Here is a 46,685-nt window from a genome sequence, read left to right as displayed (position 1 = left end):
TCGTTATTGGAACGGGATTGTACCCCCGGCCGAAAGTTATCCACAAAGGATAAGTCTGTGGATAACCTGTGGACCTGCTGTGAGTAGCGGTGGACAACCGATTTTCTTGACTTGCCGCAAACCCAGTCCCGACAAGGCTTTTCGCAGAGCACCTCAAGCCGCACAAGGCGATGGGGACAACTCGCCGCCGGGTGGATTATGTGCGCCGGACGCACGTTATCCCCAGTCAGCAACGCTTGACAGATGTGGGAAATGCCGCTTAAATGTCGGGTTCTGCGATGCGCAGCAGGGGAGCGCACGCTTGTTCGTGTCAGATGCGGGGCGAAAAACACTTCGTCGCGACTGATCCGGCTTAGGCCCGATGCTCTCGGTGCCCGATGTTCCGGTGACACCCTAGACCTGAACAACATAGCGCACGGCAGTCTGCGTGGGCGATTTCTCTGACTGAATCGACACCAGGCCGCGGCGGTAGCCCTAGGCCCGGCGCGTGCGGCAATGTCCGCACCACCCATTAACAAGAGAGTGCATCATGAAGCGTACCTATCAACCTTCCGTTACCCGTCGCAAGCGCACCCACGGTTTCCGTGTCCGCATGAAGACCCGCGGTGGCCGTGCTGTGCTGAACGCACGCCGCGCCAAGGGCCGTAAGCGCCTGGCCATCTAAAGACGGCCGCGCCAAGGGTGGCGGCTTCGGCCGTTGCTCATGGCTTTGCGGCACGCTGGCGATGGGCCTGCACGCCTACCCCAAGGCCGCAAGGCTGACAAAAACGGATGAGTTTTCATCCGTTTTTGCTTTGCGGCCGGTCCGGCGTAGTCGTCACTTCGTGCTGTATGTGCGCGCCAACGGCGCTGCCCAAGCACGCCTTGGCGTGGTGATCGGCAAGAAATTCGCCAAACGCGCTGTCGAGCGCAACCTCATCAAGCGTCAGTGCCGCGAGTTGTTTCGCCTGCGGCAGCCGTTGCTCGGCGGGCGCGACGTGCTGATCCGCTTGCAGGCAAAGTTTCCGCGCCAAGACGTGCCCACCGTGGCGGCCTTCAAGCGCATCTGCCGCGAAGAGCTGGTGCATCTGTTCGAGGTCGCCGCGCGTCCATTGCCAGCCCCTCCTTCGGCCGCACCGTCCCAGCCCACTGTTGGGAGCACGCCATGACGCGCGTGCTGCTGATTCTGCTGCGCATCTACAAAGTGGCGTTCAGCCCGTTTGTGGGCGCGCAATGCCGTTTTCTCCCGACCTGTTCCGACTACGCGCGCGATGCCGTGCTCGCCCATGGGCCCGGTTACGGCAGTTATCTTGCGGCAAAACGTCTATGCCGCTGCCATCCGTTCGCACAAGGCGGGTATGATCCTGTGCCGCCCGCCGCTGGCGACGCTGTGCCCCGCTCCACCGATCCCGCATCGACCGACGCGACCGCAGCTGACTCCCAGCCTGCGCGGCCGTCGATCCAGGCAGTGCCGGAAAACGTAGCGAGCAGTCCGAGGGTGGACCGAGAAGCGCAACCGTACAAGGGTACGGCGAGCATCGCAGGTTCAAGATCGGGCTGCGCAGCCGTTATTCGGCGCTGGCTTCACCTTCCCAGACCGTAATCCGACATGGATATCAAACGCACCATTCTCTGGGTGATCTTCTCGCTGGCGGTTGTCCTGCTGTTCGACAACTGGCAACGCGCGAATGGCCACCAGTCGATGTTCTTCCCGACACCGCAAACGGCCACCACGACGGCCGCTGCGCCGGGCAGCACGCCCGCAGGCGACGTGCCGAGCAACGCCTCCACGACGGCAGCCTCCGGAGCGCAGACCGCCCCGGCCACGGGCGCGGCTTCACAGGCACCGGCTTCGGAGAAGATCGTCATCTCGACCGACCTGCTGCGGGCCACGATCGACACCGCTGGCGCCATCGTCACCAAGCTCGAACTGCTCGATCAGAAAGACCACGACGGCAACCCGATGGTGCTGTTCGACCGCAGCGTCGAGCGTACCTATCTGGCTCGCTCGGGCCTGATCGGCGGCGACTTCCCGAACCACACGACGGTGTTCACGGCATCTGCCGGCCCGCGTGACCTGGGCACGGGCAACGATGTCTCGATCACGCTGACGGCCGACAAGGGCGGCGCCAAGCTGGCCAAGACGTACGTCTTCAAGCGCGGCAGCTACGTGATCGACACGCGCTTCGACGTGACCAACGACGGCACTGCGCCGATCAACCCGACGCTATATATGGAACTGGCCCGCGATGGCGGCGCTGTGGAGCAATCGCGCTTCTACAGCACGTTCACCGGCCCGGCCGTGTACACCGACGGCGACAAGTTCCACAAGATCACCTTTGCCGACATCGACAAGGGCAAGGCACAGGTGCCGGCCCCGACCGACAGCGGCTGGGTGGCGATGGTGCAGCACTACTTTGCATCGGCCTGGATTCCGGCAGACAACGTCAAGCGCGAGTACTACGTCAACCGCGTCGACACCAACTTCTACCGCATCGGCATCCAGGAGCCGCTGGGCACCGTGGCGCCGGGCGCCAGCGTGTCGGCCACGGCGCGCCTGTTCGCCGGCCCGCAGCAAGCGCGCATGCTTGAGGCCATCACCCCGGGCCTGGACCTGGTGAAGGACTATGGCTGGCTGACCATCGTCGCCAAGCCGCTGTTCTGGCTGCTGGAAAAGATTCACGCACTGCTGGGCAACTGGGGCTGGTCGATCGTTGCACTCACGGTGTTGATCAAGCTGGTGTTCTTCCCGCTGTCGGCCACGAGCTACCGCTCGATGGCCAAGATGAAGGACCTGCAGCCGCGCATGACGGCCATCCGCGAGCGCCACAAGGGCGATCCGCAGAAGATGAACCAGGAAATGATGACGCTGTACCGCACCGAGAAGGTCAATCCGCTCGGCGGCTGCCTGCCGATCGTGATCCAGATTCCGGTGTTCATGGCTTTGTACTGGGCGCTGCTGTCGTCGGTCGAAATGCGCGGTGCGCCCTGGATCGGCTGGGTGCACGACCTCTCCACGCCCGACCCGTTCTACATCCTGCCGGTGCTGATGGCCGTGTCGATGTTCGTGCAGACCAAGCTGAACCCGACCCCGCCGGACCCGGTGCAGGCCAAGGTGATGATGTTCATGCCGATCGCGTTCTCGGTGATGTTCTTCTTCTTCCCGGCCGGCCTCGTGCTGTACTGGGTGGTGAACAACTGCCTGTCGATCGCGCAGCAATGGTCGATCAACCGCATGCTGGGCACCAACAACAAGGCGGCACCCGCCAAGTAAGGCGAATCCGCTTCAGCAAAAAGGGCACCTTCCGGGTGCCCTTTTTTGCGCCGCCCGAAACGCGTCAACCGCTTCGAGCCGTGCGGGGCAAACAGCCTCGATGTTGTGGCCATGCGGGTCGCACACGAAAGCGCCGTAGTGGTTCGGGTGATGGTGCGCACGCACGCCCGGTGCGCCATTGTCGGTGCCGCCCGCGGCTATCGACGCAGCGTAGAACGCCTCGACGTCGGCACGCGTGTCGACGCAGAAGACCGCGTGCAGCGGCGGCTTGTTCGGCCCTTGCCCCGACATCGCCGCCGAACTTCACAACGCCGCCGTGCCGGGCGGGCGTAAACCTGCCACATCGGCGTGGTCCGTTACGGCCGCCAGAAACTCCGGCACCTTCGCCAGGCCAACGGCGCCGAGCGCCTGTTCATAGAAGCGCCTCCTGGCTTCGAAATCGCTGACGACGACGCCGATGTGATCGATCGTCCGAATCTCCTTGGTTGGAAGCTGGCGCGCAACGGCTGGGCTGCCGCACAATATCGCCCATGACTGCCGCTGACCACCCCACCGCCTTGCCGAACGCTTCCGCCGCGCCGCGCGCGCCCATCCTCACCATCCCCATCGCCGCGATTGCCACCGCGCCGGGGCGAGGCGGCATTGGCGTGGTGCGCGTATCGGGGCCTGATGTGCGCGCCGTCATGCAAGCCGTGTGCGGACGTGTGCTGACGCCACGCCAGGCAACCTACCTGCCGTTCCTCGACGCCGAGGGCAACGCAATCGATCGCGGCATCGCGCTGTGGTTTCCCGCGCCGCATTCCTACACGGGCGAAGACGTGCTGGAGCTGCAGGGCCACGGCGGCCCGGTCGTAATGCAACTGCTGCTGCAACGCTGCCTGGCCGCCGGCCGCGAGATCGGCCTGCGCGTGGCCGAGCCCGGCGAGTTCACGCGCCGCGCCTTCCTCAACGACAAGATGGATCTGGCGCAGGCCGAGGCCGTCGCCGATCTGATTGAAGCCAGCACCGAAGCCGCCGCACGTTCGGCGGCGCGCTCGCTCGATGGTGCGTTTTCGCAGGCGGTGCATGCGCTGGTTGAGCGCGTGATCCATCTGCGCATGCTGGTGGAAGCGACGCTGGATTTTCCAGAAGAGGAGATCGACTTCCTGGAGGCGTCCGACGCGCGGGGCCAGCTTGCCGGCATTCGCACGGCCGTCGATGGGGTGCTCGCGCAGGCTCGTCAGGGGGCGCTGCTGCGCGAAGGCCTGCACGTGGTGCTGGCGGGGCAGCCGAATGTCGGCAAGTCGTCGTTGCTCAATGCGCTGGCCGGCGCGGAACTTGCCATCGTCACGCCGATTGCCGGCACCACGCGCGACAAGGTGCAGCAGACGATTCAGATTGAAGGCATCCCGCTGAACATCGTCGACACGGCAGGCTTACGCGATACGGAAGACGAGGTCGAGCGCATCGGTATCGAGCGCACCTGGGCCGCCATCGCCCGCGCCGATGTCGTGCTGCATCTGCTGGATGCGGCGGACTATCGCGCCAACGGCCTTTCGCCCGAAGACGCTGCGATCGACGCGCGCATCGCCGAGCACGTGCCCGCCGGCGTGCCGACCCTGCGCGTCATCAACAAGATCGACCTTTCGGGCGTGGCCGTACCGGACCGCGTGGATGCAGAGCCCCCCGAGGTGTGGCTCTCGGCGCGCGATGGCCTTGGTGTCGAACTGCTGCGCGCGGCGTTGCTGGAGATTGCCGGCTGGCAGGGCGGCGGCGAGGGGCTTTATCTCGCGCGCGAACGCCATCTCGCCGCGCTGCGCACAGCCCGCGATCATCTGGCCACGGCCGCAGAGCACGCAGACCAACAAGCGCAATCGCTGGATCTGTTTGCCGAGGAGCTGCGGCTTGCGCAGGAGGCGCTGAACAGCATTACGGGGGCGTTTTCCAGCGATGATTTGCTGGGGGTGATTTTTAGTCGGTTCTGTATCGGCAAGTGACCGCCCCATGTCTGCCTACTCGGTTTCCATCAAAGGCGTCCTCCGCGCACCGACCGGCGATGTCGTCCTGCTACTCAATGAACGGGAAGAATGGGAACTGCCCGGCGGGCGTATTGAACTTGGCGAAACGTCCATCGAATGCCTGGTCCGAGAAATCGCTGAAGAGCTGAACCTGCAGGCGGAAGTGGGCACGTTGATCGACACGTACCTGTTTGAAGTCGTGCCAGGCAAGCACGTGTTCATTGCCACGTATGCGTGCTCGCTGGTCGGCCCGTTCGAGCCGACCGTCAGTCACGAGCACAAGCGCCTCGGGCTGTTTGCGCCGGATGCGTTGCCGGTGAATTTGCCGGAGGGCTATCGGGCGTCGATAGCGGCAGCGCTGAAGGCAGCCGCTTAACGCGATGCGTGCGCTTTTCATCTGCAGCCGCAATCGGCTGCGCAGCCCAACGGCGGAAGCGGTCTTCGCCCAATGGCCAAATGTGGAGACCGATTCTGCAGGCTTAGCGCCCGACGCAGACGTACAACTCGATGCCGACCAACTCGACTGGGCTGAGCTGATTTTCGTCATGGAACGCAGCCACCAGCGACGCCTGTCGCTACGGTTTGGTGCGGGGCTACGCGGCAAGCGCGTCGTGTGTCTGGATATTCCCGATAACTACGCGTTCATGCAGCCCGAACTCATCGCCTTGCTGGAGAAACGAGTCGCATCGCATCTACGCGGTCGATGGGAAAGCATGCCGCTCAATCACGCCCCCAGCGCCAGCGCGGCGGCTCGCCCTTCCACCAGCAAACCAGCACCAGCAGCACTGACACGCCCAGGACGTACAACGAAAAACCCAACTGCGTGCGCCCCGGGTGCAGTCCGACGATGCCAACCACCAGCAATACGGCATAGATGGCGAGCACCATCCAGCCCTGCCAACGCGAAGGGAAACCCCATCCCCAGCCGTAGCGCTTGGCGGGAAACCAGTACTCGTTGGAATCGTTAGGCATCGTAGTCAGGGAAACGCGAGCAAGAGATGCTCGCTAATGTACTCCCTCACAGAATCGGCGGAACAAACGCCAACAGCCAGCCGGTCATTTACCGCTGGCGGAAGTCGTTTGCAACAGAGAAGGGTGCGCAGGCCGCACCGAAGCGGCGGACAATGGCGCACAGGCCATCAACCGCATCTTTCTAGCTTCTGTATCGGAGAGTGGAGCGTTGGTTGCATCCGGAAAGGCTTCCGGTACGCACAAGGCGCTACGAACCAAGCTCGGCGGAACGGACGTCGGATGACTTCACGCCGCCAGCGGCAGCACCCTGCTGGTGCTACCGAAACAATCGCGCGATCTTAGTAGAGCTTCTTCGGCAGCATTTGCGAACGCAGGCGCTTACGCGTACGCGACACGGCAGCAGCCTTCTTGCGCTTGCGCTCGGTCGTCGGCTTTTCGTAAGCGGTGCGGGCGCGCAGTTCCTTGATCAGGCCAGTGCGCTCGATTTCACGGCGGAAGCGGCGCAGCGCAACTTCGACCGGCTCGTTTTCTTTCAGACGGATGGTGGTCATCGGGTCCCTTGCTCAGTATTCGGGTGGACGGCGAAACAGCGGATTATATACCGCCCAGAGGGCGTGCAGTGTAGTTGAATCCGTTAACCGATGCAAGGCACTTCCGATTGTGGCGAGAATGCCATTTCTTGCCGCCATTTTGCGCAGAGGCGTGGCCTTGATGCTACGCCATGAGCGGCCAGACAGCGCGCGCAGCGAGGAAGGAACGCCGCTTGCTCAACGCGATCATCTCTCCAAGCCATCTACCGTGGAACGCGTTCCCAAGTCTGCGCCCGCACCGGTTGCCACTAGCGCCACCCTTCTCGCCGAAGCGCTGCCCGAACGGCTGCGCTATGTGGACGACACACGCCCGGGCTACACCCGGCGCCGGCTACGCGGGCAATTCGCCTATTTCGACACGCGCGGCCAGCGCATCCGCGACCCGGCCATCATTGCGCGTATCAACAAGCTGGCGATCCCGCCGGCCTATACCGACGTCTGGATCTGCCCACATGCGGGCGGGCATCTGCAGGCGACGGGACGCGACGCACGCGGGCGCAAGCAATATCGCTATCACGCAGAATGGCGCGCCTTTCGCGATGCCGACAAATACGGGCGATTGCTGGCATTCGGGGCGGTGCTGCCACGGGTGCGTGAGGCGATCACCGCCCACCTGGAGGCGCCGGGCCTGGCGCGCGAGAAGATGCTGGCGACAGTGGTCTACCTGCTGGACGTGACGCTGGTGCGCGTGGGGAACGCGGCCTATGCGCGCGACAACCGCTCCTATGGGCTCACGACACTGCGCAACCGCCACGTTGAGGTGCACGGCAATACGGTGCGCTTTCAGTTTCGTGGCAAAAGCGGCGTGGAGCACGACGTGTCGGTATCGGATCCGCGCCTGGCCCGCATCATCCGGCGCTGCGTCGATCTTCCAGGGCAGGAGTTATTCCAGTACATCGACGAAGCGGGCGAGCGCCGGGTAGTTGATTCCACGGATGTGAATGCATACTTACAAGAGATTACGGGGGCGGATTTCACGGCGAAGGACTACCGCACCTGGGCCGGCAGCGTGCTGGCGCTGGATCTGCTGCGCGGGCGCACGTTGACGAACGTTACCGAGGCGCGCCGGCAGGTGGTGGAGGCTGTTGCTGCCGTGGCGCAGCGCCTCGGGAACACGCCGGCCGTCTGCCGCAAATGCTATGTACACCCGGCTGTGGTGGACGCATTCCTGGCGGGCGAATTGGAAGCACTGCCCCCGACCCGCGCGCGCAAGGGTCTGCGACGCGAAGAAGTGGCCTTGCTTTACTTTCTCGAGCACATCGCCAGCACTAAGGGCACAGGCGAAAAAAAGCCCGCCTGAAGAAGGCGGGCTTTGGAGCGAACAGACGCGGACTTACTTCGATTGCTGCGGCGTCATATCCGGCGTGGCGGGCGCAACGCCCGGCGCGGCCGTCGGCTGAGCCTGCTGTGCGGCCACGGTGGTGCTGCGCTCTTGCAACCCGCCGCCCAGCGCCGTGTATAGATCGATGGCGTTGGTCAGGCGAGCCAAGCGCGTCTGCACCAGCGTCTGGTCGGCGCTGAACAGATCGCGTTGCGCGTCGAGCACATCGAGGAAGCTCGACACACCATTGCGATAACGCTGATCGGAGAGCGTCAGGCGATCAGCCGTGGCATCGCGGAAGCGCTTCTGCGCGGCCACCTGCTCCTCCAGGGTGCCGCGCGCCACGAGGGCGTCGGACACTTCGCGGAACGCGGTCTGGATCGTCTTCTCGTAGTTGGCAACCGCGATCTTCTGGTTGGTCTTGGTCAAGTCCAGGTTGAAGATGTTGGTGCCCCAGTTGAAGATCGGCAGCGTCAGGTTCGGCACGAACGACCAAAAGCCCGTCCCGCTCTTGAACAGATCATGCAACGCGCCGCTTGCCGTGCCCACGTTGGACGTCAGCCCGATACTCGGGAAGAACGCGGCGCGCGCCACACCGATGTTGGCGTTGGCGGCAATCAGCCTCTGCTCGGCCTGGCGGATGTCCGGGCGCTGCTCCAGCAGCTCCGACGGCACGCCGGGAGGAATGTCTGCGACGATCTTCTCAGACGACACCGTGGTCGGCGCGGGCAGGTCGGCCGGCAACGGCGCCCCGACCAGCAGCACCAGCGCGTTGGTCGCCTGGGCGTACTGGCGCGTGAGCTGAGCCACTGACACGCGGGCCGATTCCACCAGCGTCTCGGTCTGGCGCAGATCCAGCGCCGACGAAGCACCAACGTCAAAACGCTGCTTGGCCAGCTTGTAGTAGTCCTCGCGGCCCTTCAGGGTCTGCTGGGCCAGGTCCAGCTGCTCGGCATAGGCGCGCTCGTTCAGGTAAGCCTTGGCCACCTGCGAGATCAGGCTGATCTGCGCCGCACGCCGGCCTTCGTCCGTCGCCAGATAACTTGCACGCGCAGACGACGTGACGTCGCCCACGCTGAACAGGTTCACCTGATAGTTGCTGATACCCACGCCAAGCTGGTACTGCTTGTTGTAGATGTCGCCGCCGGTGGTCGAAATCGACGGCGGCGTATGGCTGCGCGTGTACGTGGCGGACGCGTTGACCGGCGGCAGCAGGTCGGCGATCTGCAGGCGGTACTGCGCACGCGCGGCCTCGACGTTGAGCATGGCCACGCGCAGGTCACGGTTGTTCTCAAGCGCCAGGCCGATCAGCTTTTGCAGGCGTGCATCGGGGAAGAACTCGCGCCAGCCCAGTTCGGTCGCACGGGGTGCGTTCTCGCCGGGCTTGGCGGAGTCTGCCGGCACGGCATAGCCGGCCGGTGCCTGCGGGTACGCGCTCGTTATCGGAGCATCCGGGCGCTCATAGGTGGGCGCCATCGAGCAGCCGGACAACACGCCGGCAGCCAGCAGGAGCGCCGGCAGCAGCGCGGGGGTTCGAAAGGTCATCGTTTTCTGCATGTTCAGATTTCCTCGTCCAGCGGACGGTGCGCGGCATCCAGGCGGCGTTGACGCTCGCTGCCCTTGAAGATGCGGCGGACCACCACGAAGAACACAGGCACCAGCACCACGGCCAGCACCGTCGCGGTGATCATCCCGCCCATCACGCCGGTACCGATGGCGCGTTGGCTGGCGGAGCTGGCGCCCGTGGCAATCGCCAGCGGCAGCACACCCAGGATGAACGCGAACGACGTCATGATGATCGGGCGGAACCGCAGGTGTACGGCTTCCAGCGTCGCCTCGATGAGGCCCTTGCCTTGCGCCTGCAAGTCCTTCGCAAACTCGATGATCAGAATTGCGTTCTTGGCGGACAAGCCCACCACCGCAATCAGGCCGACCTTGAAGTACACGTCATCCGGCATCGCGCGCAGCGTCACCCCCAGCAGTGCGCCGAGCACGCCCAGCGGCACCACCAGAATCACCGCCGCCGGGATCGACCAGCTTTCGTACAGCGCCGCCAGCACCAGGAACACAGCCAGCAGCGACAGCGCATACAGCGCCGGCGCCTGCGAGCCCGAGGCCTTTTCCTGCAGCGACTGGCCCGTCCACTCGTAGCCGATACCGGCCGGCAGTCTGGCAGCGAGGCGTTCCATCTCGGCCATGGCGTCACCCGAGCTGGCACCCGGCGCGGCCGCACCCGAAAGGCGGACAGCCGGATAGCCGTTGTAGCGCACGAGCTGCACCGGGCCGACGATCCAATGGCCCTTGGCGAACGTCGACATCGGGACCATGTTGCCCTGACCGTTGCGCACGTACAGGTTCATGATGTCTTCGGGCTGCATGCGGTTGATCTTGTCCGCCTGCACGATCACACGCTGCTGACGACCATAGTTCGGGAAGTCGTTGGCGTATGCCGAGCCCAGCGCCGTCGACAGCACGGCGTTGATGTCGGTGAACGAGACACCCAGCGCATTGGCCTTCTCGCGGTCGATATCCACCTGGTACTGCGGCGAATCTTCCAGACCTTCCGGGCGCATGCCGGTGATGACCTTGCTTTGCGCCGCCATCCCCAACAGCTGATTGCGGGCTGCCATCAGCGCGTCGTGGCCGAGGCCCGCGCGGTCCTGCAGACGGAACGTAAAGCCGGTTGCGTTACCCAGTTCCGGAATCGGCGGCGGATTCAGCGGAAAGACGATCGCATCGCGAATGCCACCGAACAGCGCACCGAAGGCCCGGCCGACCACGGCATCGGCGGTTTGGTCCTTGCCCTTGCGCTCGCTCCAGTCTTTAAACGGGGTGAACACGATACCGGCGTTCGGCCCGTTGCCCGAGAAGCTGAAACCCTGGACAGCCACGATGTTCTCGACCGCCTTTTCCTGCTTGTAGTAGTTCTCGACCTGCTTGATCACTTCCAGCGTGCGGTTGGCCGATGCGCCCGGCGGCAGCTGGATGTTGGTCACGATGTAGCCCTGGTCTTCGGTCGGCAGGAACGAAGACGGCAGGCGCAGGAACAGGAACACCACCGCGGCAATCAGCGCAACGTAGATCACCATGTAGCGGAAGGTCTTCTTCAGCATGCGCTCCACGAAGCTTTGATAGCGGTTCGTGGTGGTGCTGAACATGCGGTTGAACCAGCCGAAAAAGCCCTTCTTCTCGTGGTGCGAGCCTTTCTCGATCGGCTTGAGCAGCGTCGAGCACAGTGCCGGCGTGAGCGTCAGCGCCATGAGTGCCGAGAAGAAGATCGACGACACCATCGACAGCGAGAATTGGCGATAGATCGCCCCCACCGAGCCCGAGAAGAACGCCATCGGGATGAACACGGCCATCAGCACCAGCGTAATACCGATGATGGCGCCCGTGATCTGGCCCATGGCCTTGCGCGTCGCTTCGCGCGGGGGCAGGCCTTCTTCGGCCATGATCCGCTCGACGTTTTCAACCACCACGATGGCATCGTCAACGAGAATACCGATCGCCAGCACGAGGCCGAACATCGTCAACACGTTGATCGAGAAGCCCATCGCGTTCATGACGGCAAACGCGCCCAGCAACGAGATCGGCACCACGATCGACGGCACCAGCGTGTAGCGGATGTTCTGCAGGAACAGCAGCATCACCAGGAACACGAGCACCATGGCCTCGAACAGCGTCTTGACCACTTCCTCGATCGAGATCTGAACGAACTTGGACGTGTCGTACGGCACCTTGTATTCCACGCCGGCCGGGAAGTACTTCGAGAGTTCTTCCAGCTTGGCCTTCACGGCCTTGGCGGTGCCCAGCGCGTTACCCGTGGGCGAGAGCTGCACGCCAATGGCCGAGATGGGCTGGCCGTTGATCCGCGCAGACGTCGAGTAGGTCTGGCCGCCGAGTTCCAGGCGCGCAACGTCCTTCACGCGGACCAGCGAACCGTCCGGCTTGGCCACCAGCACGATGTTGCCGAACTGCTCGGTGGTCGTGAGCTGACCTTCCACCACGACCGTCGCCGCGAGCGGTTGGTCGGAGACGGACGGCAGATCGCCGATCGTACCGGCCGAGACCAGCGAGTTCTGCGCGCGGATGGCGTTGTAGACGTCCGTCGGGGTCAGCTTGTAGCCAACCAGCTTGGCCGGATCGATCCAGACGCGCATGGCGCGCTCCGTACCGAACAGAACTGCCTGACCCACACCCGGCACGCGCTTGATTTCGTTCAGCACGTTGCGCGAGATGTAGTCGCCCAGTGCCACCGGATCCATCTTGCCGTCGGTGGATGCGAGCGTCGCGAACAGCAGGAAGTTCGAGCGCGCCTTGTCGACCTGCACACCCTGCTGCGTCACCTGCGAAGGCAGACGCGCTTCCACGCGCTTCAAGCGGTTCTGCACGTCCACCTGCGCCAGCGCCGGATCGGTACCGGCCTTGAACGTCACGGTGATCTGCGCCTGGCCGTTACCGCCCTGGCTGACCGACTCCATATAGAGCAGGCCGTCCGCACCGTTCATTTCCTGCTCGATGATGCTGGTGACGGATTCGTCCAGCGTCTTCGCGTTTGCGCCCGGATACGTTGCCGTGATGATGATGGACGGCGGTGCAATGGTCGGGTACTGCGAGATCGGCAGCTGGGTGATCGAAATCGCCCCAGCAAGGATGATGAACAGCGCGAGCACCCAGGCAAAGACCGGGCGATCGATAAAAAACTTTGCCATGCGATGGCTCCTTGTTTACTGCTTGGCTGCCGGTGCGCTGGCAGCGGGAGTGCTTGCAGCAGGGGCGCTGGCTGCCGGTGCCGGAGCCGCGCCGCTACCCTGGCCACCTTGGCCTTGCGGGGCCTTGCCCTGGCCTGTCGGTATCGGCTGCCACGGCACGGCTTTGACCGGCGCGCCCGGACGGACTTTCTGCAGGCCGTCGACGATCACCTTGTCGCCCGCCTTCAGGCCGCTGGAGACGATCCATTCCGTGCCGGTCGAGCGGTCGGCCTGGACTTGGCGCACCGCCGCCACGCCCTTCTCGTCAACCACCATGACCGAGGCGCCGTCCGGGCTGCGCGTCACCGCTTGTTGCGGCACCGTGATGGCCTGTTCGTCCACGGCCTGCTCCAGGCGGGCACGCACGTACATGCCCGGCAGCAGCGTGCGGTCGGCGTTCGGGACAATCGCGCGCAGCGTGATCGTGCCCGTGGCGGGGTCCACCGTCAGGTCCGAGAAATAGAGCTTGCCCGTTTGCGCGTAGGCACGGCCGTCCTCTGTCACGAGCGTCACCTTGGCCGCGTCACCACCGGCCTTGGCCAGCTTGCCGTCCTTGAGCGCCTGCTGAAGACGCATCACTTCGGTGCTCGACTGCGTGAACGTCAGGTAGATCGGGTCGATCTGCTGAACGGTGGTCAGCAGCGTCGCCTCGCCCTGGCCCACCAGCGCGCCTTCGGTGACCTGCGCCAGACCGGCACGACCGGAGATGGGCGAAGTCACGCTGGCATAGCCGACGTTCAACTTGGCGGTCTCCACGGCAGCGCGGGCGGCGGCCACGTCAGCGGTGGCTTGCTTGGCGGCGGCGGTGGCGTCGTCGTAGTCCTGCTTGCTGATGGCGTTGGTGGCAACCAGCGGCTTGTAGCGCTCGGCCTTCAGTTGCGCCTGCGTTTGCGTGGCCTCCGAACGCGCCAGCTGTGCCTTGGCACTGTCCAGCGACGCCTGGTACTGCGCCGGATCGATCTGGAACAACTGCTGGCCGGCCTTTACGTCACTGCCTTCCGCGTAGGTGCGCTTGAGCACAATGCCCGCGACCCGAGCCCGCACCTGTGCCACACGCGTAGCCTCCAGGCGCCCCGGCAACTCGCTGGTCAAGCCAACGGAGTGCGGCTGCACGGTCACAACGCCGACTTCGGTCGGAGGCATGCCGGCGCCGCCCGGCCCTTGCGCCTGCTTGTTACCGCAGGCTGCAAGTGCCACCACCATGAATGCGGCGGCAGCGAGTTGGTGATAACGGCGGGTGTTCGTCATAGATGACCCCATGTGGCGATAAGCGGAATGCCGGGTGCCGTAACGCCGCGCAAACGAGTGCGACGCCAGCAAGCCGTCAGCGAACCAAAAAAACACAAAACGAAAACGTCCGATGCTAGCCGTATCTGGCGGCACGCGATATGGCCTTTGCGACGAACTCGCAACAACCCGGACCAGAATGCTAAGAAGCAGGCGCGATCGGCAGTCGGTCTCCACCCCTGGGGACGACTGACTCGAAGTCAGCCCCAGGCTGCCTGCCCGCATGAATGTGGCGCATACGGCGATGGGCAAGTGACGGAGTGCGCGCTATTATAGATACGTTCGCGTATGTATGTAAGTGTCGCCTTCAACGGACAGGGACTTCGTTGACACCTTTCCTGAGTTCGCTGCAATGACGGCGATCAAGCGAACTTGCAGCGGATGCCGCGCCGCGACAGGCATTGTCAGCCAACGGGCGCGCTGCCGCGTTGTGCGAAGCGCAATGGTGCGTTGCCTGAAATTGTGCATTGCACAAAAGCCAATCGAAAGAACGCCGGACGAGATACCCCGCGTTCCCCTGGAAGATCATGGTCAGACGAACAAAGGAAGAAGCCCTGGAAACACGTAACCGCATTCTGGATGCGGCGGAAGACGTGTTCTATGCGCGCGGCGTGGCACGCACATCCCTGTCGGATATCGCCCAGGCTGCGGGCGTGACGCGCGGCGCCATCTACTGGCACTTCCGCAACAAGACTGACGTGTTTGCGGCCATGTGCGAGCGTGTGAAGTTGCCGATGGAGACGATGTGCACCCCACTGGGCGTGGAGGCCGATGATCCGCTGGGCGAATTGCGCACCGTGGGCAACTTCCTGCTGCGGCAACTCGTGGAAGACGCGCACTGGCGCAAGGTCTTCGAGATCATGTTCAACAAGTGCGAGTTCGTCGAAGACACAAGCCCCATCCTCAAGCGCCAGCAGGAATCGTTTGAAGAAGGCATGGCCCATCTGACGAGCATCATCGAGCAGGCGACGCGGCGCGGGCAGTTGCCGGCCGACCTCGACATCCCGCTGGCCGTGGCGCATTTCCACGCCACGTTCAACGGCATCATGGGCGATTACCTTTTCTATCCGGACGCCTCCAGCCTCGCCACCAAGCGCGAACGTCTGCTGGATGCCTGCATCGACACCCTCAAATATGCGCCGTCGCTGCGGCTTGAGCCGGCAGCGGCAGCGGCCGCCCACACCGGGGCCTCGGCATGAACGCGCCGGTGTTCGATCAGATGGTCTTTGCCGGCGGCGGCAACCGCTGCTGGTGGCAGGCCGGCTGGTGGGACGTCGTGCAGCCTGAGCTGGGCCTGGCGCCGCGCGTGATTGCCGGCATCTCGGCCGGCGCGTCGACGGCGTGCATGCTGCATGCATGGAATTCCGCCGAGCTGATGGACTACTACGGCGAAGCCCTGCGCCAGAACACCCGCAACGCCCATTGGGGCAACCTGCTGCGCGGCGAGCGCGTGTTCCCGCACTACGGCATGTATCGCACGGCGCTGCTGACGGTGTTCGGCGAAGGCCGCTTCGCACGGCTGGCGCAGGCGCCCGAAATTCGCATCGGCGTGGCGCATATTCCGCGCTGGTTGGGCGCTCGCTCCGCCGTGGCGGCGGGGCTTATCGCCTACAACATCGAAAAGCACGTTCGCAAGACGCTGCACCCGACGCTGGGCAAACGCCTCGGCTTTACGGCGGAAATCGTGCGCGCGCAGGATTGCGCCACACCCGAGGACTTGGCGGACCTGCTGCTGCAATCGGCCTCCACCCCGCCGTTCACGCCGGTACTGCGGCGCGACGGGCGGCCGGTGCTCGACGGCGGCATGGTCGACAATGTGCCGGTGCACGCGCTGGACGCCACGCCGGGCGACGCGCTGGTGCTGGTCACGCGCCTGTACCCGCGGCCGATGTATTTCCGCATGGACGTGCCGGTGGCGGACGGCGTGCAGCGCCGCTTTTATGTACAGCCCTCGCGCAAGGTCCCCATTTCGAGCTGGGATTACACCCGCCCCGGCGCCATGCGCGACGCCTATGCGCTCGGCCGTCATGACGGCGAAACCTTCCTGCGCGAACTTCCACGCGGGTTCGCCACGGCGGTGGCTGCGTAACCACCACCTCCAAAAGAGCGAGGGGGCGGGCGCGCTGCTTGCTGCACATGGCGCGCCCGCCGGCGTGCCATCAGGGTCGTCCGGCCGATGCATCTCCGACGGACACTTCATGGCCGCAAACCCTGCACATGCGTTTGACCTGATCGTGATCGGCGCCGGTTCGGCCGGGCTCGCGGCTGCGCGCCGATCTGCGCAATTGGGCGCGCGCACGCTGCTGATCGACCGCGCGCAAGTGGGCGGCACCTGCGTCAACCGCGGGTGCGTACCCAAGAAACTGCTCGGCTACGGCGCCGCCTGGTCGCAGACGATGGTTCGGTGCTTGCGGGCGGCGCACGCCCGGGATGCCTGGGCCGATGCCATCGCCCGCACACGCGCCGAAGTCGCGCGGCTGCACGAAGCGCATTACGCGCACCTGGCCGATGCCGGCTTGCAATGGCTGAGCGGCATGGCCTCGTTGCGCGGCCGCGGCATCGTCCGCCTGCAGACCGAGTCCGGTAAGACCACGCTGCGTGCTCGCCAGATCGTGCTGGCCACCGGCGCCCACCCCACGCCGCTCCCCGTCCCCGGCGCGGAACTGGCCTGCACCTCCGACGACGTATTCGGCTGGGACACGCTGCCCGCATCGCTCATCATCGCGGGCGGCGGCGTCATCGCGGTGGAAATGGCCTCGACGCTGGCGCGCTTCGGCGTGCGGGTCAGCGTGCTGACGCGCGATGCCCGCGTGCTGCCTGAATTTGATGCCACAGTGGCCGAGGCCGCTGCGCAGTCGCTGGCCGGCTGCGGCGTGGAGCTGATCTTGAACGCCGACGTGGTCCGCGTCGAACGCGATGCCGTGAACGGCAGCGGTGTGGCCGTCTATGCAAGCACCGAAGGCAGCGACGTTCCGCGCGTGCTGCGTGCCGAGCGTGTGTTGAGCGCCATCGGCCGCGCGCCGAACATCGCTGGCCTGGGCCTGGACGCCGCTGGAGTCACGCTCGATGCGCATGGGCGCATTGCGGTTGATCGCCATTTCCGCACGCGCGCCCGCGGCGTGCATGCCGTGGGCGACGTCTGCGGCGGCAGCCCGCTGCAATTGACGCCCGTGGCCGCCGCGCAGGGCCGCTACGTGGCTGAACGCCTGTTCGGCAAAGGCATCAAGCTGCCCGACATGAACAGCGTGCCCATGGCCGTGTTCTGCGATCCGGCGATCGCCAGCGTGGGCCTGACCGAGGCCGACGCGCGCACGCGCTGGCCTGAACTGGGCAAACGCGGGCCGGACACCGATAAGCGCGCGCTGGCAGACCGCATCGACGTGGTGGTCCGGCGCTTTGTCTCGCTGGAGCAGCGTTTCGCGGGCTCGGGAATGGAGTCGCTGATCAAGCTGGTATGCAACGCGCGCAGCGGCCGCATTCTGGGCGCGCACATCGTCGACAACGCGGCGCCGGAGATCATTCAGGCGCTTGCGGTGGCCGTACGCATGGGCGTGCGGCTCAAGCATCTGCAGTCCACCGTGGGGCTGCACCCGACCGTGGCGGAGGAATTGCTGAGCATGTAAGCGCACTCGTTCAATTTTCCTGATCCCGCCCTGCAAATCGACGCACGTTACTGGCGCGGCGTCGGCGCAGAATGGCAGACATATTCTTCAGGAAATTTGACATGCTCCCCGTGCTTTATTTGTCCCATGGCTCGCCCATGCTGGCGGCCGATCCCGGCCCCGTCGGCAAGATGCTGGCGGCGCTCGGGCAAGAGATGACAGCCCTCAAGCCCCGCGCCATCGTCGTGGTTTCACCGCATTGGATGACGCGCCGGCCCGCCGTCACCGCTCGCGCCCAGCAGGAAGCCTGGCACGACTTCGGCGGCTTCCCGCCGCAGCTCTACGCCCTGGAATACGCGCCGCCGGGCGCGCCCGACCTGGCTGAACGCATCCGCACGCTGATCGACGGCAACATCGTCCCCGGGCTGGAAGAACAGGCCTCCACCGTGCTGGACCCCCGCCAGCCGCTGGATCACGGCGCATGGGTGCCGCTGATGCTGATGTTTCCGGAGGCGAGGATCCCGGTGGTGCAGGTGTCGTTGATGCCCGGCCTGTCGCCCGCCTGCCAGATGGCGATGGGGCGTACGCTCGCGCCGCTGCGCGACGAGGGCGTTTTGATCGTTGGCTCGGGCAGCTTCACGCACAACCTGCGCGCGCTGATGCGCGGCCCGGGCATGGCGCAGCATGGCGTGCCGGTCGAGCCGTGGGTGACGGCCTTCCGCGAATGGATGATCGAAACGATGACCGACGGCATCCGAAGCGGCGATTTCACCCGCTTCTGCGATTACCGCGCGCAAGCCCCGCATGCCGCCCACGCCCACCCGACCGACGAACACCTGATGCCGCTGTACGTGGCGCTGGGCGCGGCAATGGGACAGCCAGGCCAAGCCACGCCGGGCGGCGTGCAGGCCCAGCACGTGGTCGACACGGTGACGTACGGATCGCTGGCCATGGACAGCTTCCGCTTCGACGGCGCGGGCGCCAATCAGCCGCAGCTACGCGCCGCCGCTTGATTGACGGAAGCGACGGGCAAAACGACTGGCGTTATGCGCGGATCAGCGCCGGCGCCAGCGCCGTCGGGTTGACCACGCTGTCGACGTTGCCCTGCAGGACATCGAGGATGTTCTGGAACGCGACGCTGAAGTACAGCTCGTAACCTTCGCGTTCGACGTAGCCGATGTGCGGCGTGCAGATGCAGTTCTCCATGCGCAGCAGGGTGTGGCCCTGCAGGATGGGCTCCGTTTCGAACACGTCGATGGCGGCCATCCCCGGTCGCCCGCGGTTGAGCGAGGTCACGAGGCCGTTTTCTTCCACCAGCTCGGCGCGGCTCGTATTGACGAAGAGGGCGGTCGGCTTCATGCGGGTGAGGTCGGCCACCGTCACGATGCCGCGCGTTTCGTCGTTCAGGCGCAGGTGGACTGACAGCACATCGGACTGCTCAAACAGGGCGTCTTTCGATTCCGCCACGGCAAAGCCGTCGGCGCGCGCCCGTTCCTGCGAGCCCTCGCGACCCCACACCAGCACATTCATGCCGAAAGCACGGCCGTAACCGGCCACGAGCTGGCCGATCTTGCCGTAGCCGAAGATGCCCAGCGTCTGGCCCTTCAGGACCCGGCCGATGCCAAAGTTGGGCGGCATCGTGGTGGATTTCAGCCCCGACTGCTGCCACGCGCCGTGCTTGAGGCTCGCCACGTATTGCGGAATACGACGCTGCGCGGCCATCACCAGCGCCCACGTCAACTCGGCAGGCGCCACCGGCGAACCCTTGCCTTCCAGCACGACCACACCCTTGTCGGTACAGGCGTCCAGATCGATATGGCTGCCAGAATCGCGCGATACGCGGCCCGTCTGGCTGATGATCTTGAGTTTGGGCAGGCGATCAAGCAACTGACGCGTCACGCGCGTGCGCTCGCGGATGAGCACGATGGCTTCAACATCCGCCACGCGTGCGGCCAATTGCCCCACACCCTTGACGGTGTTGTTGAACACTTTGACTTCGTGGTCTTGCAGCAGGCTGAAGCAATCCAGCTTGCGAACAGCGTCTTGGTAGTCGTCCAGTACGGCAATCTTCATCGACATCTCACTTCGAACAATGGTGCGCAGCAAAAAACAGCGATCCCTCGCGGTGGTATTCTTCCCATCCCTCGTCGCACGACAATCCGTGTCGACGTTTGGAATTGCCCGCCGCGGGCACGCAATTTGCGCAGCCCCGCTGGTGACGAGTCCTTGTTCTAGGGTCTGTTGACCTCGGTCCCGCCACTTTAGCGCACGCGGCCCTCGCTGCCCGGAAAAACCCACCTTCCGTCAGTGCACCGCTTTGTAACTGAATGTGAAATCAGCACGGCTCCCGTCCCTCCGCCTGCCTCATCTCTCCCTCTGGAAACCGCTGATCCAGCTCGCTTCCGATGCGCCGTCGATCGCTTTCCACCCCGCCGCTGGGCGCGGCCGCCGTGCTGATCCGACACCGATTTCTTTCTCACTTCCATTGGAGTTTTGGTCATGAATCAACCCGTGATGCAGGGCGTGCCCGCATTGAACGTGCCCGATTACGTGAAACACCCGCGCCTGATCGCGTGGGTGGGCGAGGTGGCGGCGCTCACCAAGCCGGAGCGCATCGTCTGGTGCGATGGTTCGCAAGAGGAATACGACCGCCTGTGCGCCGAAATGGTGGCCGCCGGCACGATGAAGCAGCTCAATCCGGCCAAGCGCAAGAACTCGTACCTGGCGCTGTCGGACCCGTCGGACGTGGCGCGCGTTGAAGACCGCACCTTCATCTGCTCGCAGAAGAAGGAAGACGCCGGCCCCACCAACAACTGGACGGCCCCGGCCGAGATGCGCCAGACGCTGAACGGCCTGTTTGACGGCAGCATGCGCGGCCGCACGCTGTACGTGGTGCCGTTCTCGATGGGCCCGCTGGGCTCGCCGATCGCACACATCGGCGTGGAGCTGTCGGACAGCCCGTACGTGGCCGTCAATATGCGCATCATGACCCGCATGGGCCGCGCGGTGTACGACGTGCTGGGCACCGACGGCGATTTCGTGCCGTGCGTGCACACCGTCGGCAAGCCGCTCGCCGACGGCGAAAAGGACGTGCCGTGGCCGTGCAACCCGACCAAGTACATCGTGCATTTCCCGGAAACGCGGGAAATCTGGTCGTTCGGCTCGGGCTACGGCGGCAATGCGCTGCTGGGCAAGAAATGCTTTGCGCTGCGGATCGCCTCCACCATGGGCCGCGACCAGGGCTGGCTGGCCGAGCACATGCTGATCCTGGGCGTGACGTCGCCGGAAGGTAAGACCTATCACGTGGCGGCCGCCTTCCCGTCTGCCTGCGGCAAGACCAACTTTGCGATGCTGATTCCGCCTGCAGGCCTGAACGGCTGGAAGGTGACGACCATCGGCGACGACATCGCCTGGATCAAGCCCCGCCAAGACGCCAACGGTAAAACGCGGCTGTACGCCATCAACCCGGAAGCCGGCTACTTTGGCGTGGCCCCGGGCACGAGCGAGAAGACCAACTTCAACGCGATGGCCACGCTCAAAGAGAACGTCATCTTCACTAACGTGGCGCTCACGGACGACGGCGACGTTTGGTGGGAAGGCATGACCGACACGCCGCCGGCGCACCTGATCGACTGGCAGGGCCAGGACTGGACGCCTGAGACCGCCAAGGAAACCGGCCGCAAGGCAGCGCATCCGAACGCCCGCTTCACCGCACCGGCCGCGCAATGCCCGTCGATCGATCCGGAGTGGGACAACCCGGCCGGCGTACCCATTGATGCGTTCATCTTCGGTGGCCGCCGCTCGACCACCGTGCCGCTCGTGACCGAAGCGCGCGACTGGACGGAAGGCGTGTACATGGCCGCGACGATGGGCTCGGAAACCACCGCCGCCGCCGCCGGCCAGCAAGGCGTGGTGCGTCGCGACCCGTTCGCCATGCTGCCGTTCTGCGGCTATAACATGGCCGACTATTTCGCGCACTGGCTCAATCTCGGCGAGAAGCTTGCCGAGAGCGGCGCCACGCTGCCGAAGATCTTCTGCGTGAACTGGTTCCGCAAGGACGAAAACGGCAAGTTCGTGTGGCCGGGCTTCGGCGAGAACATGCGCGTGCTCAAGTGGATGGTCGATCGCATCGAAGGCCGGGCGCAGGGCGATGAGCACGTCTTCGGCGTGTCGCCGCGCTACGAAGAACTGAGCTGGGATGGCCTGGACTTCACGGCCGAGCAGTTCGCCAAGGTGATCTCGCTGGATGCAGCGGCCTGGAAGGAAGAGCTGGCATTGCACGACGAGCTGTTCACGAAACTGGCGCACGGCCTGCCGCAAGCGCTGCCTGACGCCAAGACCCGCTTGGAAGAGCGACTCGGTGGCTGAGCGCGGCCTCGCAGTCGACATCAAGAAGCCCGCAGCTTGCGGGCTTTTTTTTCGCCCCACTGCGGACGCTGCCTAAACAACGAGCAGTAATCCTAAAGATTTAAATCGGGCGAATTACCCCCGCCAACAAAACAGTTCAATTGATTTTTAGCCAATTGAATTGTGTTGTAAAAAATAGTGATGCACACATGATAATGACCATTATGCCGAGGCGAGCATAATTGTCCTGCATTTATGCCCCAACTGAATCATTCAGTGCATGGGATCAGCGAAGAACGTTGCCTGGCATAGCTTTATGAACAGTGCATGTCAATCTTGGCATTCCAGTTCGTGGCGCCTTCAATGAATTTCCAAATTTTAAAATTCGTGCGTGACGAATGCCTACGGGATTCTTATAATCCGGCAAAACGGAATCCCTTCTCTCTGAGCCAGAGGGGGGGTTCATGACTAGAGGAAACGGGAAAGGGCGAACAAGCCTTATGCCAACGGAGGTGGGGATTCCCTGCTTCACCGGCGCTCGGGGGGGCGCTGGCTCGGATTGCGCGTAGCGATACCGCACACTGTGCAAACGATTGCATGGTCCGGCACGCTGCGACTGGCACCGAGGGGCTTGTAGACCTTTCTCAGGACCACCCTGGACACCACCCAGGAGGCTCCGCTGGCGATCGTCGACGGGAACAGCAGCATGACGATCCGCGCAAGGCCGACGGCCAGGCAACAGCGCCCGCAAGAAAAGACATGCGAGCACAGGCGCAATTGCCCGCATGGCACTCATAACAACGCGCACCGCAGACAGCAGAGCGCAGCCGCGAGGCTGCTCGCCGGAGTGTGTCGGCTGGTTAGACGGGAGGTATTACAAAGTGGGTATTCAGATCTTGCTGGTCGAACACGACCAGGCAGAGGGGGAGCGTCTGTCGTTTTCCCTGCGTGATGGTGGACACGATGTGCAACGGGTCAGCCATCCGGGCCAGGCGCAGGCGGCGATACTGGCCGCCATGCCGGAGCTGCTCCTGATGGAGTGGACGTGGCCCGAGCGCGAGTCGATCGACATGCTGCTGGCGTTGCGCGCCAACATGCAGACGCGCGGCCTGCCGGTCATTGTGCTGTCCCGTCATGGCGATGCGCGCGCCAAGATTGCGGCGCTTGACGCCGGTGCCGACGACTACGTCGTCAAGCCGTGCGACGCGGGCGAGTTGCATGCCCGCATTCGCGCTGTGCTGCGCCGCCGCGCGCCGCACCAGCATGGCGACGACATCCTGCAGGTCAACGGCCTGCGCCTTGATCCGCTCACGCTGGGTGTGACTGCGCAAACCGAAACCGGCCCCCGCGCCATTCCGCTCAGCCCGCTGGAATTCCGCCTCCTGCACTTTCTCGTCGCGCATCCGCAACGCGTGCATTCGCGCACGCAGCTGCTGGACCGCGTGTGGGGCAACCATGTCTTCGTGGGTGAGCGCACGGTCGATGTGCACGTGCGTAAGCTGCGTGTCGCGCTGGCCGGCACGCCGTGCGATGGCCTGATCCAGACCGTGCGCGGCGGCGGCTATCGTCTCGTGGTCGGCACCGGCGCCGCAACAGCCATGCATGCTGCCGACGCGATCGGCCTGCAGCTCGAAGCCGCGACCCGCAAGACCGAACTGCCGTCGTACGGCCACATGCCGACGTCGCGTTCGCTGGCCAAGGAACCGGTGCGCCTGGGCGTCTGAGCCCAGATCGATACGCCGCGTATCGCACATCCCTGACTGCCGACCCCATCGCCGCTCGTGCCGGGCCGCGATGGGGCGGTGCGTCATCTCACACCATCTAGGAATTCAATATGAAGCTGTGGCACAGCGGTGTACTGCTGGCTGGACTGACGCTGGGCGCGCACGCGCAGGAAGTCACGCCAGGTTTGTGGGAAAGCACGACGAGCGCGACGCTGAACGGCAAGCCGTTGCCGCACTTTGACGCGCAAGGCCGCCAAGTGCCGAGCCGCCCTGAACGCGGCTGCCTGAGCGCCAACGACGCCAGCGACGTGCGCGCCATGTTCGAGCGTTCCATCCGCCGTGATCAGCAAGGCTGCAAGCTCACGCGCTGGAACTACACGCTGGGCACGCTCAAGGTCACGCTGTCGTGCGAAGACCCGCAGGGCGGCAGGGGCGTGCTGGAAGCCAGCGGGCCGCTGACGCCGACGTCGTACAACATCAGCGGCAGTGGTCAGTACCAGCATCCGCAGTTCGGGCCAATGAAGAGCGGCATCCACTACCAGGGCCGCTACATCGGCGCCTGCAAGTCCTAAGCGACGCCGCCCCAAAAGACAACGGCCGGACTGCACACGCAGCGCCGGCCGTTTTTGTTTGGGGGAAGCCCGATCAGCGTTGGCTCTCGCGCCAGCGCTTGAGCCAGCCGAGCCCTTCGCTGGTGCCGGCACGGGGCCGATACTCGCAGCCGACCCAGCCGTTGTAGCCAAGCGCATCCAGCAACGCAAAGAGGTGCGGATAGTTCAGCTCACCTTCGTCCGGTTCGTGGCGGTCGGGCACGCCGGCAATCTGCACGTGGCCCACACCGTCGATGTACTGCTTGAGCTTGACCGACAGATCGCCCTCCATGATCTGCGCGTGGTACAGGTCGAACTGCACCTGGACGTTCGTCGCGCCGACTTCCTTGCACACCGCATGCGCCTGTGCCTGGTGCGTGAGGAAGAAGCCCGGCATGTCGCGCGTGTTGATGGGTTCCAGCACGATGGTGATGCCCGCACCGGCAGCCTCGCGGGCAGCGTAGGCGATGTTGCTCACGTAAGTCGCGTGATGGCGCGCGCGGTCTGCACCGGCGGCCAGCAGGCCGGCCATCACATGCAGGCGCGTGTTGCCGAGCACCTGCGCATACTCGAGCGCTGTTGCAATGCCGAGCTTGAATTCCTCTTCGCGACCGGGCAAGGAAGCGATGCCGCGCTCGCCGCCCGCCCAATCGCCCGGCGGGGCATTGAACAGCGCTTGCGTGAGCCCAGCGTCGTCAAGACGCGCCCGGATCTCTGTCTTGTCGAAGTCGTAGGGGAAGAGGAACTCCACGCCCTCGAAGCCATCCTTTGCCGCAGCGGCAAAGCGGTCGAGGAACGCGTGCTCCTGGTACATCATGGACAGGTTGGCGGCAAAGCGCGGCATGGCAGACCTCTGAATACGATTGCTTATTTATTGACCAGCTGGGGCGGCGTGCGCAACACGGCAATGCAGCCGAGCACCAGCACGCCTGCCAGCGCATACATGCCGGCGGATGTGCTGCCCGTCATGTCCTTGAGCAAAGCCCGCCAGCACGCTTCGATACCGCCCGCGCCGATGCGCTGGGCTTTGGCCGCGACACCTCGTTCGAAGCGATGGTGCGCAATTACGTGGACAGCGCGAAGGGCGTCTAACGGCCCTTTCCCAGCTCAACCGCAAACTTCACCAGTTCCGCCTGGCCCTCGATGCCGAGTTTGCGCTTCAGGTTCAGGCGGTGCGATTCCACCGTGCGCACGGACAAGCCCAGCTCGTCGGCGATGCGCTTGTTGGCATAGCCCTTGGCGATGCCGTCGAGAATGTCGCGCTCGCGCGGCGTGAGTGCCTCCACAGGCGTGGGCATGACGGCCTGCTCGGCCATGCGCATCGCCAGCTGTGCGCTGTAGAACGGGCGGCCGGCCAGCACGGCGTCGATGGCTTCGACCAGTTCGCTGGCGGGCGCGTCCTTGAGCACGTAGCCACGCGCGCCGGCGCGGATCACCTGCCGCACGTACTCGAGGTTGTCGTGCATCGAGAGGACGAGCACGGCAATCTCGGGAAATTCTTCGGCGAACTTCTCGGTCAGCGCGATGCCGTTCATGCCGCGCATGCCGATGTCCATCAGTGCCAGATCGGGGGCCAAGGAACGCGCGGCCTGCAGGGCGGCTTCGGCGTCGCCGGCTTCACCCACCACTTCGAAATGCGGCACGGCTTCGAGCCGCACGCGCACGCCATCGCGCACGAGCGGGTGATCGTCGACGAGGAGCAGTTTGACGGGCGCGGGTGATCGCATGTTCATACGAGTGGAGAAGAGGGGGCGGAAGCCAGTCGAGCGATGACGTCATGCGGCAGCACGGCGCTCACCTCCGTACCGTGCGAGCCGGAGGCGATGGTACAGCTGCCGCCGAGCGCGGCCATGCGTTCGCGCATATTGCGCAGGCCGATACCGTGTTGCGGGTCCACCTGTACGGATTCCACGTCGAAACCGGGGCCGTTGTCGCGAACAGACAAGCGCACAGCATCGAGATCGTTTTCCAGCAGCACGCCAATGCGCGTGGCTTGCGTGGCATGGCGCTCGATGTTCGAGACGGCTTCCTGCGCAATGCGGAACAGCGCGGTGTTGCACGCATCCGGCAACTGCACGGGCGGCCCGACAAGTTCGAGCGCAATCGCAAATCCCGGCTGGCTGTCTTCGTGGGCCTCGCGCGTTTCGCGCACGAGGAGTTCCAGCGCAGCCGCCAAGCCGAGGTCATCGAGCAACGCCGGACGCAGGTTGTGCGAAACGCGCCGCACCTCGCCCAGCGCACCGTTCAACCGGTCAAGCGCGCGACGCAGCATGCTGTCCGCCCGTTCGATCGACGCTGGCGATGCCGCTGACGCTTCGAGATGGCCATGCGCGGTTTCCAGCAGCAGCTTGGTGGAGACGAGCACCTGGCTGATGCCGTCGTGCAACTCGCGCGACACCCGCGCGCGTTCGTCTTCCTGTGATTTCACCACCTGCTGCGCGAGCTGGCGCAGCTTGGCATCAGCCTGGCGGTGGTCGCTCACGTTCAGCGCCAAACCGCTGCCGGCCACCAGCAGGATGCTGACCGCGGCAATGCCAACCACCCAGGCCAGTGTCTGGTCGATGTTGGTCTGCGCGCGCCGGTCAATCTCACGCAGGGTCTGCTCGATGTCGTCCAGGTACAGGCCGGTGCCGACCATCCAGCCCCACTGTGGGATCGGCTCGACGTAACCGAGCTTGGGCACGCTCTGGTGCGTGGACGGCTTGTCCCACATGTAACGCACGAAACCGCCGCCGGCCTGCGCAGCCGCCACCAGCTTCTGGATTGTCGGCTGACCACCGGCATCTGTCAGGTCCCACAAGTCGCGTCCGACAAGTTCGGGCTGGCGCGGGTGCATCAGGTTGCGGCCGCGCAGGTCATAGAGAAAGAAATAGCCGTCGGTGCCGAAATCGAGACGGGCGAGGGTGCGCATGGCTTCGTCGCGCGTGGCTTCGTCTGCGGCCCGGTCACCGCCATGGCCCGAGGCCAGCAGCGGGGCGATGGCGCTCTGCGCAAGCTTGACGTAAGAGCGCAGCTCGGTCTCCTTGGCCTGCAGATACGCCGACTCCACCAGCTGCCGCTCGTGCCGTGCCAGCGCGATCGACTGATGGCGCACGGTCAACATGATCGCCAGCATGGCGATGGTCAGCGGTGCGACGGCGAGCAGCAAGATTTTCTGGCGGAGCTTCATGGCAAAAACGCGGCGCTTTGCTGTATTGCGAGTTTCGGCGCGGTCTCGGTCGGGTGTGGCGCCCTGCGTAGAACTACGGACGTGCGTTGCGTAGTCCTCCGCTTGTGGCGCGGGGTAGGGCTGGCAAATACTACACGCCCCTGTCACGGGGCAGGACTTACCGCAGGGATGAACCCACATCCCGCGTTCAGCACAACACTTCGACCAAGGTTCGAGGAGACCGACATGAGCTTCGTCAGGCAACACCTGATCTGGCTGGTCATCGCCATTCTTGGCGCGTCTGCGTTTGCCACCGTTGCGCTAGCGCGCGGCGAGGCCGTCAGCGCGCTGTGGGTGGTGGTGGCCGCCGTATGCATCTACCTGATCGCGTATCGCTACTACAGCCGCTTCATTGCCGACAAGGTGCTCGGCCTGGACGGCACCCGCAAGACGCCCGCCTGGCGTTATAACGACGGGCTCGACTACGTTCCCACCAACAAGTACGTGCTGTTCGGCCACCACTTTGCGGCCATTGCTGGCGCCGGCCCGCTGGTCGGCCCTGTGCTGGCCGCGCAGATGGGTTATCTGCCCGGCATGCTGTGGATTCTGGCCGGCGTGGTGTTTGCCGGCGCGGTGCAGGATTTCATCGTGCTGTTCATATCCAGCCGCCGCGACGGCCGCTCGCTGGGCGACCTGGTGAAGAGCGAGATGGGCACGGTGCCCGGCGTGATCGCGCTGTTTGGCGCGTTCCTCATCATGATCATCATCCTCGCCGTGCTGGCGCTGATCGTCGTGAAGGCGCTGGTCGGTTCGCCGTGGGGCACGTTCACGGTGGCCGCGACGATTCCCATCGCGCTATTCATGGGCGTGTACGTGCGTTACATCCGCCCGGGCCGCATCGGCGAAATCTCGATCATCGGCTTCGTGCTGCTGATGCTCGCCATCATTGGCGGCCAAGCTGTGCACGAGAACGCCGCGCTGGCGCCGCTGTTCACGTTCGACGGCAAGGCCCTCACGTGGATGCTGATCGGCTACGGCTTTGTCGCCTCGGTGCTGCCGGTGTGGCTGCTGTTGGCGCCGCGCGACTACCTCTCGACATTCCTGAAGATCGGCACGATCCTCGCGCTGGCGATCGGTATCCTGATCGTCGCGCCGCAGATGCAGATGCCTTCGCTGACGCAGTTTGCTGCGGGCGGCGGCCCGGTGTGGTCGGGCAACATGTTCCCGTTCCTGTTCATCACCATTGCGTGCGGCGCGGTATCGGGCTTCCACTCGCTCATCTCATCGGGCACCACGCCCAAGTTGCTGGAGAACGAACGCCAAGCGCGCTTCATCGGCTACGGCGCGATGCTGATGGAATCGTTCGTCGCCATCATGGCGCTGGTGGCCGCTTCGGTCATCGACCCGGGCGTGTATTTTGCGATGAACAGCCCGGCGGCACTGGTGGGCGCGACGCCCGATACGGTGGCGCACACGCTGTCCACCTGGGGCTTCGTCATCTCCCCTGACGTGCTCGTCCAGACCGCCAAGGACGTCGGCGAGAACACCATCCTCGCCCGTGCAGGCGGTGCCCCGACGCTGGCTGTGGGCATGGCGCACATCCTGCACCAGGTGGTGGGCGGCCCCGCCATGATGGCCTTCTGGTACCACTTTGCGATCCTGTTCGAGGCGCTGTTCATCCTCACGGCGGTGGATGCAGGCACGCGCGCCGGGCGGTTCATGCTGCAGGATCTGCTGGGCACCTTCGTGCCGGCACTCAAGCGCACGGATTCGCTCGTCGCCAACCTCATTGCCACGGCCGCGACCGTCGCGCTGTGGGGCTACTTCCTGTACCAGGGCGTGGTCGACCCGCTGGGCGGCATCAATACGCTGTGGCCGCTGTTTGGCATCTCCAACCAGATGCTCGCCGCGATTGCGCTGACACTGGGCACCTGCGTGCTGGTCAAGATGAAACGCGACCGCTACGTGTGGGTGACGCTGCTGCCGACCGCCTGGCTGCTGATCTGCACGCTCACCGCCGGCTGGCAGAAGCTGTTCGATCCGGACCCGAAGATCGGCTTCCTGGCGCATGCCAACAAGTACGCCGGCGCGATCGCCGAAGGCAAGCTTCTGGCCCCGGCCAAGTCGATGGCGCAGATGCAGCAGGTGGTGCTGAACGACCGCATCGACGCGTTCCTGTGCGGCCTGTTCATTCTCGTGGTGGTCAGCATCGCCTGGTATGGCGTGCGCACGGTGCTCAAGGCGCGCGCCGCGAGCCGCCCGACCGCCAACGAAACGCCCTACGAAGCGCTGGGCGCATGAGCACGGGCATGCGCGAAGAACTCGAAAACTTCGGCCGCTACCTGGGCCAGACGCTGCGCCTGATGGTGGGCGTGCCGGACTACGACACCTACGTGCGCCACATGCAGGAGACCCATCCGGGCCAGGCCGTCATGACGTACGAAGACTTCTTCCGCGAACGCCAGGACGCGCGCTACGCGGGGCGCGTCGGCCGCTGCTGTTGACGAACGGCTGATCGGGCTCCAAAGCAAAAACCGCCGGTGCATGCAGCCATGCCCGGCGGTTTTTACTGACATGCGCTACAGGGACTGACGTGCCGCCGTGGGCGGATCGCCGTGCTTGGCCCGGTAGGTTTTCTCCACCAGTTCACGCAGCTTGCCGAGCGCCCCCACATCGCCTTGGGCGGCCGCCCTGCCGTACCACTTCTTGGCCTGCTCGATATCCTGCGGCACGACGCCGGGCTCGCCGCGCTCGTAGTAGCTGCCGACGATGTACTGCGATGGCGCATCGCCCCCCTCGGCTGCCTTCTTGTACCAGGTGAATGCGCGCCCGTAGTCGCGTGGCACACCGCGCCCGGTGAAGTAATCGGTGGCCAGCGCGCGCTGCGCCTCGACATGCCCGCCGGCGGCGGCACGCTCGTACCACTTGTTGGCTTCTTCAAGGGAGCGCGGTACCAGCTCGCCGCGTTCGAACAATTCGCCGTAGGCAAACTGTGCGTGGGTCATCTGGTTGTCGGCGGCTTGGCGCAGCCACTTGACCGCTTCGTCAGGCCGCGCGACGGTGCCTTCGCCGCGCATCAGCATCATTGCGTAGTTGAATTGCGCGAGCCGGTTGCCGCGCTGCGCCGCCTCGGCGAATTCGTCGAAGGCGTGGCCGAAATCGTTCTTCTCGTAGTGGGCGATGGCGATCTGGGTGAGGGCATCGGCGTCGCCCCGCACATCTTTCGGCGGCGTGGCAGCCCATGTAAAAGGCGCCGCCATCCCTATCGCAACCACCAACGCCGCCTGCAGCATGCGCGGACTTCTGCGCCTGGTCTGTCTGCTCATCGCACGCTCCTCATCGGAAGATGAACCAGTGTAGCGCGCTACTGCGCTGCGCGCGGGCGGGCACAAACCAGCACACGTCAAGCCGATCGATGCCGAAGCAATCAGCCGGCGCGCACCCGGTACACCGCCACGCTGCCGCGCCAGTTGGCGCCCCAACGCACCACGTTGCCTTCGTGCAGCACCACGCGGTCGAGAATCACCAGTCCCACCTTGGGCGCCAGCGCTTCAAAGTCGCGGATGGTCAGCACGCGCACGTTGGGCGTGTCGTACCACTCGTATGGCAGCGATTCCGACACAGGCATGCGCCCGCGGAAGATCGACAGCCGATGCGGCCAGTAACCAAAGTTTGGGAAAGACACGATGCACTCGCGGCCCACGCGCAGCATCTCGCGCAGCACCTGCGCCGTGTTGTGGATGGTCTGCAGCGTCTGCGACAGGATCACCGTGTCGAAGCTCTTGTCTTCGAACAGCGCGAGCCCACCCTCAAGGTTCTGCTGGATCACGTGCACGCCTTTTTGGGTGGAGGCCAGCACGCCCGCATCGTCGATCTCGATGCCGTAAGCCAGCACATCCAGCTCATCCTGCAGCACGCTCAGCAGGCTGCCGTCTGCGCAACCGAGGTCGAGCACGGTGGAGCGCGGCTCGATCCAGCGGGCGATGGCGCGGAAGTCGGCCCGGTCCGCCAGGATGTTCGGCACGACGGAGGGTGCCGCGGGGTTCAGCGTTTGCGTTGTCATGCGCCGATCTCCTGGGCGATGCGTTCGTAGTAGGCGCGGACCAGCGCGTGGTAGCGCGCGTCCTCCAGAAGGAAGGCGTCGTGGCCGTGAGGCGCGTCGATCTCGCCGTAAGTGACACGGTGCTTGTTGTCGAGCAGCGCCTTGACCAGCTCGCGGCTGCGCGAAGGGGCGAATCGCCAGTCGGTCATGAAGCTGACGACGAGATAGCTCGCCTTGGTATGCGCGACGGCCTTGGTCAGATTGCCGCCGTAAGCCAGCGCGGGGTCGAAGTAATCGAGCGCGCGCGTGATGAGCAGATACGTGTTCGCATCGAAATATTCGGCAAACTTGTCGCCCTGGTAGCGCAGGTAGCTCTCGACCTGGAACTCCACGTCGAACGAGAAACGGATGTCATCCGCCTTCAGCTCGCGGCCGAATTTCGCCGCCATGTCCTCGTCCGACAGATATGTGATGTGGCCGATCATCCGGGCCACGCGCAAACCGCGCTTCGGCTTGACGTTGTGCGCGTAGTAATCGCCGCCGTGGAAATCGGGGTCGGACAGGATCGCGCTGCGTGCCACCTCGTTGAAGGCGATGTTCTGCGCCGACAGCTTGGGGGTGGACGCCACCACCACGCAATGCCGCAGCCGGTCCGGATACATCAGGCTCCAGGCCAGCGCCTGCATGCCGCCGAGGCTGCCGCCCATCACCGCTGCAAACTGCTGGATGCCGAAACGATCCGCCACGCGCGCCTGCGCGTTCACCCAGTCTTCCACCGTCACCACGGGAAAGCGCGCGCCGTAGGGCAGGCCCGTTTCCGGATGCGGGCTCATGGGGCCGGTCGAGCCGAAACACGAACCCAGGTTATTCACCCCGATGACGAAAAAGTGGTTCGTGTCGACCGGCTTGCCGGGGCCGACCATGTTGTCCCACCAGCCGACTTCGCCCTCGGCATGCACGCCCGCCACGTGGTGCGAAGCGTTGAGCGCGTGGCAGATGAGCACGGCGTTGGAACGGTCGGCATTGAGCGTGCCGTAGGTCTCGACCATCAGGTCGTAGCCGCTGATCTGCGAGCCGTTGCGCAGTTGCAGCGGCTCGGCAAAGTGCATGCGCTCGGGCACGACCAAGCCGATGGCATTGGCCGGTTTGCCCTGATGTGCCGTCGGAGAAGAGGTATCGGCCTGCGCCGCATCGGGTGCGGTGACCGCGGGGTCAGCCTGGATGTCTGTCATGGCACCAAAGAAAAAACCCGACCGGCAACGCTGTTCACGCAACCAATCGGGTTCTCATGTGGCGCACGGAGGGCGCTTGCTTTCACCACCCCGCTCTGACCGAACCTCTTTAGCCGCATTTGTAATGAGAGCCCAGCGCCACATCCGTGGATGTCTGAACTCCCGCGCGCCCGCAAGCCAGTCGTCAAATCGGCGCGCCAGAGGAACGTGATTATAGAGCAAGCGGCGGCGGACGCATCATCGCAGCGTGATGCGCCCGATCCTCGCCCATGCGTCGGTCAGAGGCCGGCCATGTTGATGTACTTGATCTCCAGGTACTCGTCGATGCCGTACTTCGACCCTTCACGGCCCAGCCCCGATTGCTTGACGCCGCCAAACGGCGCTTCGGCCGTCGAGATCAGCCCCGTATTGACGCCAACCATGCCCGACTCGAGCGCATCCGAAACGCGCCACGCGCGGCCCAGATCGCGCGTGTAGAAATACGCAGCGAGACCGAACTCGGTGTCGTTGGCAGCGGCCACGGCTTCGTCTTCCGTGTCGAAGGGAATGAGCGCAGCCAGCGGGCCGAACGTTTCTTCATGCGCGACCAGCATGTCGGCCTTTGCGTCGACCAGGACGGTCGGCTCGAAAAACGCGCCGCCCTGTGCAGACAACGCATGCGGCTTGCCGCCCACCAGCACGCGGGCGCCTTGGCGTACGGCGTCGTCCAGATGCTGTTGCACCTTGTCCATCGCGCGCATGTGGATCAGCGGCCCCTGCTGCACGCCGGGCTCCGTACCGTTGCCCACGCGCAGCGCACGCACGGCGTCGGCCAGCTTGGCGGCAAACGTGTCGTAGATGCCGCGCTGCACATAGAAGCGGTTCGCACAGACACAGGTCTGGCCCGCGTTACGGTACTTGGCGATCATCGCGCCTTCCACCGCTGCATCGACGTCGGCATCGTCGAACACGATGAACGGCGCATTGCCGCCCAGTTCGAGCGAGAGCTTCTTGATGTCGTCGGCGCACTGGCGCATCAGCAAACGACCCACGGCTGTCGAGCCCGTGAAGCTGAGCTTGCGCACGACAGGGTTGGAGGTCAGTTCGCCACCAATCGCCTGCGAATCGCCCGTGACGATGGACAGCAAGCCTGCCGGCACGCCGGCACGCGCCGCCAGCTCAGCAAACGCCAGGGCCGAGTAGGGCGTTTCCAGCGCCGGCTTGACCACCATCGAGCAGCCCGCCGCCAGCGCCGGGCCGACCTTGCGCGTCATCATCGCGATGGGGAAATTCCACGGCGTGATGGCCGCGCTCACGCCGATCGGCTCCTTCTGCACGACGATGCGGCGATCGCCCTGCGGCGACGGAATCGTGTCGCCGTAAATGCGGCGCGCTTCTTCCGCAAACCATTCGATGAACGAGGCGGCGTAGGCGATTTCACCGGCGGCTTCCGGCAGCGGCTTGCCTTGCTCGGCCGTGAGGATGGCCGCAAGGTCCTGCTGGTGCTCCATCATCAGATCGGCCAGCTTGCGCAGAATCTTGGCGCGATCACGTGCGCTCACCTTGCGCCAGGCACGTTGCGCAACCTGTGCGGCTTCGATGGCGCGGCGCGTTTCGGCGGCGCCCATGCCGGGCACGGTGCCGATGGTGCGGCCGGTGGCGGGATCGGTCACGTCGCGCGTGGCACCGTCATCGGCATCGGCCCAGGTGCCGGCGACGAACGCTTGCGTGCGCCAGAGGCCGGGGTCTTTCAGCGCGATCGGCGGCGTAACCGGTGCGCTTGGCAAATCGGTGCGGGTCATGGTGTCAGCCCTCCAGTGCGCGTTGCAGGATGGCAAGGCCCTCTTCGAACACCGCGTCTTCAATCGTGAGCGGAAACAGGAAGCGGATCACGTTGCCGTATACGCCGCACGACAGGAGGAGCAGGCCGGCTTCGAGCGCCCGTTGCTGCACGAGCTTGGTGCAATCGGCGTCGGGCTTGCCGTCCGGCGTGTTGAATTCGACAGCAACCATCGCGCCCACGCCACGCACTTCGGCAATGCGCGGCTGCTTGGCCTTGGCAGCGTTCAGTGCGTCGACCAGACGTGCGCCCAGGGCGGCAGAGCGCTCGCAGAGCTTCTCGTCGGCAATGATGTCGAGCACCGCATGCGCGGACGCCACCGCCAGCGGGTTGCCGGCGTAGGTGCCGCCAAGTCCGCCCGGAGCAGGGGCGTCCATGATCTCTGCGCGGCCTGTGACGGCGGACAGCGGCAGGCCGCCGGCCAGGCCCTTGGCCATCGTCGTAATGTCGGGCAGCACGCCGGTGTGCTCCATGGCAAACAGCTTGCCGGTGCGGGCAAAGCCGGTTTGCACTTCGTCGGCGATCATCACGATGCCGTGCTCGTCGCACAGCGCGCGGATGGCGCGCACGAAATCGGCGGGCATCTGGTAGAAGCCGCCCTCGCCCTGCACCGGCTCGAAGATGACGGCCGCCACCTGGCGCGGATCGATATCCGCCTTGAACAGACGCTGGATGGCATCCAGCGCATCCTGCGTGCTCACGCCATGCAGCGCGACCGGCGCCGGCACGTGGTAGATGCTGCCCGGGAACGGCCCGAAGCCCGTCTTGTACGGCACCACCTTGCCCGTCAGCGACATGCCCATGAACGTACGGCCGTGGAACGCGCCCGTGAGTGCGATCACACCCGGGCGGCCCGTGTGCGCCCGTGCGATCTTGATGGCGTTTTCGACAGCCTCGGCGCCGGTGGTGAAGAACGCGGTCTTCTTGGCGTGCGTGCCGGGCGTGAGCGTGTTCAGGCGCTCGGCCAACTCGACGTACGAACCGTACGGCACGATCTGGAAAGCGGTGTGCGTGAAGTGATCCAACTGCTCGCGCACGGCCTGCACCAGACGCGGGTGGCGATGGCCCGTATTGACCACGGCAATGCCGGCCGCGAAGTCGATGTAGCGGCGGCCTTCGACGTCCCAGAACACGGCGTTCTCGGCGCGCTCGGCGTAGCGATCGGTCATCACGCCGACGCCGCGCGGCGTAGCGGCCAGGCGGCGGGCATTCCATTGGGCATTCTGTTGCGGGTCTCGGGCGTTCATGGCGGTCGTGTGCGTTGGGTCAAGAAAGAGGCGATGCGGGCCAGTGTGGCCTCATTGGCTCTGTACAATAAGACCCAATCAAGATTTTCTTTTGGAACCACTTTGGCTCCATCGCGCACCATGGCCGACCATTCACCCACGCACCGCGCCAGCATGCTGGTCGACTACCTGCAGCGCCGTTTTGACCGTGCCGACCCCGGCGGCGAGCCCGACCATCGCCGCCTCTACCGCGTGTTGCAGGAAGGCATCCTGCGCGACGAACTGCAGCCGGGCACCCGCCTGCCGTCATCGCGGCAGTTGGCGTCCGAGCTAGGTATCGCACGCAACACGGTCATCCACGTTTATGAACAACTCGGTGTGGAAGGCTATGTCTCGGCGGGCGTTGGCAGCGGCACCTTCGTCGCCGATACCGCACCAGACCGGCTGGACGCCGCGCCTGCACCGGCTGCAGCCGTCGCCACAGCAGCGGCCGCGCCGATCGCCGAGGCAGCCACGCCGTCTGCGCCGATGCTTTCCACGCGCGGCCGTGCGCTGGTGCGCGATGCAGGCGCCAGCTCGCGCCAATGGGGCGCCTTCATGCCGGGCGTGCCGGAAGTGCGGATGTTTCCGGCACGTATCTGGTCGCGATTGCACAACCGGCTGCTGCGCAAGCCATCGCCCGCGTTGCTGACGTATCCCGTAGGCGCGGGCTACCTGCCGTTGCGCACCGCGCTGGCCGATTACTTGCGTACCGCACGCGGCGTGCGCTGCGAGCCCGAGCAGATCGTCATCACTGCCGGCATCCATCCTTCGCTCCAGCTCATCGCGCAGTTGCTGTGCGACGCAGGCGACAGCGCATGGATTGAAGACCCCGGGTACTGGGGCGTGCGCAGCGTCCTCACCGCTGCGGGCGTGCGCACCGTGCCGCTGCCGGTGGACGACGAAGGCATGCGCTTTGACATCCCCACGCGCGGTCGCCAGGGCAGCAAGCCGCCGAGGCTCATGGTGGTCTCGCCCTCGCACCAATATCCGCTCGGTTCGGTGATGAGCCTGGCGCGACGCCGCGCGCTGCTGGCGACCGCACATGCCACCGATGCGTGGATTGTTGAAGACGATTACGACAGCGAATTCCGCTACGGCAGCCGTCCGCTGCCCTCATTGCAGGGGCTGGATGAAGGCGGGCGCGTGCTTTACATGGGCACGTTCTCGAAAGTGCTGTTCCCCAGCTTGCGGATCGGCTATCTGGTCGTGCCGCCGGCGCTGGCCGATGCGTTTGCGACGGGGCTGTCGGAGATGTTCCGCGGCGGCCAGATTCTCACGCAGGCCGTGCTGGCGGACTTCATTGCGGAGGGCCATTTCGTCTCGCACATCCGGCGCATGCGCGGCGTGTATGCCGAGCGGCGCGAAACGCTGCTGGCGTCCATCAACCGCGAGTTTGGCGACGCGCTGCCTGTGCATGACGGCGCGTCGGGCCTGCATCTCGTGCTGGGCTTGCCGGCCGGCACCAACGATGTGGCCGTTGCCGATCTGGCGCTCGCCAATGACGTCGTCACGCGCCCGCTGTCACGGTATTACCAGGACGATGCGCGTCGCCTGCCTGGGCTGCTGCTCGGCTATGGCCATGTGGAGACGGAGCAGATTGCGGCGCGCTTTCATACGTTGGCGGAGGCGGTACGTACCATCGGCTGACCTACGACGCGCGCAATAAAAAAGCCCCGCATTGCGGGGCCTTCTTTCGATGATGCCGGCTCATGCCAACAGCACGCGCAACTGCGCATCTGCACCTTCGACCGGAGACTTCCGGAAGCCGCTCTTCGCATACCGATGCCAGCGCCCCAGCACAGCACACACGAGCAGGTTGGCGCGCGATGCGATATCGGTATCCGCAGGCCAAGCACCCTGCGTGACCGCGATACGCAGACTCTGTTTGAGCGACGCCTCGATGCGATCCAGGCACTGCGCCATGCGCTCGGGCAGGCGCTCGTCTTCGCCGACCAGCGCATCGCCCACCAGCACGCGCGTCATGCCTGGATTCTTGTCGGCAAACGACAGCAGCATGTGCGCGATGGCATGCGCCTGGCGCAAACCGTGTTCTTCGCGCAGCGTGATCTGGTTGATGAGGCCGAAGACGGTCTGCTCGATAAATTCGATCAGCCCTTCGAACATCTGCGCCTTGCTGGCGAAGTGACGATAGAGAGCCGCTTCGGAGACATCCAGCCGTGCAGCCAAGCCTGCGGTTGTGATCTTTTCACCACGCGGATGCTCGAGCATACCGGCGAGCGTCTGCAGAATCTGCACACGGCGCTCGCCCGGGCGGGGGCGTTTGCGTACCGGCGGTGCTGCTATGGCGACGTCCGCGACCGGCTCGGCGGTCGGAAACTCGGTTTGCGCGTTGCTCATGACTTCCTGGCCCCTCTCCCGTTCTGAGCGCGGAGTTACCACTGCCTAGCCGCGTCGAACAAGCCTTCGTTTTAGTTGAAGCACCGATTTTACTTTCACGCTCACATAGCCGGGCCGGTTGGCGAACAAAATCGGTGTGGCGGCCGGTTGATGTGGTGAATTTGCACGCGCGCCCATTGCCGACGCTTGCATTGGATGCGATGCATCGGCAGCGGGAGTCAGCTGGACGCCCGGCAGCACGCGCCGCAGATAGCCTGTCACCCAGACGGTGCCGATCCCCAGGCGTCGATAGCGTTTGAGGTGAGAAAGCGTGTCTTCGACGAGGATGGCGCGTGATGGCGCAATCCGTTCGCGTGCAAGCAGCCGGCGCAGCATCAGCGGATCGGGTTTCGGGCGCAGGCGCCGGTGCACCCACATGTGTTCGACGGCGATTTCGCGCAGGAATGCGCGTTTCAGGCCAATCAGCCGCAGCACCTCGCGTGCGTAGGCCGCAGGCGCGTTCGTCAGCAAAATCTTTCGCCCTGGCAGCGCGCGCAGCAGTTGGGCCAGGCCGCGCTCTGCGCGCACCATGGCGCGCAGGTCTTCAAAGCGGTGTGCCTCGGCCAGGAAATCATCGGGGTCGACGCCGTGGTGGCGGACCATGCCCAGAATCGTGGCGCCGTAGCGGCGCCAGTAGTCCACGCGCACCTGGCTGGCGGTGGCGTCATCGGTGCCAAGCACGCGGGCCACGTATGCCGTCATCAGCCGGTTGATCTGTGGAAAGATCGCGTGCGATGCGTGGTGAAGGGTGTTGTCGAGGTCGAACAGCCAGACCGGCTGCCGGGCGGGCGCAGAGCCCGCCGGCACCTCGCGCGGGAAGGTGCGCGCAGCATGGCGCACGCGCACCGCCCGGGTGGTTCGCATCAGTGCGAGCGGATCATCGTGCCGAACGCCTGTTCGGTCAGGATTTCCAGCAGCAGCGAGTGCTCGATGCGGCCATCGACGATGTGCACCGAGTTCACGCCGCTCTTGGCGGCATCCAGTGCCGACGAAATCTTCGGCAGCATGCCGCCCGAGATCGTACCGTCGGCAAACAGTTCGTCGATCTCGCGCGCCGACAGGTCGGTCAGCAGGTTGCCCTGCTTGTCCATCACGCCCGGAATGTTGGTCATCATGACCAGCTTTTCGGCTTTCAGGATCTCGGCCATCTTGCCGGCGACGACGTCGGCATTGATGTTGTAGGCCTGGCCTTCGTCAGAGAAGCCGATCGGCGAAATGACCGGAATGAACGCGTCGTCCTGCAGCGCCTTGACCACGGCCGGATTGATCGTCTCGATGTCGCCCACGAAGCCGATGTCGAGAAACTCGCCCGGCTTCTCCCGATCCGGCATCTTCAGCTTTTTGGCGCGGATCAACCCGCCGTCCTTGCCGGTCAGGCCGACTGCCTGGCCGCCGTATTGGTTGATCAGCATGACGATGTCCTGTTGGACTTCGCCGCCGAGCACCCATTCGACCACTTCCATGGTCTCTTCGTCGGTCACGCGCATGCCCTGGATGAAGGTACCTTGCTTGCCGACCTTCTTCAGGGCCTCGTCAATTTGCGGGCCGCCGCCGTGCACCACCACCGGGTTCATGCCGACCAGCTTGAGCAGGATCACGTCACGCGCGAAACCGTGCTTGAGCTTTTCCTCCGTCATGGCGTTGCCACCGTATTTGATGACGATGGTCTTGCCGTGGAACTTGCGAATGTAAGGCAGAGCCTGCGCAAGAATCTCAGCCTTCACCGGTGGCGCGATATGCGCGAGTTCGGGGTCGAGGCCAGCAGGGTCGGGGGCAGCAGAAGCGTTCATGACGGTGACATCCGGTTGGGCAGGTATGATGGAACGCCGAATGTCGCCTGCAACACAAAAAACGAAGCAGCCCATTTTCGGCAGCGGGATTTTACAAGAAAAGGCGCTACGGTCTGCCGGCGCACCTTATGTGCCCGCCATACCGTTGCCACGAAAGAACACCCTGGGGAATCATGGCCATCGCACCCGACCAACTCGACGCGCTGCGCCCTCACCTGCTGCGCTTTGCGCAATTGCAATTGCGCGACACGGCCCTGGCCGAAGACACGGTGGCCGACACCATCCTGGCCGTGCTCGAACATCCAGAGCGCTTTGCCGGCAACGCCTCGCTCAAGACTTACGTCATCGGCATCCTCAAGCACAAGATCATCGATGCGATCCGGTCGGGGCGGCGCGAAGTGCGCGTCTCGCTGCTTGCGGGCGGTGAATCCGACGAGGCCGGCATGCGTTCCGACGAGGCGGTCTTCGACAGCCTGTTCGCCGCCGACGGCCACTACACGAGCCCGCCCTCGGATTGGGGCGACCCCGATGCCGCGCTGTCGCGGCGCGAGTTCTTCGACGTGCTGCAAATGTGCGTTGATCGCCTGCCGCCGCGTGTTGGCCGCGTCTTCATGATGCGCGAGTGGCTGGAGTTGGAAACCGACGAAATCTGTCAGGAATTGCAGATCACCGCGACCAATGCCTGGGCACTTCTCTACCGTGCCCGCATGCGCCTGCGCGAGTGCCTTGATCTGCACTGGTTCGGCAATCAGCCCACCGCCGCCTGAACCGCCCGCAGGCGCACCTAAGCCGCATCACCGAGAACAATCATGCCGAACCGTTGGGGACTACCCACCTGTAAAGAAGCCCACCGCATGCTGGTGTCGAAGATGGATCGCGACCTCTCCACAGGTGAGCGGCTGCGCCTGCGCGTGCATTTGTTTGCCTGCGATGCGTGTACGCGGTTCTCACACCAGATGGGGTTTCTGCGCCAGGCAATGCACAAGCTCGGGCACGAAGACGACGGGAGCAGCCAAGCGTGACCCCGTCGGCCGCCAACACCGCATGTGCAATCTGCGGCGCGGCGTTGCGCTGCGGCGCCATCGGCGAGGGCTCGCAGCGCGATACAACATGCTGGTGCATGACCGAAGAAGCGCTACCTGTCAGCGCGCGGCGCCCGGGACAAGGCTGCCGCTGCCAGCGTTGCCTGCGCGAAGCGATTGCGCAGGCGCGGGCAGCATCCGAATCCAACTGACTGATCAGTCCTTGTCTTTGCCGTCGTCGTCGAGCGTGCGCAATGCGCGGTGGACGTCGGCCCGGCCGCGCTGACGTTCAGCGTGGCCGCCTTCGGTGTGGGCGCCGGCCTTGCGGCCGCGGGCGAGCGGCACGAAAACGTTGCGCGGGCGCGCCGTGCCGGCCTTCGTTGAAGGCTCGATGCGGAAGGTCAGTTTCTGGCGAGTGCCCAGTGTCTTGTTAGCCATGGGAATGCTTGCTTGCGTGGCTTGAAGCGACACTCGCCGCAAGCCATCAATGTTTGTGTTCGCCACCGTGGTTCATGGCGGGCATGTTGCCGGCGGTCAGGTCGCGCACTCGGGCCTCGACCTTCTGCTCGACGACGCGCTTGTCGGCCAGCTCGACCTTGAGCGTGAGCGGCACGGTGGCGTCCTTGGCCAGGGGCTGCTTCAGGTCCATGAGCATCACGTGGTAGCCGCCCGGCTTGAGCTGCACCGTCTGGCCCTTCGGCAGGTCCAGTGACTGAACGGCGCGCATGCGCATGACGTTGCCTTCCATCTTCATTTCGTGAATCTCGGCCGTGCCGGCCACGGGCGTCGACACGCCCACCACTTTGGCACCGTCGGCCGATTGCAGCGTCATGAATGCGCCGCTGGACGTTTGGCCGGGCACCGTGCCGCGCACCCACGCGTCTTGCACGGTGACCTGCGCGTAAGCGGTGACGCTGGCGAGCAGGCCAGCGGTGAGCACAGCCAGGGCTGCGGAAGAACGGATCAACCGGGACGTCATCATCAAAGGCTCCTGTCAGGACGTACGTGCTGCGCATTAAAGCACAGCACCTGCGGGGAGATAGGTTGGGTGCACAATTGTGCGGCTGATTGACGCATCGCCGCACGGAGAACCGCGCGGCGCGCACGTTTACACTTGTTCACCATGCTTTCCACCCTGTCTCTTGCCGCCCCTCTGCTGGATGCCTCCAGTCTACGCCGCCTGTTTTGGCTGCGATGGAGCCTGCTGGCCACCCAACTGGTGCTGATGCTGCTCGCGCCGCTGGTATTTGGCGTGCAACTGCCGGTGGTGCCGCTGCTGAGCGTGATGGGCCTGCACGCGCTATTCAACCTGCTGACCGGATGGCGGGTGCGGCGCAACCGGCCCGTGCAGCATATCGAGATCACCGTTCAACTGCTGGTGGACCTGACCGCGCTGTCCGCCCTGCTGTATTTCACAGGTGGCGCGACCAACCCGTTTGTCTCGTTCTATCTGCCGGCGCTGGCGATTGCCGCCGCCATGCTGCCGATCGCTCACGTGGTCGGCCTGACGCTGTACGCCCTGGCCGCCTATAGCATGATGCTCGGCAACTACATCCCGCTGAAGCTGGCGAACCAGGCCGATGCATTGGCCTATCACCTGGCCGGCATGTGGATCGATTTTGTGGCCAGCAGCGCGATGATCGCCGGCTTTACGGCGCGCCTGTCCGCCGCCCTGCGCGAGAGCGATGCACAGCTGACCGAAGCGCGCGAGCGGCTGCTGCGCGAGCAACGCATCGAAGCTCTGATGTCGCAAGGCGCGAGCGTGGCGCATGAAATGGGCACGCCGCTGTCTACCGTGGCCGTCATCACCGGCGAACTGCAGCACGACGCGAAGCAGCCCGACTCCCCACTGGCTCCGTACCGTGAAGACCTGCGCGCCATCGAACAGCAGCTTGAGCTGTGCCGCGCCGCGCTGGCGCGACTGCAGAGCAAACCCAACGACGGCGCGCCGGAGCCGCTTGGCCAATGGCTACCGGGTTTTACGCAGACGTGGCAGCTTCGCCATCCGGATATCCGCCTCCACACGGAGGCGTCGCCCGCGGCACAGGCGGTGGAATTGGATGCGGTGAACGTCGGTCAGATTCTCACCATCCTGCTCGACAACGCTGCCCGCAGCCAGCACCACGCCGGGCGCGACCTGGTGCCGCTGCTGCTGACCGCTAGGATCGACGCCAACCCCGATACGCCACGCGATATGCCCCCGCAGATCGTGCTGTCCATCGTCGATACGGGGTTGGGTTTGCCTGAAGACCTGCGCGCCTCGCTTGGCCGCACGCCGGTGCCAAGCCGGCACGGCGGACGCGGCATCGGGCTGTACCTGGCCTCCACCACGGCGCGCCGGCTGGGTGGTACCGTGACGCTGCGCCCGAACCCGCCGCAAGGCGCCATTGCCGAACTCCGCCTGCCGATCGGTGGTCCGACAGAACACCCGGCCGCTCCCATCATGGGCGCGCCCACCCTCTTTACATAATGAGACGGCCTGACGCAGCCCCAAGCGCGTACGGCCTCGGAGAACACCATGCAGCAGCCCGCCCCCTTTCTGATCCTCGATGACGACGACGTCTTTGCGCAGACGCTGGCGCGCGCGCTCACCCGCCGCGGCTTTGCTCCGCAGATCGCCCACACCGGCGGCGAGGCACTGGCACTGGCCCGCCAGACGCGCTTCTCGTACGTCACCGTCGATCTGCATCTGGCCACCAGCGACAAGGGACTGATGCCCCATGGCGGCACGGATTCGGGCCTGCACTGGATTGCTCCACTGCGCCAGGCGCTGCCCGAGGCGCGCATGTTGATCCTCACGGGCTATGCGAGCATCGCCACCGCCGTGCAGGCGGTCAAGCTAGGCGCTGATGAATATTTGGCCAAGCCGGCCAATGTCGACTCGATTTTGCTGGCGCTGCAGGTGGGTGTGTCTGAAGCCGTGGCTGAACAGACGATGGAGAACCCCGCGCCGCTGTCCGTCGCGCGCCTGGAGTGGGAACACATTCAGCGCGTACTCGCCGAGCACGGCGGCAATATCTCCGCCACGGCGCGGGCGCTCAACATGCACCGTCGGACGCTGCAGCGCAAATTGGGCAAGCGGCCGGTCGCAAAATAAACGACCGGCCGCCTGTCACTACATCGACATCACCGCGGCATTACCAGCGGGTGTCGCGCTCCCACGCCTTGAGTTCGTCTTCAGCGCGTTCCTTCGTATAGCCATAGCGCTCTTGGATCTTGCCGGCGAGCTGGTCGCGCTTGCCGCTGATCACAGTCAGATCATCGTCGGTGAGCTGGCCCCACTTTTCCTTGATCTTGCCCTTGGCTTGATCCCATTTGCCTTCGATCTGATCCCAGTTCATACGTCCTCCCTTGCAATTGATAGATTGAGCGATTGAGACAAAGCAGGGGCGACCGGCAGGCCGCCCGTGTGAACACTTCCTTGCGGCTTACTTCTTGAACTTGGCGGCGACGTCGTTCTGACACTTCGTCTTGGCATCGCCAGACATGGCGTCGCAACGCTCCTTCGCAGCCTTGTAATTGGCGTCGTTGGTGTCCTTGACGGCATCGCGGCGGGCTTCACTCACGTCCTTGGCGTTGCCGGTGGCCTTGGCATGGTTCACTTCCTCGCCGGCCTTGGCACGCGTATAAGCGGCCTTGGCGTCCTTCACGCAGGTGTCTTTCTCGTTGCCCTTCATGGCATCGCATTTCGTCTTGGCGACGTCGTAGTCGGCCTCGGCCTTCTCCTTGGCGGCGCGGTTGCGGGCGGCTTCCGTGCCATCGCGCTCGACCATCGCGTTGGCCTTGGCGACGTTGTAATCGCCCTTGGCCTGCGCGCGGCAAACGTCGCGGTCATTGCCCTTCATCGCATCGCACTTGTCCTTGGCGGCTTTGTAGTTCGCATCGGCTTGCTTGACGGCGCTGTCGTAAGCGTTGCGCTTGGCATCATTCGAGGCGGAAGCGCCGGCGGCCCCAGTGGAGGCCGGCGCGGGCTGGGCATGGGCAATGCCGAACGGGGCGCAGGCGAGCACGCAACACAGGGCCAGGCGTTGGATCGGTTTCATACGCTTCTCTCCTTGTCGTAGTCGGATGTCGTAGTTGGAATCACGCACCTCAGGTGCGCGGCGCGCATTGTCTGTGCGGCACCATTCGCTTCAGCAGAAAACGGGCCCGACCCTGGGTGATCCCGAGCAAACCCTTGTTGGGCTTGCGTTTGCAGACATCCAAACAAAACGGGCCGCATCGTCTCCGATGCGGCCCGAAGTGCATATGGAATGCGTTGCTTACACGCTTAGAGCACGTAGCGCGACAGATCTTCGTTGCCCGACAGTTCGTTCAAGCGCTCGTCGACGTATGCGGCGTCGATGGTCACCGTCTCGCCTGACGATTTGTGCGCGTGGAACGACAAGTCTTCCAGCAGCCGCTCCATCACGGTGTACAGGCGGCGTGCGCCGATGTTCTCGACTTTCTCGTTGACCGAGCATGCGATCTCGGCGAGGCGGCGGATGCCGTCTTCCGCAAACACAAGATCAACACCTTCGGTCTTCAGCAGCGCCTGATATTGCTTGGTAAGGCTCGCATCGGTCTGCGTGAGAATCGCGCGAAAATCGTCCACCGACAGCGAATCCAGTTCCACCCGGATCGGGAATCGGCCCTGCAACTCCGGAATCAGATCGCTCGGCTTGGACAGATGGAACGCACCCGACGCGATGAACAGGATGTGGTCGGTCTTGATCATCCCGTACTTCGTATTGACGGTCGTGCCTTCCACCAGCGGCAGCAAGTCACGCTGCACGCCCTGACGCGACACCTCGCCGCCGCCGTATTCGCTGCGGCTGGCAATTTTGTCGATCTCGTCCAGGAACACGATGCCATTCTGCTCGACGTTGGCCACCGCTTTCTGCTTCAACTCGTCTTCGTTCACGAGCTTCGCCGCCTCTTCGTCGATCAGCAGCTTGAAGGCTTCGCTCACCTTCATCTTGCGACGGTTCTTCTTGCCTTGGCCCAGGCCCGCGAACATCGAGCGGATCTGATCGGTCATGTCTTCCATGCCCGGCGGCCCCATGATGTCCATGCTCGGCACGCCGGCCGACACTTCCAGTTCGATTTCCTTGTCGTCAAGCTGGCCTTCGCGCAGCTTCTTGCGGAAGGTCTGGCGCGCGGTCGAATCCTTCTCTTCCGGCTGCGCAAAGCCGATGTCGCGCGGCGGCGGGATCAGCACGTCGAGAATGCGATCTTCGGCCGCATCTTCGGCCTTGGCGCGCACCTTCTTCATCTCGGATTCGCGCGTTTGCTTGACGGCCATCTCGGCCAGATCGCGCACGATGGTGTCGACGTCACGGCCGACGTAGCCGACTTCAGTGAACTTCGTCGCCTCGATCTTGATGAACGGTGCGTCAGCCAGCTTGGCCAGGCGGCGCGCGATCTCGGTCTTGCCCACGCCGGTCGGCCCGATCATCAGAATGTTCTTGGGCGTGATTTCCTGGCGTAGCGGGTCTCCCACCTGCTGGCGGCGCCAGCGGTTGCGCAGCGCCACGGCCACGGCCTTCTTGGC

43 protein-coding genes and 3 pseudogenes (1 of these 46 running past the window's edge) are annotated in these 46,685 nt (G+C 64.7%); 23 read left to right on the top strand and 23 right to left on the bottom strand.

Annotation, left to right across the window (positions count from 1 at the left end; translation table 11 throughout):
* Positions 1-529: 529 nt before the first annotated feature.
* From rpmH to yidC, 4 genes and pseudogenes are all read left to right on the top strand, one after another.
* On the top strand, positions 530-664 hold the full coding sequence (gene rpmH / locus N5B55_RS16775) for a 50S ribosomal protein L34 (protein WP_003262958.1): 135 nt from the start codon (positions 530-532) through the stop codon (positions 662-664).
* A 61-nt stretch (positions 665-725) separates the two neighbouring features.
* Positions 726-1,148: a ribonuclease P protein component gene (rnpA, locus tag N5B55_RS16770; protein ID WP_178959091.1), complete on the top strand. Its 423-nt coding sequence runs from the start codon at positions 726-728 to the stop codon at positions 1,146-1,148.
* A pseudogene (gene yidD / locus N5B55_RS16765) lies at positions 1,145-1,441 on the top strand (membrane protein insertion efficiency factor YidD); the annotation flags it as partial. The gene rnpA and the pseudogene yidD, both read left to right, overlap by 4 nt.
* Before the next feature lie 147 nt (positions 1,442-1,588).
* A complete protein-coding gene (gene yidC / locus N5B55_RS16760; protein WP_304538742.1) occupies positions 1,589-3,253 on the top strand; it encodes a membrane protein insertase YidC in 1,665 nt (554 codons plus the stop codon).
* A gap of 12 nt (positions 3,254-3,265) precedes the next feature.
* Here yidC and N5B55_RS16755 read toward each other — a convergent pair.
* A pseudogene (locus N5B55_RS16755) lies at positions 3,266-3,721 on the bottom strand (VOC family protein).
* 62 nt (positions 3,722-3,783) lie between these two features.
* Between N5B55_RS16755 and mnmE the strand changes: the two are divergent.
* The 3 genes and pseudogenes from mnmE to N5B55_RS16740 form a co-directional block, all read left to right on the top strand.
* Positions 3,784-5,229: a tRNA uridine-5-carboxymethylaminomethyl(34) synthesis GTPase MnmE gene (gene mnmE, locus N5B55_RS16750; RefSeq protein WP_304538741.1), complete on the top strand. Its 1,446-nt coding sequence runs from the start codon at positions 3,784-3,786 to the stop codon at positions 5,227-5,229.
* Positions 5,230-5,236: 7 nt separating this feature from the next.
* Positions 5,237-5,626: an NUDIX hydrolase gene (locus N5B55_RS16745; protein ID WP_154207828.1), complete on the top strand. Its 390-nt coding sequence runs from the start codon at positions 5,237-5,239 to the stop codon at positions 5,624-5,626.
* 4 nt (positions 5,627-5,630) lie between these two features.
* A pseudogene (locus tag N5B55_RS16740) lies at positions 5,631-5,948 on the top strand (low molecular weight protein tyrosine phosphatase family protein); the annotation flags it as partial.
* 22 nt (positions 5,949-5,970) lie between these two features.
* Here the strand turns inward: N5B55_RS16740 and N5B55_RS16735 are convergent.
* A complete protein-coding gene (locus N5B55_RS16735) occupies positions 5,971-6,222 on the bottom strand; it encodes a hypothetical protein (protein WP_304538740.1) in 252 nt (83 codons plus the stop codon).
* A gap of 338 nt (positions 6,223-6,560) precedes the next feature.
* Positions 6,561-6,773 (bottom strand): 30S ribosomal protein S21, encoded by a 213-nt coding sequence (gene rpsU / locus N5B55_RS16730; RefSeq protein WP_003262970.1) that lies wholly within the window; start codon positions 6,771-6,773, stop codon positions 6,561-6,563.
* A 247-nt stretch (positions 6,774-7,020) separates the two neighbouring features.
* Between rpsU and N5B55_RS16725 the strand changes: the two genes are divergently transcribed.
* The gene (locus N5B55_RS16725; protein ID WP_304538736.1) at positions 7,021-8,112 is read left to right on the top strand and encodes a DNA topoisomerase IB; all 1,092 of its coding nucleotides are present in this window, start codon (positions 7,021-7,023) and stop codon (positions 8,110-8,112) included.
* A gap of 33 nt (positions 8,113-8,145) precedes the next feature.
* On the opposite strand, the gene N5B55_RS16720 is transcribed toward N5B55_RS16725, so the two are convergent.
* Genes N5B55_RS16720 through N5B55_RS16710 form a run of 3 tightly spaced genes read right to left on the bottom strand, consistent with a single transcriptional unit; the run spans position 8,146 to position 14,132 of the window.
* Entirely contained in the window at positions 8,146-9,690 is a 1,545-nt protein-coding gene (locus N5B55_RS16720) for an efflux transporter outer membrane subunit (RefSeq protein WP_178961128.1), read from the bottom strand.
* A 2-nt stretch (positions 9,691-9,692) separates the two neighbouring features.
* Entirely contained in the window at positions 9,693-12,845 is a 3,153-nt protein-coding gene (locus N5B55_RS16715; RefSeq protein WP_154207825.1) for an efflux RND transporter permease subunit, read from the bottom strand.
* A 15-nt stretch (positions 12,846-12,860) separates the two neighbouring features.
* Positions 12,861-14,132, bottom strand: coding sequence for an efflux RND transporter periplasmic adaptor subunit (locus N5B55_RS16710; RefSeq protein ID WP_304538735.1), 1,272 nt, complete (start codon positions 14,130-14,132; stop codon positions 12,861-12,863).
* A gap of 566 nt (positions 14,133-14,698) precedes the next feature.
* Between N5B55_RS16710 and N5B55_RS16705 the strand changes: the two genes are divergently transcribed.
* The 4 genes from N5B55_RS16705 to N5B55_RS16690 all read left to right on the top strand — a co-directional run bounded on the left by N5B55_RS16705 (position 14,699) and on the right by N5B55_RS16690 (position 18,786).
* Positions 14,699-15,370 (top strand): TetR family transcriptional regulator, encoded by a 672-nt coding sequence (locus N5B55_RS16705; protein ID WP_304538734.1) that lies wholly within the window; start codon positions 14,699-14,701, stop codon positions 15,368-15,370.
* Positions 15,367-16,260: a patatin-like phospholipase family protein gene (locus N5B55_RS16700; protein ID WP_304538733.1), complete on the top strand. Its 894-nt coding sequence runs from the start codon at positions 15,367-15,369 to the stop codon at positions 16,258-16,260. The genes N5B55_RS16705 and N5B55_RS16700 overlap by 4 nt, the downstream gene beginning before the upstream one ends.
* Before the next feature lie 109 nt (positions 16,261-16,369).
* On the top strand, positions 16,370-17,794 hold the full coding sequence (locus N5B55_RS16695; protein ID WP_304538732.1) for a dihydrolipoyl dehydrogenase family protein: 1,425 nt from the start codon (positions 16,370-16,372) through the stop codon (positions 17,792-17,794).
* 101 nt (positions 17,795-17,895) lie between these two features.
* Positions 17,896-18,786, top strand: a complete 891-nt coding sequence (locus N5B55_RS16690) for a DODA-type extradiol aromatic ring-opening family dioxygenase (protein WP_304538731.1) — start codon at positions 17,896-17,898, stop codon at positions 18,784-18,786.
* 31 nt (positions 18,787-18,817) lie between these two features.
* On the opposite strand, the gene N5B55_RS16685 is transcribed toward N5B55_RS16690, so the two are convergent.
* Positions 18,818-19,846 (bottom strand): D-2-hydroxyacid dehydrogenase family protein, encoded by a 1,029-nt coding sequence (locus N5B55_RS16685; RefSeq protein WP_065860295.1) that lies wholly within the window; start codon positions 19,844-19,846, stop codon positions 18,818-18,820.
* A gap of 426 nt (positions 19,847-20,272) precedes the next feature.
* Here N5B55_RS16685 and N5B55_RS16680 point away from each other — a divergent pair, with 426 nt between their 5' ends.
* From N5B55_RS16680 to N5B55_RS16670, 3 genes are all read left to right on the top strand, one after another.
* Positions 20,273-22,141: a phosphoenolpyruvate carboxykinase (GTP) gene (locus tag N5B55_RS16680; protein ID WP_304538730.1), complete on the top strand. Its 1,869-nt coding sequence runs from the start codon at positions 20,273-20,275 to the stop codon at positions 22,139-22,141.
* A gap of 860 nt (positions 22,142-23,001) precedes the next feature.
* Complete coding sequence (locus N5B55_RS16675) at positions 23,002-23,844, top strand: winged helix-turn-helix domain-containing protein (protein ID WP_065860104.1); 843 nt, start codon at positions 23,002-23,004, stop codon at positions 23,842-23,844.
* 110 nt (positions 23,845-23,954) lie between these two features.
* Positions 23,955-24,416 carry a DUF3617 domain-containing protein gene (locus tag N5B55_RS16670; protein ID WP_304538729.1) on the top strand — a complete coding sequence of 154 codons (462 nt, stop codon included), beginning with the start codon at positions 23,955-23,957 and terminating at the stop codon, positions 24,414-24,416.
* A 73-nt stretch (positions 24,417-24,489) separates the two neighbouring features.
* Here the strand turns inward: N5B55_RS16670 and otnI are convergent, their stop codons facing one another.
* The 3 genes from otnI to N5B55_RS16655 form a co-directional block, all read right to left on the bottom strand.
* On the bottom strand, positions 24,490-25,278 hold the full coding sequence (otnI, locus tag N5B55_RS16665) for a 2-oxo-tetronate isomerase (RefSeq protein ID WP_304538728.1): 789 nt from the start codon (positions 25,276-25,278) through the stop codon (positions 24,490-24,492).
* Positions 25,279-25,522: 244 nt separating this feature from the next.
* Positions 25,523-26,167: a response regulator gene (locus N5B55_RS16660; RefSeq protein WP_178961123.1), complete on the bottom strand. Its 645-nt coding sequence runs from the start codon at positions 26,165-26,167 to the stop codon at positions 25,523-25,525.
* Positions 26,164-27,603 carry a cache domain-containing protein gene (locus N5B55_RS16655; protein ID WP_178961122.1) on the bottom strand — a complete coding sequence of 480 codons (1,440 nt, stop codon included), beginning with the start codon at positions 27,601-27,603 and terminating at the stop codon, positions 26,164-26,166. Before N5B55_RS16655 ends, N5B55_RS16660 begins: the two co-directional genes overlap by 4 nt.
* A gap of 225 nt (positions 27,604-27,828) precedes the next feature.
* On the opposite strand from N5B55_RS16655, the gene N5B55_RS16650 reads away from it, so the two are divergent.
* Positions 27,829-29,883 (top strand): carbon starvation CstA family protein, encoded by a 2,055-nt coding sequence (locus N5B55_RS16650; RefSeq protein ID WP_304538726.1) that lies wholly within the window; start codon positions 27,829-27,831, stop codon positions 29,881-29,883.
* An 8-nt stretch (positions 29,884-29,891) separates the two neighbouring features.
* Complete coding sequence (locus N5B55_RS16645; RefSeq protein WP_004628224.1) at positions 29,892-30,086, top strand: YbdD/YjiX family protein; 195 nt, start codon at positions 29,892-29,894, stop codon at positions 30,084-30,086.
* A gap of 75 nt (positions 30,087-30,161) precedes the next feature.
* On the opposite strand, the gene N5B55_RS16640 is transcribed toward N5B55_RS16645, so the two are convergent.
* From N5B55_RS16640 to gabT, 5 genes are all read right to left on the bottom strand, one after another.
* On the bottom strand, positions 30,162-30,908 hold the full coding sequence (locus N5B55_RS16640) for a tetratricopeptide repeat protein (protein WP_304538725.1): 747 nt from the start codon (positions 30,906-30,908) through the stop codon (positions 30,162-30,164).
* Positions 30,909-31,009: 101 nt separating this feature from the next.
* Positions 31,010-31,645 carry a methionine biosynthesis protein MetW gene (gene metW / locus N5B55_RS16635; RefSeq protein WP_065860100.1) on the bottom strand — a complete coding sequence of 212 codons (636 nt, stop codon included), beginning with the start codon at positions 31,643-31,645 and terminating at the stop codon, positions 31,010-31,012.
* The gene (gene metX / locus N5B55_RS16630; RefSeq protein WP_154207815.1) at positions 31,642-32,856 is read right to left on the bottom strand and encodes a homoserine O-succinyltransferase MetX; all 1,215 of its coding nucleotides are present in this window, start codon (positions 32,854-32,856) and stop codon (positions 31,642-31,644) included. The genes metW and metX overlap by 4 nt, the downstream gene beginning before the upstream one ends.
* 278 nt (positions 32,857-33,134) lie before the next feature.
* Complete coding sequence (locus tag N5B55_RS16625; protein ID WP_304538724.1) at positions 33,135-34,637, bottom strand: NAD-dependent succinate-semialdehyde dehydrogenase; 1,503 nt, start codon at positions 34,635-34,637, stop codon at positions 33,135-33,137.
* Positions 34,638-34,641: 4 nt separating this feature from the next.
* Positions 34,642-35,922 (bottom strand): 4-aminobutyrate--2-oxoglutarate transaminase, encoded by a 1,281-nt coding sequence (gene gabT / locus N5B55_RS16620; RefSeq protein ID WP_304538723.1) that lies wholly within the window; start codon positions 35,920-35,922, stop codon positions 34,642-34,644.
* 153 nt (positions 35,923-36,075) lie between these two features.
* Here gabT and pdxR point away from each other — a divergent pair, with 153 nt between their 5' ends.
* Complete coding sequence (gene pdxR / locus N5B55_RS16615; protein ID WP_304539816.1) at positions 36,076-37,590, top strand: MocR-like pyridoxine biosynthesis transcription factor PdxR; 1,515 nt, start codon at positions 36,076-36,078, stop codon at positions 37,588-37,590.
* A gap of 60 nt (positions 37,591-37,650) precedes the next feature.
* Here the strand turns inward: pdxR and slmA are convergent, their stop codons facing one another.
* From slmA to argB, 3 genes are read right to left on the bottom strand one after another with little or no spacing between them, the layout of a single operon-like run.
* Positions 37,651-38,301, bottom strand: a complete 651-nt coding sequence (slmA, locus tag N5B55_RS16610; protein ID WP_015856104.1) for a nucleoid occlusion factor SlmA — start codon at positions 38,299-38,301, stop codon at positions 37,651-37,653.
* A 45-nt stretch (positions 38,302-38,346) separates the two neighbouring features.
* Positions 38,347-39,204: an HAD-IA family hydrolase gene (locus tag N5B55_RS16605; RefSeq protein ID WP_304538722.1), complete on the bottom strand. Its 858-nt coding sequence runs from the start codon at positions 39,202-39,204 to the stop codon at positions 38,347-38,349.
* Positions 39,204-40,130 (bottom strand): acetylglutamate kinase, encoded by a 927-nt coding sequence (gene argB, locus N5B55_RS16600; RefSeq protein ID WP_304538721.1) that lies wholly within the window; start codon positions 40,128-40,130, stop codon positions 39,204-39,206. Before argB ends, N5B55_RS16605 begins: the two co-directional genes overlap by 1 nt.
* Positions 40,131-40,303: 173 nt before the next feature.
* On the opposite strand from argB, the gene N5B55_RS16595 reads away from it, so the two are divergent.
* Genes N5B55_RS16595 through N5B55_RS16585 form a run of 3 tightly spaced genes read left to right on the top strand, consistent with a single transcriptional unit; the run spans position 40,304 to position 41,364 of the window.
* Positions 40,304-40,897, top strand: a complete 594-nt coding sequence (locus N5B55_RS16595; RefSeq protein WP_015856101.1) for a sigma-70 family RNA polymerase sigma factor — start codon at positions 40,304-40,306, stop codon at positions 40,895-40,897.
* Between the two features lie 42 nt (positions 40,898-40,939).
* Positions 40,940-41,152: a zf-HC2 domain-containing protein gene (locus N5B55_RS16590; RefSeq protein ID WP_015856100.1), complete on the top strand. Its 213-nt coding sequence runs from the start codon at positions 40,940-40,942 to the stop codon at positions 41,150-41,152.
* Positions 41,149-41,364 carry a cysteine-rich CWC family protein gene (locus tag N5B55_RS16585; RefSeq protein ID WP_037028084.1) on the top strand — a complete coding sequence of 72 codons (216 nt, stop codon included), beginning with the start codon at positions 41,149-41,151 and terminating at the stop codon, positions 41,362-41,364. Before N5B55_RS16590 ends, N5B55_RS16585 begins: the two co-directional genes overlap by 4 nt.
* A 4-nt stretch (positions 41,365-41,368) precedes the next feature.
* On the opposite strand, the gene N5B55_RS16580 is transcribed toward N5B55_RS16585, so the two are convergent.
* Both N5B55_RS16580 and N5B55_RS16575 read right to left on the bottom strand, forming a co-directional pair.
* Entirely contained in the window at positions 41,369-41,590 is a 222-nt protein-coding gene (locus N5B55_RS16580) for a hypothetical protein (protein ID WP_304538720.1), read from the bottom strand.
* A 46-nt stretch (positions 41,591-41,636) separates the two neighbouring features.
* A complete protein-coding gene (locus N5B55_RS16575; RefSeq protein WP_080517549.1) occupies positions 41,637-42,131 on the bottom strand; it encodes a copper chaperone PCu(A)C in 495 nt (164 codons plus the stop codon).
* Between the two features lie 144 nt (positions 42,132-42,275).
* Between N5B55_RS16575 and N5B55_RS16570 the strand changes: the two genes are divergently transcribed.
* Together N5B55_RS16570 and N5B55_RS16565 are read left to right on the top strand one after the other, a co-directional pair.
* Positions 42,276-43,622: an ATP-binding protein gene (locus N5B55_RS16570; RefSeq protein ID WP_015856097.1), complete on the top strand. Its 1,347-nt coding sequence runs from the start codon at positions 42,276-42,278 to the stop codon at positions 43,620-43,622.
* A gap of 48 nt (positions 43,623-43,670) precedes the next feature.
* Positions 43,671-44,249, top strand: coding sequence for a response regulator transcription factor (locus N5B55_RS16565; protein WP_065860092.1), 579 nt, complete (start codon positions 43,671-43,673; stop codon positions 44,247-44,249).
* Between the two features lie 40 nt (positions 44,250-44,289).
* Here N5B55_RS16565 and N5B55_RS16560 read toward each other — a convergent pair whose 3' ends face one another.
* The 3 genes from N5B55_RS16560 to hslU form a co-directional block, all read right to left on the bottom strand.
* Entirely contained in the window at positions 44,290-44,493 is a 204-nt protein-coding gene (locus N5B55_RS16560; RefSeq protein ID WP_065860091.1) for a CsbD family protein, read from the bottom strand.
* 87 nt (positions 44,494-44,580) lie between these two features.
* The gene (locus N5B55_RS16555) at positions 44,581-45,195 is read right to left on the bottom strand and encodes a hypothetical protein (protein WP_037028089.1); all 615 of its coding nucleotides are present in this window, start codon (positions 45,193-45,195) and stop codon (positions 44,581-44,583) included.
* A 227-nt stretch (positions 45,196-45,422) separates the two neighbouring features.
* Positions 45,423-46,685, bottom strand: the 3' portion of a protein-coding gene (gene hslU / locus N5B55_RS16550; RefSeq protein WP_015856094.1) for an ATP-dependent protease ATPase subunit HslU. Its footprint extends 69 nt past the window's final position; only the last 1,263 of its 1,332 coding nucleotides appear in the window; the start codon falls outside the window, past its right edge; its stop codon occupies positions 45,423-45,425.

Source organism: Ralstonia pickettii (assembly GCF_030582395.1).
GTDB classification, from domain to species: Bacteria; Pseudomonadota; Gammaproteobacteria; order Burkholderiales; family Burkholderiaceae; genus Ralstonia; species Ralstonia pickettii_D.
This window is presented reverse-complemented; position numbering and strand designations above follow the sequence as displayed.

Coding starts and splice junctions, on each gene's coding strand:
- rpmH (WP_003262958.1), top strand. CDS start 530: ATGAAGCGTACCTATCAACCTTCCGTTACCCGTCGCAAGCGCACCCAC.
- rnpA (WP_178959091.1), top strand. CDS start 726: ATGGGCCTGCACGCCTACCCCAAGGCCGCAAGGCTGACAAAAACGGAT.
- yidC (WP_304538742.1), top strand. CDS start 1,589: ATGGATATCAAACGCACCATTCTCTGGGTGATCTTCTCGCTGGCGGTT.
- mnmE (WP_304538741.1), top strand. CDS start 3,784: ATGACTGCCGCTGACCACCCCACCGCCTTGCCGAACGCTTCCGCCGCG.
- N5B55_RS16745 (WP_154207828.1), top strand. CDS start 5,237: ATGTCTGCCTACTCGGTTTCCATCAAAGGCGTCCTCCGCGCACCGACC.
- N5B55_RS16735 (WP_304538740.1), bottom strand. CDS start 6,222: ATGCCTAACGATTCCAACGAGTACTGGTTTCCCGCCAAGCGCTACGGC.
- rpsU (WP_003262970.1), bottom strand. CDS start 6,773: ATGACCACCATCCGTCTGAAAGAAAACGAGCCGGTCGAAGTTGCGCTG.
- N5B55_RS16720 (WP_178961128.1), bottom strand. CDS start 9,690: ATGCAGAAAACGATGACCTTTCGAACCCCCGCGCTGCTGCCGGCGCTC.
- N5B55_RS16715 (WP_154207825.1), bottom strand. CDS start 12,845: ATGGCAAAGTTTTTTATCGATCGCCCGGTCTTTGCCTGGGTGCTCGCG.
- N5B55_RS16710 (WP_304538735.1), bottom strand. CDS start 14,132: ATGACGAACACCCGCCGTTATCACCAACTCGCTGCCGCCGCATTCATG.
- N5B55_RS16705 (WP_304538734.1), top strand. CDS start 14,699: ATGGTCAGACGAACAAAGGAAGAAGCCCTGGAAACACGTAACCGCATT.
- N5B55_RS16700 (WP_304538733.1), top strand. CDS start 15,367: ATGAACGCGCCGGTGTTCGATCAGATGGTCTTTGCCGGCGGCGGCAAC.
- N5B55_RS16695 (WP_304538732.1), top strand. CDS start 16,370: ATGGCCGCAAACCCTGCACATGCGTTTGACCTGATCGTGATCGGCGCC.
- N5B55_RS16690 (WP_304538731.1), top strand. CDS start 17,896: ATGCTCCCCGTGCTTTATTTGTCCCATGGCTCGCCCATGCTGGCGGCC.
- N5B55_RS16685 (WP_065860295.1), bottom strand. CDS start 19,846: ATGAAGATTGCCGTACTGGACGACTACCAAGACGCTGTTCGCAAGCTG.
- N5B55_RS16680 (WP_304538730.1), top strand. CDS start 20,273: ATGAATCAACCCGTGATGCAGGGCGTGCCCGCATTGAACGTGCCCGAT.
- N5B55_RS16670 (WP_304538729.1), top strand. CDS start 23,955: ATGAAGCTGTGGCACAGCGGTGTACTGCTGGCTGGACTGACGCTGGGC.
- otnI (WP_304538728.1), bottom strand. CDS start 25,278: ATGCCGCGCTTTGCCGCCAACCTGTCCATGATGTACCAGGAGCACGCG.
- N5B55_RS16660 (WP_178961123.1), bottom strand. CDS start 26,167: ATGAACATGCGATCACCCGCGCCCGTCAAACTGCTCCTCGTCGACGAT.
- N5B55_RS16655 (WP_178961122.1), bottom strand. CDS start 27,603: ATGAAGCTCCGCCAGAAAATCTTGCTGCTCGCCGTCGCACCGCTGACC.
- N5B55_RS16650 (WP_304538726.1), top strand. CDS start 27,829: ATGAGCTTCGTCAGGCAACACCTGATCTGGCTGGTCATCGCCATTCTT.
- N5B55_RS16645 (WP_004628224.1), top strand. CDS start 29,892: ATGCGCGAAGAACTCGAAAACTTCGGCCGCTACCTGGGCCAGACGCTG.
- N5B55_RS16640 (WP_304538725.1), bottom strand. CDS start 30,908: ATGAGCAGACAGACCAGGCGCAGAAGTCCGCGCATGCTGCAGGCGGCG.
- metW (WP_065860100.1), bottom strand. CDS start 31,645: ATGACAACGCAAACGCTGAACCCCGCGGCACCCTCCGTCGTGCCGAAC.
- metX (WP_154207815.1), bottom strand. CDS start 32,856: ATGACAGACATCCAGGCTGACCCCGCGGTCACCGCACCCGATGCGGCG.
- N5B55_RS16625 (WP_304538724.1), bottom strand. CDS start 34,637: ATGACCCGCACCGATTTGCCAAGCGCACCGGTTACGCCGCCGATCGCG.
- gabT (WP_304538723.1), bottom strand. CDS start 35,922: ATGAACGCCCGAGACCCGCAACAGAATGCCCAATGGAATGCCCGCCGC.
- pdxR (WP_304539816.1), top strand. CDS start 36,076: ATGCTGGTCGACTACCTGCAGCGCCGTTTTGACCGTGCCGACCCCGGC.
- slmA (WP_015856104.1), bottom strand. CDS start 38,301: ATGAGCAACGCGCAAACCGAGTTTCCGACCGCCGAGCCGGTCGCGGAC.
- N5B55_RS16605 (WP_304538722.1), bottom strand. CDS start 39,204: ATGCGAACCACCCGGGCGGTGCGCGTGCGCCATGCTGCGCGCACCTTC.
- argB (WP_304538721.1), bottom strand. CDS start 40,130: ATGAACGCTTCTGCTGCCCCCGACCCTGCTGGCCTCGACCCCGAACTC.
- N5B55_RS16595 (WP_015856101.1), top strand. CDS start 40,304: ATGGCCATCGCACCCGACCAACTCGACGCGCTGCGCCCTCACCTGCTG.
- N5B55_RS16590 (WP_015856100.1), top strand. CDS start 40,940: ATGCCGAACCGTTGGGGACTACCCACCTGTAAAGAAGCCCACCGCATG.
- N5B55_RS16580 (WP_304538720.1), bottom strand. CDS start 41,590: ATGGCTAACAAGACACTGGGCACTCGCCAGAAACTGACCTTCCGCATC.
- N5B55_RS16575 (WP_080517549.1), bottom strand. CDS start 42,131: ATGACGTCCCGGTTGATCCGTTCTTCCGCAGCCCTGGCTGTGCTCACC.
- N5B55_RS16570 (WP_015856097.1), top strand. CDS start 42,276: ATGCTTTCCACCCTGTCTCTTGCCGCCCCTCTGCTGGATGCCTCCAGT.
- N5B55_RS16565 (WP_065860092.1), top strand. CDS start 43,671: ATGCAGCAGCCCGCCCCCTTTCTGATCCTCGATGACGACGACGTCTTT.
- N5B55_RS16560 (WP_065860091.1), bottom strand. CDS start 44,493: ATGAACTGGGATCAGATCGAAGGCAAATGGGATCAAGCCAAGGGCAAG.
- N5B55_RS16555 (WP_037028089.1), bottom strand. CDS start 45,195: ATGAAACCGATCCAACGCCTGGCCCTGTGTTGCGTGCTCGCCTGCGCC.